This window comes from Enterobacter sp. FUJ80071 (genome assembly GCF_038739915.1).
GTDB classification, from domain to species: domain Bacteria; phylum Pseudomonadota; class Gammaproteobacteria; order Enterobacterales; family Enterobacteriaceae; genus Enterobacter; species Enterobacter kobei.
In genome coordinates this window covers 283,166-340,836 of record NZ_JBBXKH010000002.1, presented here as the reverse complement: position 1 = coordinate 340,836, position 57,671 = coordinate 283,166, and the positions used below count along the sequence as shown (strand labels likewise).

General features: G+C 43.3%; 55 protein-coding genes (2 of these 55 running past the window's edge). 24 read left to right on the top strand and 31 right to left on the bottom strand.

Annotation, left to right across the window (positions count from 1 at the left end; translation table 11 throughout):
• From AAER43_RS24870 to AAER43_RS24795, 16 genes are all read right to left on the bottom strand, one after another.
• Positions 1-237: the 5' portion of a hypothetical protein gene (locus AAER43_RS24870; RefSeq protein WP_001052325.1), read on the bottom strand. It extends 21 nt beyond the left edge of the window; the window shows 237 of its 258 coding nt (coding positions 1-237); its start codon is at positions 235-237; its stop codon lies off the left edge, out of view.
• 65 nt (positions 238-302) lie between these two features.
• Entirely contained in the window at positions 303-629 is a 327-nt protein-coding gene (locus AAER43_RS24865) for a hypothetical protein (RefSeq protein WP_000556022.1), read from the bottom strand.
• 242 nt (positions 630-871) lie between these two features.
• Positions 872-1,192 carry a hypothetical protein gene (locus AAER43_RS24860; protein WP_000834113.1) on the bottom strand — a complete coding sequence of 107 codons (321 nt, stop codon included), beginning with the start codon at positions 1,190-1,192 and terminating at the stop codon, positions 872-874.
• Positions 1,193-1,486: 294 nt separating this feature from the next.
• Complete coding sequence (locus tag AAER43_RS24855) at positions 1,487-2,737, bottom strand: site-specific DNA-methyltransferase (protein WP_000104393.1); 1,251 nt, start codon at positions 2,735-2,737, stop codon at positions 1,487-1,489.
• Between the two features lie 170 nt (positions 2,738-2,907).
• Positions 2,908-3,516: a hypothetical protein gene (locus tag AAER43_RS24850; RefSeq protein ID WP_000833775.1), complete on the bottom strand. Its 609-nt coding sequence runs from the start codon at positions 3,514-3,516 to the stop codon at positions 2,908-2,910.
• A gap of 155 nt (positions 3,517-3,671) precedes the next feature.
• Complete coding sequence (locus AAER43_RS24845) at positions 3,672-3,929, bottom strand: hypothetical protein (protein WP_001290639.1); 258 nt, start codon at positions 3,927-3,929, stop codon at positions 3,672-3,674.
• A gap of 64 nt (positions 3,930-3,993) precedes the next feature.
• On the bottom strand, positions 3,994-4,422 hold the full coding sequence (locus tag AAER43_RS24840; protein WP_000069824.1) for a hypothetical protein: 429 nt from the start codon (positions 4,420-4,422) through the stop codon (positions 3,994-3,996).
• A 91-nt stretch (positions 4,423-4,513) separates the two neighbouring features.
• Complete coding sequence (locus AAER43_RS24835) at positions 4,514-4,891, bottom strand: hypothetical protein (protein ID WP_000645320.1); 378 nt, start codon at positions 4,889-4,891, stop codon at positions 4,514-4,516.
• A gap of 405 nt (positions 4,892-5,296) precedes the next feature.
• A complete protein-coding gene (locus AAER43_RS24830; protein ID WP_000339750.1) occupies positions 5,297-6,442 on the bottom strand; it encodes a hypothetical protein in 1,146 nt (381 codons plus the stop codon).
• Positions 6,443-6,486: 44 nt separating this feature from the next.
• Positions 6,487-6,783, bottom strand: coding sequence for a type II toxin-antitoxin system RelE/ParE family toxin (locus AAER43_RS24825; protein ID WP_000581857.1), 297 nt, complete (start codon positions 6,781-6,783; stop codon positions 6,487-6,489).
• Between the two features lie 49 nt (positions 6,784-6,832).
• The gene (locus AAER43_RS24820; RefSeq protein WP_000170639.1) at positions 6,833-7,303 is read right to left on the bottom strand and encodes a hypothetical protein; all 471 of its coding nucleotides are present in this window, start codon (positions 7,301-7,303) and stop codon (positions 6,833-6,835) included.
• Positions 7,304-7,736: 433 nt separating this feature from the next.
• Entirely contained in the window at positions 7,737-10,127 is a 2,391-nt protein-coding gene (locus AAER43_RS24815; RefSeq protein WP_000694551.1) for an Ig-like domain-containing protein, read from the bottom strand.
• A gap of 402 nt (positions 10,128-10,529) precedes the next feature.
• Complete coding sequence (locus tag AAER43_RS24810) at positions 10,530-10,781, bottom strand: hypothetical protein (RefSeq protein ID WP_000115760.1); 252 nt, start codon at positions 10,779-10,781, stop codon at positions 10,530-10,532.
• Between the two features lie 32 nt (positions 10,782-10,813).
• The gene (locus AAER43_RS24805) at positions 10,814-11,002 is read right to left on the bottom strand and encodes a hypothetical protein (RefSeq protein ID WP_001107529.1); all 189 of its coding nucleotides are present in this window, start codon (positions 11,000-11,002) and stop codon (positions 10,814-10,816) included.
• A 236-nt stretch (positions 11,003-11,238) separates the two neighbouring features.
• The gene (locus AAER43_RS24800; RefSeq protein WP_001251242.1) at positions 11,239-11,670 is read right to left on the bottom strand and encodes a hypothetical protein; all 432 of its coding nucleotides are present in this window, start codon (positions 11,668-11,670) and stop codon (positions 11,239-11,241) included.
• Positions 11,671-11,773: 103 nt separating this feature from the next.
• On the bottom strand, positions 11,774-12,289 hold the full coding sequence (locus AAER43_RS24795; protein WP_012695482.1) for a hypothetical protein: 516 nt from the start codon (positions 12,287-12,289) through the stop codon (positions 11,774-11,776).
• Between the two features lie 331 nt (positions 12,290-12,620).
• On the opposite strand from AAER43_RS24795, the gene AAER43_RS24790 reads away from it, so the two are divergent.
• The 5 genes from AAER43_RS24790 to AAER43_RS24770 all read left to right on the top strand — a co-directional run bounded on the left by AAER43_RS24790 (position 12,621) and on the right by AAER43_RS24770 (position 18,100).
• Positions 12,621-13,385, top strand: a complete 765-nt coding sequence (locus tag AAER43_RS24790) for a hypothetical protein (RefSeq protein ID WP_000277498.1) — start codon at positions 12,621-12,623, stop codon at positions 13,383-13,385.
• 80 nt (positions 13,386-13,465) lie between these two features.
• On the top strand, positions 13,466-14,227 hold the full coding sequence (locus tag AAER43_RS24785; RefSeq protein WP_001167418.1) for a methyltransferase: 762 nt from the start codon (positions 13,466-13,468) through the stop codon (positions 14,225-14,227).
• 93 nt (positions 14,228-14,320) lie between these two features.
• A complete protein-coding gene (locus AAER43_RS24780) occupies positions 14,321-14,584 on the top strand; it encodes a hypothetical protein (protein WP_000149862.1) in 264 nt (87 codons plus the stop codon).
• A gap of 43 nt (positions 14,585-14,627) precedes the next feature.
• Positions 14,628-15,215: a hypothetical protein gene (locus tag AAER43_RS24775; protein ID WP_000491820.1), complete on the top strand. Its 588-nt coding sequence runs from the start codon at positions 14,628-14,630 to the stop codon at positions 15,213-15,215.
• A 464-nt stretch (positions 15,216-15,679) separates the two neighbouring features.
• A complete protein-coding gene (locus AAER43_RS24770; protein ID WP_000681217.1) occupies positions 15,680-18,100 on the top strand; it encodes an Ig-like domain-containing protein in 2,421 nt (806 codons plus the stop codon).
• A gap of 2,077 nt (positions 18,101-20,177) precedes the next feature.
• Here the strand turns inward: AAER43_RS24770 and repHI2 are convergent.
• Positions 20,178-21,266, bottom strand: a complete 1,089-nt coding sequence (repHI2, locus tag AAER43_RS24765) for an IncHI-type plasmid replication initiator protein RepHI2 (protein ID WP_000159528.1) — start codon at positions 21,264-21,266, stop codon at positions 20,178-20,180.
• 1,107 nt (positions 21,267-22,373) lie between these two features.
• The gene (locus AAER43_RS24760) at positions 22,374-24,830 is read right to left on the bottom strand and encodes an Ig-like domain-containing protein (protein WP_001232713.1); all 2,457 of its coding nucleotides are present in this window, start codon (positions 24,828-24,830) and stop codon (positions 22,374-22,376) included.
• A gap of 372 nt (positions 24,831-25,202) precedes the next feature.
• Between AAER43_RS24760 and AAER43_RS24755 the strand changes: the two genes are divergently transcribed.
• Positions 25,203-25,829: a hypothetical protein gene (locus AAER43_RS24755; protein ID WP_000966518.1), complete on the top strand. Its 627-nt coding sequence runs from the start codon at positions 25,203-25,205 to the stop codon at positions 25,827-25,829.
• Positions 25,830-25,886: 57 nt separating this feature from the next.
• Here the strand turns inward: AAER43_RS24755 and AAER43_RS24750 are convergent, their stop codons facing one another.
• From AAER43_RS24750 to AAER43_RS24730, 5 genes are all read right to left on the bottom strand, one after another.
• Positions 25,887-26,168: a hypothetical protein gene (locus AAER43_RS24750; RefSeq protein WP_000535423.1), complete on the bottom strand. Its 282-nt coding sequence runs from the start codon at positions 26,166-26,168 to the stop codon at positions 25,887-25,889.
• The gene (locus tag AAER43_RS24745) at positions 26,155-26,598 is read right to left on the bottom strand and encodes a hypothetical protein (protein WP_001805248.1); all 444 of its coding nucleotides are present in this window, start codon (positions 26,596-26,598) and stop codon (positions 26,155-26,157) included. The genes AAER43_RS24750 and AAER43_RS24745 overlap by 14 nt, the downstream gene beginning before the upstream one ends.
• Before the next feature lie 60 nt (positions 26,599-26,658).
• Positions 26,659-26,835, bottom strand: a complete 177-nt coding sequence (locus AAER43_RS24740) for a hypothetical protein (protein WP_000070862.1) — start codon at positions 26,833-26,835, stop codon at positions 26,659-26,661.
• Entirely contained in the window at positions 26,832-28,523 is a 1,692-nt protein-coding gene (locus AAER43_RS24735) for a DUF4942 domain-containing protein (RefSeq protein ID WP_087878337.1), read from the bottom strand. The genes AAER43_RS24740 and AAER43_RS24735 overlap by 4 nt, the downstream gene beginning before the upstream one ends.
• Positions 28,524-28,770: 247 nt before the next feature.
• Positions 28,771-29,934, bottom strand: coding sequence for a hypothetical protein (locus tag AAER43_RS24730; protein WP_000114860.1), 1,164 nt, complete (start codon positions 29,932-29,934; stop codon positions 28,771-28,773).
• A 369-nt stretch (positions 29,935-30,303) separates the two neighbouring features.
• On the opposite strand from AAER43_RS24730, the gene AAER43_RS24725 reads away from it, so the two are divergent.
• Positions 30,304-31,116, top strand: a complete 813-nt coding sequence (locus AAER43_RS24725; protein WP_001121574.1) for a Dam family site-specific DNA-(adenine-N6)-methyltransferase — start codon at positions 30,304-30,306, stop codon at positions 31,114-31,116.
• 8 nt (positions 31,117-31,124) lie between these two features.
• Here AAER43_RS24725 and AAER43_RS24720 read toward each other — a convergent pair whose 3' ends face one another.
• The 4 genes from AAER43_RS24720 to AAER43_RS24705 form a co-directional block, all read right to left on the bottom strand.
• On the bottom strand, positions 31,125-31,958 hold the full coding sequence (locus tag AAER43_RS24720) for a hypothetical protein (protein WP_001805246.1): 834 nt from the start codon (positions 31,956-31,958) through the stop codon (positions 31,125-31,127).
• A 255-nt stretch (positions 31,959-32,213) separates the two neighbouring features.
• Positions 32,214-32,930 (bottom strand): zinc finger-like domain-containing protein, encoded by a 717-nt coding sequence (locus tag AAER43_RS24715; RefSeq protein ID WP_000838219.1) that lies wholly within the window; start codon positions 32,928-32,930, stop codon positions 32,214-32,216.
• The gene (locus AAER43_RS24710) at positions 32,927-33,127 is read right to left on the bottom strand and encodes a hypothetical protein (RefSeq protein WP_000594930.1); all 201 of its coding nucleotides are present in this window, start codon (positions 33,125-33,127) and stop codon (positions 32,927-32,929) included. The genes AAER43_RS24715 and AAER43_RS24710 overlap by 4 nt, the downstream gene beginning before the upstream one ends.
• Before the next feature lie 19 nt (positions 33,128-33,146).
• Positions 33,147-34,199, bottom strand: coding sequence for a hypothetical protein (locus AAER43_RS24705; protein ID WP_001065778.1), 1,053 nt, complete (start codon positions 34,197-34,199; stop codon positions 33,147-33,149).
• 476 nt (positions 34,200-34,675) lie between these two features.
• On the opposite strand from AAER43_RS24705, the gene AAER43_RS24700 reads away from it, so the two are divergent.
• From AAER43_RS24700 to AAER43_RS24635, 14 genes are all read left to right on the top strand, one after another.
• On the top strand, positions 34,676-35,551 hold the full coding sequence (locus AAER43_RS24700) for a RepB family plasmid replication initiator protein (RefSeq protein WP_000594611.1): 876 nt from the start codon (positions 34,676-34,678) through the stop codon (positions 35,549-35,551).
• A 1,148-nt stretch (positions 35,552-36,699) separates the two neighbouring features.
• Positions 36,700-37,053, top strand: coding sequence for a hypothetical protein (locus AAER43_RS24695; RefSeq protein ID WP_000423602.1), 354 nt, complete (start codon positions 36,700-36,702; stop codon positions 37,051-37,053).
• A 17-nt stretch (positions 37,054-37,070) separates the two neighbouring features.
• Positions 37,071-37,421, top strand: a complete 351-nt coding sequence (locus AAER43_RS24690) for a type IV conjugative transfer system protein TraL (RefSeq protein ID WP_001447770.1) — start codon at positions 37,071-37,073, stop codon at positions 37,419-37,421.
• A gap of 11 nt (positions 37,422-37,432) precedes the next feature.
• Positions 37,433-38,221 carry a TraE/TraK family type IV conjugative transfer system protein gene (locus AAER43_RS24685; RefSeq protein ID WP_000783153.1) on the top strand — a complete coding sequence of 263 codons (789 nt, stop codon included), beginning with the start codon at positions 37,433-37,435 and terminating at the stop codon, positions 38,219-38,221.
• Positions 38,221-39,492: a type-F conjugative transfer system secretin TraK gene (locus AAER43_RS24680; RefSeq protein ID WP_000592092.1), complete on the top strand. Its 1,272-nt coding sequence runs from the start codon at positions 38,221-38,223 to the stop codon at positions 39,490-39,492. Before AAER43_RS24685 ends, AAER43_RS24680 begins: the two co-directional genes overlap by 1 nt.
• A gap of 1 nt (position 39,493) precedes the next feature.
• Positions 39,494-39,955, top strand: coding sequence for a plasmid transfer protein HtdO (htdO, locus tag AAER43_RS24675; protein ID WP_000521242.1), 462 nt, complete (start codon positions 39,494-39,496; stop codon positions 39,953-39,955).
• On the top strand, positions 39,945-41,300 hold the full coding sequence (gene trhB, locus AAER43_RS24670) for an IncHI-type conjugal transfer protein TrhB (RefSeq protein ID WP_000351841.1): 1,356 nt from the start codon (positions 39,945-39,947) through the stop codon (positions 41,298-41,300). The genes htdO and trhB overlap by 11 nt, the downstream gene beginning before the upstream one ends.
• 7 nt (positions 41,301-41,307) lie before the next feature.
• Positions 41,308-41,790 carry a hypothetical protein gene (locus tag AAER43_RS24665; RefSeq protein ID WP_000377632.1) on the top strand — a complete coding sequence of 161 codons (483 nt, stop codon included), beginning with the start codon at positions 41,308-41,310 and terminating at the stop codon, positions 41,788-41,790.
• 118 nt (positions 41,791-41,908) lie between these two features.
• Positions 41,909-42,661: a protein-disulfide isomerase HtdT gene (htdT, locus tag AAER43_RS24660; RefSeq protein WP_182911723.1), complete on the top strand. Its 753-nt coding sequence runs from the start codon at positions 41,909-41,911 to the stop codon at positions 42,659-42,661.
• Positions 42,662-42,670: 9 nt separating this feature from the next.
• Entirely contained in the window at positions 42,671-43,621 is a 951-nt protein-coding gene (gene trhV / locus AAER43_RS24655) for an IncHI-type conjugal transfer lipoprotein TrhV (RefSeq protein ID WP_001022588.1), read from the top strand.
• Positions 43,622-43,629: 8 nt separating this feature from the next.
• Positions 43,630-46,311, top strand: coding sequence for a TraC family protein (locus AAER43_RS24650; RefSeq protein ID WP_000387412.1), 2,682 nt, complete (start codon positions 43,630-43,632; stop codon positions 46,309-46,311).
• Positions 46,312-48,859: 2,548 nt separating this feature from the next.
• Entirely contained in the window at positions 48,860-49,021 is a 162-nt protein-coding gene (locus AAER43_RS24645; RefSeq protein WP_001371949.1) for a hypothetical protein, read from the top strand.
• A 1,128-nt stretch (positions 49,022-50,149) separates the two neighbouring features.
• Positions 50,150-51,403, top strand: a complete 1,254-nt coding sequence (locus AAER43_RS24640) for a ParA family protein (protein WP_001050364.1) — start codon at positions 50,150-50,152, stop codon at positions 51,401-51,403.
• Positions 51,400-52,404 carry a ParB family protein gene (locus tag AAER43_RS24635; RefSeq protein WP_001278838.1) on the top strand — a complete coding sequence of 335 codons (1,005 nt, stop codon included), beginning with the start codon at positions 51,400-51,402 and terminating at the stop codon, positions 52,402-52,404. Before AAER43_RS24640 ends, AAER43_RS24635 begins: the two co-directional genes overlap by 4 nt.
• A gap of 61 nt (positions 52,405-52,465) precedes the next feature.
• Here the strand turns inward: AAER43_RS24635 and AAER43_RS24630 are convergent, their stop codons facing one another.
• Genes AAER43_RS24630 through AAER43_RS24615 form a run of 4 tightly spaced genes read right to left on the bottom strand, consistent with a single transcriptional unit; the run spans position 52,466 to position 55,146 of the window.
• Positions 52,466-52,855 (bottom strand): hypothetical protein, encoded by a 390-nt coding sequence (locus AAER43_RS24630; RefSeq protein WP_000815011.1) that lies wholly within the window; start codon positions 52,853-52,855, stop codon positions 52,466-52,468.
• Positions 52,852-53,373 carry a hypothetical protein gene (locus AAER43_RS24625; RefSeq protein WP_000598517.1) on the bottom strand — a complete coding sequence of 174 codons (522 nt, stop codon included), beginning with the start codon at positions 53,371-53,373 and terminating at the stop codon, positions 52,852-52,854. Before AAER43_RS24625 ends, AAER43_RS24630 begins: the two co-directional genes overlap by 4 nt.
• Positions 53,366-54,202: a hypothetical protein gene (locus tag AAER43_RS24620; protein WP_000700976.1), complete on the bottom strand. Its 837-nt coding sequence runs from the start codon at positions 54,200-54,202 to the stop codon at positions 53,366-53,368. The genes AAER43_RS24625 and AAER43_RS24620 overlap by 8 nt, the downstream gene beginning before the upstream one ends.
• On the bottom strand, positions 54,199-55,146 hold the full coding sequence (locus AAER43_RS24615) for a metallophosphoesterase (RefSeq protein ID WP_000718595.1): 948 nt from the start codon (positions 55,144-55,146) through the stop codon (positions 54,199-54,201). The genes AAER43_RS24620 and AAER43_RS24615 overlap by 4 nt, the downstream gene beginning before the upstream one ends.
• Positions 55,147-55,509: 363 nt before the next feature.
• Here AAER43_RS24615 and parM point away from each other — a divergent pair, with 363 nt between their 5' ends.
• From parM to AAER43_RS24600, 3 genes are all read left to right on the top strand, one after another.
• Positions 55,510-56,547 carry a plasmid segregation protein ParM domain-containing protein gene (gene parM, locus AAER43_RS24610; protein WP_000818954.1) on the top strand — a complete coding sequence of 346 codons (1,038 nt, stop codon included), beginning with the start codon at positions 55,510-55,512 and terminating at the stop codon, positions 56,545-56,547.
• Between the two features lie 11 nt (positions 56,548-56,558).
• On the top strand, positions 56,559-57,071 hold the full coding sequence (locus AAER43_RS24605; protein WP_001151875.1) for a hypothetical protein: 513 nt from the start codon (positions 56,559-56,561) through the stop codon (positions 57,069-57,071).
• Positions 57,072-57,137: 66 nt separating this feature from the next.
• Positions 57,138-57,671, top strand: partial view of an IS5-like element IS903B family transposase gene (locus AAER43_RS24600; RefSeq protein WP_001118619.1) — the 5' portion only. 390 nt of this gene lie beyond the right edge of the window; 534 of the gene's 924 nt are visible here — the first part of the coding sequence; it begins with the start codon at positions 57,138-57,140; the stop codon falls past the right edge of the window.

The following is a 57,671-nucleotide window of genomic DNA, read 5'->3' as shown; positions in this document are numbered from 1 at the left end:
AATTACGCGACTGCTGTGAGCTGAAGCGAAACTTGTAGAGGAAACTATAATCACCTTTTCTAAGTCGTCGGCACTGTCAGCAATATGATGCCGGAAAGCCTCCTCTGCATCACCAGGGGAGTCGGCTTCGACCAGGTAGGCCTGATCATCATCATCAAACATAATGCGCCCGGAAATGAGATAAAGTCGGCTCAAATCTGGCGTTGCTGCGCTCGTGCTTCGTTCGTTCAGATTCATTTTTTCTCCGTCTGTTGCTCGTAAAAAGAATGACGCCGGTTTAAAAGGCGTCGCCAGGGTTCGGGCTAAAACGCAGGGTTGCCATCGAGGAAGCTCATTGGCTGGCCAATAGCGGATGCCACCCTGAGAATTTCACCTGGTGTGGCATAACGCAGCATTTCAGAGCGTCCAAATTTCTGATACTCATCTACTGACATCTTTCTCCACTCTGGGTGAGGATCTTTTCCGCACAGTGACCAGTTGCTTTCAGAGGAATCACGACGGAGAACGTACACATCAAGCGAGGCTGTAAGCCCACTTCCATATCCCCGCTGCGCTACAATACGAACCTGAGAACCATCGTCGCGTTGCAACGTCTGGGTTAATTTCGTGATAGGATCCTGAGAATGCATGCCATTTACCTCGTTTTCAAAAGATTTACCGTAAGTAAATGATACCGAATCGAGAATTCTGGCTAATAGGTCAGAAGAAAAAATAATGAATATTTTTGAAGTGTAGGATAATGATTAGAATAAAATGGCCTGAATAAATCGCTAGCGGTTAAATCCGCTTATTTCAGAGAAGCTCTGATTTAGTAGTTAGGGAAAACGATGCGGTGAAAAGTAACTTTTACACCGCAATTCAGAAAAAAGTTTCAATTAGTCACATTACGAATAACCCGGCTTACTTTCGCATGTGCGTTCCCCTGGATGTTAAAGTAAAGCCCCTCAGGCAGACTCGTCGCCCACTTAACTCCTCGCTCAGCCATACGCTTCGGTGTTTCCAGCCAACCACGAGGAATATTGCCCGTAACGTCACCGATAACCCGTGAAATGCATGCTGCTACCCGGATGCCGCCGGGAATATCGCATTCGGATTCAACAATATGCATAACCTCAAATAAAGCACCATGCCGCTGGACATGATCGCCAATGTGCAACTCGATAGGAGAAACCATTTCTGTATCTGACTTCATATCTGTCCACCTTTAATTTAGAAACCGTCTAAATTACCAATATAGTTAATGTACCGGATGTTAATTCAACAAGTTCTGTATCACAACCATCAGTTTTTTTTGTTGGGTCTATATCGGAGAAACAAGTGAATATTGAATACACTCGTTAATACAGACAACCGGAAATGAATGGCACCCTAATTATCTCTGCGGCGTATGCTAAGCCGTTAATATTGTCATTTTATGGTAGAAACAATGCAAAATGAATAAACCGCTTGTCGCTTCAAACCACTTTATCAAAACCGTTAACTTGCATTAAGCCCGATACAGTTCGGCGAGCTCGTCCAGCATGGGGTTACTCTTATATCCCGGTGCGGCCGTAAAAAGGTTTCGGGAAATCGCCAGCCATTCCATGATTTTGTCCGTCGCCAGCCAACGTCTGCCAAGTCGCTCGGCTGCGATGGGAACTTTATGCAGGCCAGCGAAGGGATCTACAACAAGATCTCCCGGCTCTGTCAAAAACTCAATCAGAAACGCTGCAAGCCTGGTAGGAGACGTTGCACCATGCAGCGGAAAACCTAGCTCGCGGGCAATGGAATGGCAAAATCTCGTATCAGCGCAGCTATTGCCGTAAAACAAAGTATTTTTGGGGATCGTTCCTTCTGTTTTATTTCCAAAGGATCCGCTTTTAAGCTGGTACGCCCCATCACCATAAAAGGTCGTGCGATTTTCACCGCCTGCTGCCTGCAATTTAAGATGCTGCTCTGAATGCGGTTGCAGTACACGTAAGTTGTTTGAACGAACCTTACTCGCATCATTGGTAAACCACAGCACAGGCTCATACGATGAGCAGAGCTGCACTCGTTGCTTACATGCCCAGTGCGTTGGCGATGGGGGCTTACTGCGATTCACCCACTGAAGCCTGTCCATGAGCTCAAGCCCCAGCTTGTCACATAATGCCAGTGTCAGACGCTCCAGATACAGAGAACGTGAAGGCCTGCCCCTATTAAAGCTATCTTGAGTGATATTCAATGCCACACTTGCGCCGGGTACAAGCTGTTTCACGATCGGTTCGAGGATACGCAGAAGCCAGTCAATATAAACCTGCTCGCCACGCCCCCCGCCATGCCCGTAGTCTCTTGAATTTCGAAGGAGGTAAGGCGGCGAGGTCAGGCAAAGATGAATTTGCTCTGTGATATTGCTGAAGAAGGCATAGGCGTTTCCAAAAACCGATGCCCCAAGAGAAGTTGAGAAACCGACAACACAGAGCTTTTCCCATGACTCGTGTAGGTTTGTTTTCGTCTTAGAGGAGTATCTCCAGACGCCCCGTTTTTCTGGAACGCGTTCGATGACTCCGGCCTGCCGAAGAGTCTGCTGAAACCAGCGTACTTTGTGTTTGACGCCGCTGGTTCTGGTTTTATCTGACCCAAATTCTTTCAGTTCGTGCAATTCGGCATCCGACATGCCAGTTTCACGCTGCACTTCGCGATAAAGCTCGTCGTTGCTCAACGGCAATTCGGAGGCTGCGTAGATCCGTGCAATTAAATCCGTAGAAATCGTGCTCATCAGCCATCCTTAATGGAGATGCAGTTTAAATATCGGCCTGATGGTTGGAAGGGGGATTACTAAATCAAACCGATCTGTTTATTTATAGGCTTTGTCAGGTCATGCAGCACAGCTGGGCATGCGCAAAGAGACCCAGTCTTCTTTAGCGGAGACACCTTCAAAAGTTGTACTCAATCAGCCCCAAGATTTTGAAACTCAATGTGCTTTTGCTCACACTCCTCCCTGCCCCACGAGCCCTGCCATTCACAGATGTCCCGGTACTTAATTTCCAGCTTATCCATCTGTGAGAGGTTAGCTGTTGCGAAGTCTGGCCATATGTCGTGCCAGCATGCGTTGTACGTGACGCCTGCTGGTGGGCAATACATCATTGCATCAGCATGGATAATTTCAACGCGAGGATCGTTTGCAAACGAGGCCGCAACGAGGTTAATAACGTCCTGTTCTTTTTCAATTACTGTTACATGGGTTACATCTTCTTTTTGAAGAATGGCGTGAAGCACCATCCCCAGACCAAGACCATTAATGAGCACGCGCCCGGTGGCTCGCTCTAAAAAATCCTGGCAGGTTCTGATCTCCATCGGGGTATTGGACATCACCACATCCCAGCCGTTGGACAAACGCCGATATCTACCGGGCGGGATAAACTCGTCTGTATTACCTGTATACTCGGCACGAAGGGCGAGGCTCATCGCCTTATCTGCGGTAATTTCGAATGTGTCCAGTTTCCAGGTTCCGGACGTGCCGTCTTTAACGGGTAAATCAGAAAAGCAGCTCTTCATCAAGGCAACCAAAATTCCAGTAATGTTGTTACGCTGAACCTATCACAAACCTGCTCTTAATACAGTTATCAGGAGTGACAGCGATCTTTGAGGAATCGTTTAAATCACGGGCATCCTGTAGCGGACGCCCGATATTTAATCAAATGTCGCAGGTGTTAAAGGAAGCGTTGCAAAGTTGCAACGTCTTCTGGAGCAACCTCCACGCAGCTCCTGACACTGTAGTGATTTTCGCCGTTGTAGTCGTAAACCCCACCGTCTTCAAAACTCAGCTGTTCAAGCTCGCCATGGCACTCTGAAATGAGTGCCGTCTGGCAAGCATTTTTCTCACAATCGCTGACGAGTAACCGAACATAGCTATTCTCATGGTCGCCGTTTCGGTTCTGGATTTTAACGATAAAGTGTTTTTCAGACATTTGTGCCTCCAGCACAGTTTGAGGTTAATTTAGCGTTGCCCCGGCTCACCGGGGCAAGAATAAATCAACCCTTAATGAAACTGTGCCCCCAGGTGTTAGGCTTAAATGCCTGCTCTTTGATATATGTTTTCATTACCTTGCAGGTTTTTTTCAGGGCTTTGGTATTGGCATCGGTTACTGAGATAAAATGGCGAGAATAACGGTTTTCCCGGTATTGCTTATCAGCGTTTGGGTCAATTGCTTCGCTTTGCAGGAGTCCTTCGTGCCTGCCAATTACTATTACGTAGTTCATTTCACCTGAAACACGATCCGTGAGTAATTGAATGGAAATATCAGTCGCTCGCGTGGCCTGGCTAGCAGAAATTTTTGCATGTAAGAAAGCTCCCTTTCGAAAGTTGGCCGGAGTCAAACCTGTAATATCCTCGGTGCTAAAATTAAGTGAAGATAGAGTTGAAAATAAATCACAGCTAATGACTTCAGTATTATTAGACATAACCCGGCTCCGCTCATATTCATGTTAAGGTAATTATATCAGGTTGATAGCATTACCTAATAACTTGGTGGCAAAAAGTTGTGGTTTTTGATTAACTAAAATTGATGTTCTCAATACTGCTCAAGAATTCTTTCTTTACACCCGGAGTAAAAGGTATACGTTCAATGTATTTATAAAGCGTCGCAAAGGTTTTGGTTTCAATGTTTCGTGAAATAACATCATCAATCGGGTCTTCGAACATATTAATAAAAACATCAATATGCTGCTCTCCGCTTTCTGAAGCTAAAGAGAGAATACAGACCACTTCAATGTAGCGGTTATCCTGCTCTGCAATGAACAACCAGTGCCCTTCGTTAAAGGCTGGTGCAGCACTGAAGCGTTTTACAACAATTTCTGAAAGAGCATATCCTGCCTGATCCAACAGATTAATAAAGTTGAGTTGAGTTGAAACCACGTCTAACGCTTTCATAAAACCTCCTTTTCATCTGTACTTATTATACTGTTACCCATCCCCCCAGCTAATAACCTCCCAGCAAACTTTCAAAAAAAATACCACCTTTAATTAGAATTGAACACATCCTTTTTAAATAACAAAAAGGATTATGAAACCCACAATGTTTGTGATGTGCCACCAAGGAAAAGTAACTTTTATGTGCTCATAAATCTTATTTCGTATTCACTTTCCTTTGTCTTTCGGTCGTAGATTATCAGGGGAAGCATAAGAAGAATATGTGAGGTTTAAGCAAATGCGGTGATCGGGCATTATAATTTGGTGAGGCTATTATAAGTGGATAAAGATAGTCGTAGGTATAGGATCAGGTTAAATTGCATTTTCCCGGTTGCCTTCCCTGGCCTACCGGTTTCAGCTCAGATACTAAGACCAGCGGTAATACTTAAAATATTCCTCATTTGCAGCTATAAACTCCCTCAAACCGTTCATTAATCCCTTCTCAAACGCTGTCACGATAAACCGGTAACCGTCCAGTGTTTCAATGTAGTAAATACCGCCTGGTGTAATTCCAACATGCAACACCTCGGCTGTCATCATAAACTGGCCTTCCGGAAAATCATGCGAAAGGTAAATGAAACCAGTAGTGGCCGATGCGGGTGTGGCATTCACTAAGACCCCGTTAAACTGCTGCCCGTGCCTCGCCGGTACAAGCTCACTTCCCCTGGTTGACTTATCAAGCAGCCTCTTAACATCTTTTTCTTCTTTTAACGAGGTATAGACCCGCACATCACTGTCATCACCTGGGCGAGAGCCGGTGCCAACATGAGCAAGACGACGGTAAGCACTGCGCATATTAACGTGGCAGGATGCCCCTGCTCTACCCTGAAGCCTTACGCCAAAGTCTTCGCAAAGTAACAAAATCTGACGTAGCTGGTTTTCATGCACGGACGCTGAGAGTGAAAGATTGAAACAGGAAAAGGTCAGTTCTAAAACCTTTTCGCGTTTGTCATTGAAATGAGCTTCCAGCCTGATGACTGGCTTTTCCGACATTGCAAAAGCTTTGTCCGTTACTCTGTACCGGCATTCATCTCCGAAACATTCTTTAACAACGCTGGCTATGACCGTGTCGTGTTCTCCATCTTCCGGAGCTGGCACAAAGATTTCAAATTGTGCCGGTGTATCCGGCTCAAGCAGAACGGGATAGAGACGCGGAGAATTAAGCAAAGCGCATTCAGAATTAATGAGCTTAACCCAGGCGCTTTTGTCGTCCGGATCCTTAAGCTGCTGTCCAAGGTTATCGCAAAAGTCAACTATCTGACGGGTATGCTCATCCGTGACTGCACAGATCAGGTTAAGACCATGCGTGGCCATACGCAGTTCCCGGGTTCGGGACTGGGAATTGATCGACCAGGGGTTAAGTGAAAGCGAAATAGGGCTTATGGAAGGGACGACCGTCTCATTCTGCAAATCTGTAAGCTGGCAGTTCGCAGTAGGCTTCGGGGAAAGGGTACTAAATATGTAACTTGCCTGTTGTTTAGTACTGGCCTGGATATAAAACATCGCGTCCATGCTTGTATCCCGGGATGAAATTGAAAATAGCTTCATTTTTAACCTTAATGGATGAGCGATTTATAGTCATGTGCAGACAAATGAACATTATGTGCGCCATCATTCCATTCAAAGAATAATCGATACTTAGAGTTTACTCGAATGGAGGAATAACGGTTTGACGTCATTCTTAAGCGTTCATAACGCAAGCTGTTGGATAATAACTCCCGCTCACTCTGGACATTATCCAGCGTTTCAAGTCGACACAGAATTGCGTTAATAATTTCAGAAGGAATACCTGCCGTTGTTTTTCCATTACGGAAGAACTTTTCAAGCCGTCTGTCTTTAAATGAATGGATCATAGTTCCTCCGTAATAATTGACCTTAAAATTAAATTAAAAGGGCTTTGAATTAATGAATACCTAAAATGCGGGCGGCAACTGCCAGCTGCTTATCACTTAACTGACGCTGGTGGGTTAAAGAAGACTTAAGGCTTTCCAGAAAATTATTACTACTGGATTGTTGGGTGATTGCATCAACCATTTTTTGATGAGACCTGCACCATGCTGTGAACGCAGAACTGTGGGCGCTTTCAGTCCTTAAACGCTCGTCTTGCAGGGATGCTGACACTTTGCGGGCAGCTTGCGCATTAATGCGGTACAGCGCATTCAGCGTGTAAGCAGTACGGGTCGTTTCGAGGCTGTAACCCGTGGCTTTACAAGCCATACAGCGACTTCTATAAAAATGCTTACGCTCTCCCCGCCCATTGCATTTATCGCAAACAATACGAAAAGTATATTCCGCAGTACCTTTTACAGAATCAACACAGCGGATTTTTGCGCTGGAGATTTCAATTCCACTGCGATCATAATATTTGGTCATAATGTGATTCCTCCGGTTAGTTCTGGAGTAATCATGACAGAATGAATCTACTGGCTAATAACCTGAGAGTAAATATTTTAAAAAAACATTGAGAGAGGGTCTGCAAATTTATACACGAAGGATTCAAATATAATTTGTTTAAAAAATTAAGAGCATTCTGAAGTAAAATTGCATCAAAAAGCATTCATGGATAAATCATGTACTGGTGCCAGCGATTTAAACGAGGACATTGTTCCGGTGTAATTACACAGTTTAGCATCATAGATTATAACCAAAAGGAAGGAGTCCTTCCCGTCTCGGGAATATTACTTTCCCGTTTGCAGTTTAAGAGACACTTAATGAGAAAGTAATAATTAAGTCATGCTCAACTCTACATTTTACATTGAGGATGGCGTAACAGGGTACGGCATACTACCGTACCCTTGTGTAGGGTTTATGTTTGAGGGAATTCTATAGCAAATGTGGCCGTGCCAGATTGACCACTTACAGCGGGAGTAACGGGATATGTGCGCTCTTCACCATTACCAAGATCCAGTGACAGCGATTTAGTTTCACCAGGCTGGACCGTAACTCCGGCAACCGTAACGCCGAACTGGGCGTTTTTCTGAACAGTCAGGGTTCCGTTTAACTGTCCGGTAATGATAGAACCGTCCTGACGACGCAACACACTGGTTCGGATGATGGCCAGCGGCGTGTTGTCCGTTGCTTTCAGTGCTACGGCTGTGGCCAGCGTCTTGAGATTATCCAGCATAATCAGGTTAGCTGGCTGGTAGGTAAAATTAAGCGTTTTAGTGGTCCGGTTACCTGATTCGTCAATAGCCAGAGCCTCCAGATGATACATCTGTCCCGATTCGTCAGTATTGGGGAAGATTCTGGGGTATTCAGGAATAAAGACATCCTTGGATAGCGGCGTGAATGCAAGGGTGACCTTTTCAGAGTTAGGTCCACCAGCGAGCTGAAGCGATATCAGGGAAGCATCCCCAGAGGCATCAGTAACGCTTATGCGTAGGTTCTCAAGCCCTTTAACCAGTTTTCCTTCTGCGTCTGCGCCATTAAAGCTGAACGCAATAACCGGAAGCGTTGAGTCAATTTTCAGCGGTGCATTAAGCGTTTTGGTTCCTGTGTTTCCAACAAGATCCGTGGCAGACACGCTAACAACCGTATAATCCCCGTCCGGTAGACCAGCGTATGAGAAAGTGGCGTTTTTGGTTTTATAATCGCTTTCACTGACAGTCACAGGCTTCAGGGTGAAAGTTTCCCCCCGGGCATTTTTAAGGGTGGCTTCGAAAACTTTGGTATCCCAGTAGCTGATGTTCCAGGCGTTGACGCGATCATTATCGGTGGCCGTCATAGTGATTGTCTTGGAGGCCTTGTTTACCTGAGCGACATTAACCACCGGTGGGTTGTTATCCCAGATAACCGTAAAATTACCAGCAAGCGCATCGAATATGCTGTCACCATCTTTTCCCGAGTAAAGATGCAGATACTCAAATCCTTTGTCACTGGTGTAGTTGAAGTTAACCGTCATCTCGCATGAACTTTGTCCGACAGGAATAGTGCAGAACCAGGCTGCATTTTTTACCGTTCTGAACTTTTGCACGTATGGTCGGGGTTCTGCGGTTACCTTTATGCGGCTAATGGTGGCGGTTTTAACGCTGATTGAGGCCTGAGTTAACCACTCACTGGTATCACTCCGGTACATCTCTTTAGCCACTATCTTCGGGGCTATTTCCATCGCCGGGGCTGGAGTGAAGTTGAGGGAGTTATGATGAATTCGTCTTACTCCTCCCGCCAGAGTCTGAAATTCATGATAAGTATCCCCCACATTTGGATATATGTATTTGAAAGTATAGATATTATAAGTGCTATCGGACGTCTGGAAATTCGAGTCCGCCCAGCCATATTTGGAACCGTTAACAGCAGTAAAGTCACTTTTCTTCCTTAATACCCGTACGGAAATAGGGTTCTGGAAGACGGTCATGCCAGACTGATAGGAGACCCATGATCCGGTAGTGGCGTCCTGCACCTGGATGATATCGTCAGGCTTAACCCGATCAATTACGCTTCGGCGGCTTAGTTCGCTCCTGTTTCCCGCTTTGTCATAAAGGTAGATCCCCACTTTATATTCAGAGCGGTTTTCCGGTGCCAGGGCATTGCTGCTTGCGTCGGCGACTTGAACGGTTACGCTACCTTCCACTGTATTAATTTCCGCTGGCTTTTTACGCTCCACTCCAGCGGCATCGGTTATGAAATATTCAGCATTAGCAAGCCCGGAACCTTTATCACTCAGTCCATTAAAGACCAGTGCCTGGACGCTGGCGTACTGCATACCGGCTGGTACTGAAGTGAAGATCGCTTCGCTGCCAAAGTTCCACCCATTTCTCGTATAACTTATGGTACCCGTTGCCGGAGGCGTTCGGTCAATTGCAAGCGGGTAATCCTGCCGGGAGACCTCCTTCCCTTGCAAGTCGGTAATCACCTCTCTGAGGGTGAAGCTATCTTCTCCCATCGCTGGTACGGTCAGAGTCTTGCCGTAATAATCAAAGCCTGTCGAAGATGTGGTACGGTCATCAACGGTAACCAGGCTGCTTTTCGTGCTCCAGATGAGGCTCCCGTCACTTTTCAGCAGACTGAGCGTAATATAACGGTCCAGACCGGAAATAACGGCAACGTCAAAGCTCGTTACCGGATTAATCCATACGGATGCAGGCGATACGGTCTTTTTAACGTTCAGGGTATCTTTAAAGCTGAATTCTGCGATTTCAGCGGAAGCTCCTGCGCTGAAACCTGCAAATGCAATAAGCAGGGCTAGTTTGATTTTCATGGGTTGTCTCCTGATCAGGTTCCCCATGATACTTTTTCAGTGTTCGTGATCTTTTCGGGAAAATAGCTATTTTTGATGTTTTTCTTTTCTGCCCGGCGGGACTTTTTTTGTTTACGTGAATGCAACAAAACCAGAAAAGTTACTTTTTGATAGGGTAAAATTAGGTTTCCCTAATTTCCAGAAGCAAGCGAAAGCAGAACTAGCTTAATAGCCATTAAGAACGCCATACCTATTGATAAATAACGCTCCTTACATTTAATGATTTGAGCATTTAAAAATGAATTAGCGAAAGAATTTTGGTTTGCTTTTTATTGCATGAGTAAAACAGTATTAATAATCCGGAGCCATTAGAACGTACTCTAAAGACTCCGGTATACAGATATCTTGCCAGTAAAAATGGCCTTACTCCTCATCATCCCCCAGCGCTTTTTTGATGGCGCGGCGGCGGGCTGCATCACCTACACGATATCCGACTGAATATACGTCATTCAACCGGCGCAGAATAAGATTTATTTCCTCATCCTGAATGTAGGCAGGTAAACACAGAACCACGTCGCCATCTTCATCATAGACTCGAACAACTTCCTTCTGCCCATCTCGCTCGCGAATAATCTGGACATGCTGAACCCTGGTGTATTCTGGGTTTACGCTCATTTTAAGTATCTCTCTGTAATTGTTGTTACCAGTTAGCTATAAGCCGGATAATTCTGGTATTCAGTGTTCTGCACAGCAATCGCCTGCTCGTGGATCATTGACACTGCCAGGCGGGCTTTAACTCGCTTGCTGGTGAGAAAACGCTTCACTTCTTTAAGTTCGCTGCCAGCCGACAGCATATTGAAGACATGCTGTTTGAGACTGTTGTTATTTTTGGCCACTTGTTTCTCCATCATCTTTGTACATGGTTATTTCAGGCTGGCCTGCCAGATCACACACGTTATCCATATGCTTTTGGACCCAGTCTGTTAGACCCAGACCTTCGGCCTTTGCCTGATTGACGTAACGCAGTTTACGTTCAGGGGTAACCCGCATCTGTAGTTGTGCCGTCGCTGGAACCGCCTCTTTCAGGGCGTTAAGGCCCCTCTGATCACGGGCCTGAATTGATGGTTTACCGCTAGGCATCTGATGTATCGCTCTCCCGGCGAGCGGTGGACAGCTCTATTTCTTTTGCGATAGCTTTATCTATGGCATCCAGCTGCATGGCAAACTTGATTTCAAGCGAACAGCGTAATGCCTTCAGGGCGCGTTCTTTGGTGCTGTATTGTGGTATGCCGTTCTGGCTACCATTCATGCCTCGCATGCGGCGGGAGGTTGCATCGACAACCTCTCCCTCTTCCCGTGTGCCGTGAACCGTAGTTCCGCTCCATGTCGGATAAACAGTGCCAGTGGCGGTGTTGAAGCTCCAGCCGTTTTGGTATTCCCCCGAGACCTCTGGTACGGGCATATCGCGTTCAACGCCATAGTCAGACCAGCGTAAAGCGCGGTTTATTCTGGCCTGTGCCACCAGCTCATCATACGCGGCTTGTTCTTTTTTATTCATCGCCATTTAGGGCAATCTCCTTAGAGGGGAATTAGGTGTTATATCGGTACGTAAGTGCTTTTCAGGCCTAATCTCTGACAAGGCCTGATGTGCCAGACTGCCGTTGCATTCACCGTTTTATGGCGGTTGACAGAGCCTCATTAAGAGCCGCAATTAGCTCAGGCGAAGTCGGCTCCAGATTTTTGGAAGCGTTCAGCAGCTCCTGAAGTGAAGAGATTTCCTTTGGCTCCACCTGGTTTGTTTCAGGTGCCGTTTTTTGCACTTCATCCAGTGTACGCTGTGCACCGTTATCCAGCACCAGCACCCCCCCGGCACGAATTTCTGAAATGGTGCGCAACGTATACATCAATTTATCCCAGACACGGCTACCAACCTCGAACCCGGAATCAGCTACTTTTTCTTCATTATGCTTTTGAAAAATTTCTTCTAACCAAGTGGTGAAGCGCTTTCCAAAAGTATTGGCGGCTAAAGAAGTGCAGGAATAAACCTGTTCGACCTGTTTTGTTCCATTTTTATCAGTGAATGTAATGAGACCGATTCGGCCACTGTTAACAGTGTAAAAGCGAGGTTGAAAGCCAGCTTTGAGAAGGTTTTCAATAGCTGAAAAAAAATCTTTTTTGAGCATCGGTTTCAAAATGGTTTTCCTTTTATGCCCGGTGCCGCCGGGGCGGTGGCGTTAAATATACGCCATGTAAGTAAATTAATTTATACCCATTTGATTGTCAATACAAACAAAAAAACAAACCATGTTTATTATTTTATCAACGATGCTATTTTAAAGTCCGTCTAAAATAAAAAACCAAAAAGTTAAATTTGAAGCCGTCCTTCCTAAATTCATTTCTTGCGCATATTAGCACCCTGCTTTAAGTAAATAATTTTTGAAAAAGTTGTCTGGAGGTTATTAGCTCGTGCATCTGGATTGGTAATATAAAGCCAACACAGAAAAGGAAAACAAAATGTATAAATTAGTATCTCCTCGTGAACTGACTGAGATTATTACCGGTTTACTGCTTAAACCTGAACTCCTTGGTGAGCTGGACTCACCAGAAAAGCATCGGATGTTTATGGCAGATTTAGGCCGCGTGGTGGCCGAACATTGTGGAGGTCTGGTAAACAGCGTCGTCTTGCCAGGAACAGAAGTTACAGTGTCGGATGGGTTACCGCTTAATGGCCAGCCGGTACGTTATCTCGGAATCAAAGAGAACATCCCTCACCTCCTTGTAGAGCCTGATGCTTCCTTACCTTCGCTCGCTAAAAACGTCTGGATGTATGCAGATCCTGAAGGCTGGAAAGAACATTTTGGAGCTGAGGAAGACTGCCTTACTCCTGAAATGATGCAGCTGTTCCGTAAAGGTATCCAGGCTCTTCAGAAAGAGCATGACACCCCTGAAATTAGCCTCACACTTCAGGACTGGCGCCTGGAGGAGGAAACACTGCCAGAAGAGGACAGTCAGGCCTATCAGGTCAGCGTTACCGGCCAACATAACATCCACTGTGAAGTTGTTAACAAGGAAGGTAACCCCTGTTTTGGTGTCATGTTCGAAATCGATCAGGGTGTGCCTGCCTTACACATCAACACCGGCGGGGATATGTTGCTCCACATTCATTGCGCCCATAACGGACTCGTTCTGACCCCTGATGCAAGCGGTCAGCGATTTGATAAGGCTCCCGTTGACCGCTTCTCTTATAACAGCCCATCCCTGCTGTTGTCTGCCGACTAACCAAGGCCAAATCTGAATTGTCCCGTTTAAGTAACCAACCCGCTGCCGCCAGGCGGGTAAATCCTCTTAATGGAGTTTTAATGCAAATCTCAACTGAAGTTCTGAACGTCTTATCTCGCTGCCGTGCTGAAGGGAACTTTCTTTTCCTGGCCGACCAGCTCGACCGCAGCATTTATGTTAAGACAAACAAAGTGCTCGAAGCCGCCGGTGGCAAATGGAACCGAAAAGAGCAGGCACATATTTTTACGGCGGATGCAGCTGAGCGTATCGAGCAAATCATTCTGACAGGTTCGGTTGACATCCCACGAGATCTGTTCAATTTCTTCCCTACACCTGAGAATTTAGTCACAGATATGGTTCTACGCGCTGAACCAGCTGCCGGGGAGCGTGTACTGGAGCCAGAGTTTGGTGATGGCCGCATTCTGAAAGCCTTAAAACTGGCGGCTCCGGATGCATTGATTACCGGGATCGAATTGAACGATGAGCGATTCCTTGCAGTGAAGAACGATAGTGTCCTTAGCACAGGAGTCGAGCTGGTGCATACCGACTTTCTTGGGTACCAGCCCGATGAAACTTTTGATGTTATCGTTATGAATCCACCATTCCTTAAACGCTCTGACGTTAAACAAGTCATGCATGCCATCGCAATGCTCGCTAAGCGAGGTCGCTTACAGGCCATTCTGTCAGCTGGGGTATTGTTCCGGGAAGACACACTGACAAAAGCGCTCAGGGAGCGAGTCAAACAACTTGGCGGACAAATTTCGCCTCTTCCGGATGATACATTTAGGGAGTCCGGAACAAAGGTCAAAACAGCCCGCCTTGAAATTGATCTTCGCCGCTAACTGACAAGCAACCGGAAAGAAATCTTAATACGAGTAGCCGGTTAAAGTTACCTGACCGGCTTAACTGACTAAATCAATAAAGAGTGAACAGAAATGACGCATACTGCCGTTTCTCAGGCTAATAGTGCTTTGCAGCTACCCACGGTGGAGCATGTCTACGCTCTTCTGAAAGCAAATTGTAAACCTGACCGCTTTGACGGGCGTGACGGACCCGTGTGGGGCCAGGAATACTCGTGGAATCTGGCAAAAGATCGCTTACAGGATCTGGAGAAATACGGTAAGGCATATGTCTCCCGTCATGAAGACCGTATGGGGGAAGGATTTAGTTTTGGTCCTGACCTGTTAATTATTCGCTAACGCTCCTAATGCCTGATGATATGGTAAGCACAACTGGAAAAATATGTTTTCAAAGCCTATGACCACTTTCACACCAGAACGTATTGAACAAATTTTGGAATTTGCCGAGGGTAGTAACCCAAGCGAAGCAATGAGTCTCAGAGCTGACGAAGTTGCTGTACTGGCACGTATTGGAAAGGCAGTTATGTCGATTGCGCCTGTTTATCAGTGCGAGTTTTGCCACCATGACGCAACCGGGCAACTTCAGTGGCACTGGGAAGATGTGAACAAAGCTTTTTATGATAAATACGATCCAGACAGACGCGGAAGACGTCGAATCCTCTATACCGCCCCGCCGATGCCTTTAGTTTCGGCTGACCTGCTTAACATGGCTTCATCTGCTATTGAAGACTTGCTCACTAACAAAGACAGAAGTGGTGCGGGAATGTGGAATGACATTCCAGAACAGCTACGACGCGCAGCAGAACTGGTAATGGATAATAGCCGGGCCGCTGAAACAGAAGCGATGCTGATGCGTCTTTATGTAGAATGTGACACAGGTGAGCGCAGGGGCAACGGCACTCAATCTGGCGTAGCAATGCCTTCTTGGCAAACCGTTGAAGAGGCACGTGTGTTGCTAGGGGTGAAATGATGCAGTTCTCGCCAGGGCAGTTTGTAATTCACAACAAGAAGCGCCTTGCGGAACGAAGGTAGACGTACTGACTGAGGTTCACTCCCCTCTCGACTGGTGGCGTAATGCCGCCAGGTTTTGATTCATATATGCCGTCCGTTAACGCATTTATATCTGACATACCTAATTTATCCTGATTCTTTTTTACACAAAGTAAAAGCATCACTTAATGCGATATGTGGATGCCGATAGTTTCAGGCTAATGTTATAAGTTTTGCAATCGTTGCCAGTTTGGACACCACAGAAATGTCAGATGTAATTCCAAAAAGAAAGATTTCCGTCCTGAACGCACAATAAGGTTTGTCGAAAGGCAAATTATAGATTTGTAATTTCGAGCACCATATGGAGAAGTTTTTTATACTTTTACGAACATAGTGACCTTTAGGAAAAGCTTAAAATAACACCAAACCTAAAGGGGAATAAGAATGAAACATCTCGCTTTTATTACTGCTGTAGCCGGACTCGGTATGTCTGTTCAGGCCCCAGCTCAGATATATGAATCGGCCTTTAAAGACACGAACGGTATTGAGATCCACGCCCCGTCTTCTCGTCTTATGCTTAATCCGGCATCACCGGTAACTTTGACACTTATTTCAGGTCTTGATCGTTTCGTTAATGTCAAAGTCACGAAAGACACTGGAACTGTCATTCTTAATACTACGACTACACGGACGGGTGTATCAGACCGACTAACAGCTGCTGACGGTAGTGAGTTCTACGGCAAAAAAGTAACTTTGCCTGCTTTGGGTGAAGGCAAATTTGTCGTTCAGATAAACGTGTTAGATCTCAATCAGAAGCCTGTAGCGACCTATAACTATAACTGGCTAATTGATGTCACCCCTCCAGCGGCAAATGCTCTTACCGCTAATACTGGTTCTGGCTCTACCGCTGGTGACGTGTGGAAGCTTGGATTAGAGGCAACGGGGCAGTATGACTTCACCTCTTCGGGCGTAAGTGATGCAAATGGTATTGATAAGGGCCTAATATATATTTACAGGCAGGACGGTAGCCTCTACAGCACTACACAGATGCAGTATGACGTATCCGGCCAAAAGATGTACCACACTTACTCTAAGAATTCAGTTAAGGGAACCGGAATACCAGACAGCAACCTGGATGAAGACTTTACTGCAAAAGTTGTTATCTTCGATAACGCAGGTAATAGCCGAACGCTGCCAACTCAAAAATTTCGCTACGACAACACGCTGGGTGAGATGACACTGTGGGCCGTTCATGATCCAAATACGTCTTCCAGCGTCGTACCCGGGGTTTCTAATTATCCGGCTTACAAAGCCGGTATGGTCGTTAACGAAAACCCTATTCGATTAGTCTACCGGATCCCAAAATCTAACTACCGTGCTTATTCAGAAGGTGGGCTTCAGTTCATCAATCAATATTCCGCCCCCAAAGAGATAGCTGTAGACAGCACTTATGCTTATGTTGAAATGACTCTTCCCTATGGCTCAATTAATGGGGATATGGCTCGTATGGCGAACTTTGGCCAGTGGGGAGGGTATTATCCGTCATACAGCCTCGTTCTAAACCCATCTGCAAACCAAACGCCTGCATTTGCGGGTACCTGGGTAGATTTCCTCGATGATAAGGGGAACTGGGTTAAGTGGAAGGATTTTGAGAGTGTGGCTTCATCACGACTGCCAATTAAAATTTCCCGACTTCGTTTTAACGTTGAAGCCCGGCCCTTTGCACAAGAGATCGGCGGTAAGGCGACCTGCACCATTCCGGCAGGAAAAACCTCGTGTGAAGCGCCTGAGACGTTTGATATGGCCTTGGGTACCCAGGGCTACAATAGGATCCTTTACTTCGTTCGCAGCATCAGCAATCCCATTTTGCGGTCTGAGCAATGGATTATGACACGCTGGAACAATAAACAACTGCCGGTAATAAACTCGATATCATATGACGAGACTAACAAGCAGCTGGATGTACTGGCGTCACTTGAAGGCGATGGTAACTGGTTCGACTCGGTCTCATTGAGGGAATTTTATCTTTCCGATAAGAACACCGGTACCCGGATGTCACCCACAGGCGTAATCAAATCTCGTATCTCAGGTAACTACACGATTGCTTATGATTTATCCCGTCAGTCTGAAGGAAAATACAACGTTGAGGTCAACATCAGGGACTTCTTCCAGAACCAGACCAATAAAACTTTCGGAGAAATTGCTCTGGATAACACTCCTCCGACAGTGGCCATAACATTCGACGGAAAGCCGGTAAAAGACGATACGGTAGTGTACGGCCTGGAGAACCTCAGGATCGCTCTGGCAGATAATCTGACAACCCCGAGGATAACCCGTCTTCAGCTCGTAGGTGGCCCCACAGCTGATAACGTTGAGCTTACGTGGTCACCGGCAGGCAAAGATACATACATGCCTGAGTATCCGAGGCTGTTCCCAAATTTCGAACCATCTGAAAATTATTCAATTAGCGTAACAGTTGCCGATAGTCAGTCGAATACCAAAACCTATACTCAGAAGTTCAGTTATCTACCGAATAACCTTGTGCAGTTACATAATCTACGCACATTATCGGTCAGTTCGCCTCTCAAAACGACAGATGGCGTACCCCTTGCGTACCTGTCCACTAACGTTCTGCGTAAGACAAATGGAGAAATTGCTAAAGGGGTCCAGAACGCAACGCTGACTGTGCGGAAGGATGCAGCCTTCGGTATTAAATTTAACGGGGCACAGGCGGCTCCAGGTGAGTCAGTTGAGGTGCAAATAGATATGGGCCAGGGGGATAATCTTCTGTTACCCGTTTATCCTTCCGAAAATGGGAAAGTTGGCACCTCAGAATTCATGATTCAGATCGACGAGTTGAAGTAACTACCCGGAGCCGACAGTAAAACTGACGGCTTCAATTTTACTGCCCTCCTTGACTCCGATCAGCCAGTACGTCTTCAGAGATTCGCAAGGAAGAACCGAAAGAAAAGTTACTTTAATCGTACGTTTCCAGCGATGCTTTTAAAAGACAATGCACACTCGTTGATTACGACAATGGGAGTGAGTGTCGAAACCCTTGAGTAAGGATACCCGGTAAATATACAGCCCCGGGGATCCTCTTCCTTCAACCGGGGATGACAACGGTAGTGAGTCCGGCAACTCACTCCCGTTGTCACTTCTCTGACATATCGTCATACGAGCTTACTCAAGTGCATCCACAAAGATGGGATCGTTTTGAATCTAAACTGGTACTGGTTAGCCAGTCACTTGCATCTATTCCCCCGTCGATACTTAAGTGACAATTGTAGTGATCTGCAATACTGGTGTCTCAGAAACACTGACGACGGTAGAGACTCAATACCCTAACCCCTGACAACAGGAGTGAGCTTAGAGGTGTTACGCTGCTGTCACTTAATGCTTGGGAATTGCCTGACTCACAACCATTGTCATCCGGAGCTACTGATTAACGTTGAACCGCTGGACTTTAATGACAGTGGTAGTGATGGATAGGCTCATTTCCATTGTCGTCATTTTATCGGACAAGCCTCTTCGTCCTACAGGTTTAAGCTGACAATGGTAGTGATTGGATGATCTCACTACTGTTGTCACTCAGTTCTTTGAGCGGACCCTTCCCTCGGTTGGTCGGCATTAACAACGGTAGTGACTCGATTGGCTCACTGCCATTGTCATCGTGTAAATGACGTACCTTATCAGCTCAGCTGAAAGCAATGACAACGGAAGTGACTCTAATTGCTCACTGCCATTGTCGTCGTGTCTATTGAGAGCCTTATCAGTGCACCTGAAAAGCAATGACAACGGTAGTGATTCTAATGGCTCACTACCGTTGTCACCGTGTGTATTGAGAGGATGGTCCACTTAACTGGACGTCTATGACAATGGTAGTGACTTTAATAGCTCACTACCATTGTCGGCGTGTGAATTGAGAGGATGATCAGCTCAGCTGTACGGCCATGACAATAGTAATGACTTAATGAGCTCACTACCGTTGTCACCCTGTTAATTAAGAGGCTCATCTGCTCTTCTGGAAGGCTATGACAACGGAAGTGACTTGCTGGGCTCAGTGCCATTGTCGCCGTATGAATTGAGAGGATCATCCGCTCTTCTGGATGGCAATGACAACGGTAATGACTTAATAGGCTCACTACCGTTGTCATCCTGTAAGTTAAGAGGTTGATCTGCTCAACGGGACGACTATGACAACGGTAGTGACTTGCTGGGCTCACTACCATTGTCACCCTGTGAATTGAGAGGTAGATCCGCTTAACCAGACGTCCATGACAACGGTAGTGACTTTCTGGGCTCAATACCGTTGTCACCCTGTGATTTAAGAGGTTGACCCGCTCTACTGGACGGCCATGACAACGGTAGTCACTTTCTGGGCTCACTACCGTTGTCGCCACATAGAATGAGAGGAGCATCAGCTCAGCTGAACGGCAATGACTACAGTAATGAGCTGGATGAAGCATAACCATTGACATCTGGCCCAACCGGAAGCCGTATTCGCCAATCCAATCGAGATTCACAATGGCCGTGACTCGCCGCATTAAGTTCCGGTGTCCTCCCAAAGCTGAACGCACACTCGGAGGACAATGACAATGCCAGTAAGGTACACATCATTACCATTGTCACTATAGCTACCAGAGAAGCCGGGATTTGAATGTCGATGGTAGTGAGTGGGTCAACTCACTGCCATTGTCACCCCGTTACGATATTTTCCGTTGGATGTACTGGCCAATGAAGTAAAGCGTAGAAACCGGGTGTTAACAGGTGACTCAGGAGAAAGCGTTGAATTCGCAATCTCGATCTACATAGGGTGGTAGAGAACAATGACAACGGTAATGACTTTTGACTCATTACCGTTGACGTGAAAGAGCGGGCTGGGACTAACGAAAATCGAAGAAGTAATTTAGCACCCGGAGCCTGAACCGCCGGGTTAACTTTAGCTGGCGTTGCTGTTCTTTTTCTGGCTTCGAAGACTACGAATATAGCGCAGTTCTTCAGCGGTTAAATCATGGACGGTAAGAACATCATCGCCGTCTATCGGGTCAGCTGGTGGGCATAACTCACCTTCTAAAACAGAAGACCCTGAGTTCTCTTCTTCATCTTCAACCACTTCTAAAGGAGGCTGAGTATTGTTCAAATTCAGATCGGGATCCCGCTTATGAATCTGGAAGTATACTTTTCCGTCTTTCTTAATTTCGGTGTACTGGAGGTATCCTATCGATGCCAACTCTTCAAGAGCCTTTCTCACGGTAGCATTCTGACTATTTGCTCGTGTTTTGAGGTTCAGACGATTTTTCAGCCGAGTAAGGGATATCGGTATAGGATTTGGCGGTAATGACTCTATGAACGTATAGAGAGCCTGGGCGCTTTCCTTCTTGGCCAACTCCTTAATTGCCTTCAGCTGCATCAAAACCTTATGATCGTATTGATAGAGCTCGAAAATCTTAGGATCAACCTGAAGGACAACCTGATCTGATTCCGGGTCTAACAGGGCAGACTGTACCAGATGCGTTGTATAGACTTTGGACGAGTTATTACTGGTGAACGACAAGGTAACGGATGCTAACCTGCGTAAGGAGGCGTCTATACGTTTTCTGGACGCTGTAGATGAGCGATAATTTTCAGGCGTACATAGCTTGAGGAATTCAGTGAATTTTAAGCTTATCGTGTCATTGTTAATCGGATGATTGGCATAGGTTCGAATGATGCCCATCCACGTCTTAAAATCTACTGACATATCAAGACGCTCACCGACAATTGAAATATTGGTGAACCCCTCGCTCTCCATTAAAGAGAGCGTCTGTAACTCTTTCGTTGCGTCAAAGCCAACCGTTTTATATTCCCGATTTTGACGCCCCACACTCTTTGGTGATGGGACGAACAGCCCGAGCCGCATCAAAGCAATAGACTGCACCGTACGGTTGCTGTTAGGACGCAAAATGATGTCTTTACCTGATTCTTTCTCTCTAACAGAGAAAGCCCTGGTGACCAGGTCCTGCTGCTCAGTATCTTTCTCTTTAGTCATAATAAGTTATCACTGAATGTGTAAACAGATTGGTGAATAGTAAGCCCCAGCGAACTCTATGTCACTGGATGGATCATTGTGATGATCCATATCTGTGCATAAGTTCTACCTAAAAAAACGACTCCACTCATTAAAACTTGGCAAAAACTCTTTGCATACAATGACCTGCAACTCTTATCAACAACGGATCAGATCAAGTTAAAAAGATCTAATGAAAAGTCACTACTATTGTCGCTCTGATCACTACTGATGTCAAAAAACTCATTACCAACGTTATAATAATCACTACCAATGTCAAAATAATCACTACTGTTGTCACTGATCACGTCTCAGGCCTTGTGCCGTCTGGCCTGGAGGCAGCGGGGATCTCTTTTGATCTATCAGGAACACTAAGGTACTAATTATTGGAACTACCTTGTGGAAAATGGGGATAAATAAATGCTTAGTTCTTATACAGGTCTCAACTTGCCTCCCTGATAAAAACTGTCGTCAAAGCTAAATCACAGCCACAGGCATTTTCGGTGGATAAATTTTTGAGAAATAGAAGCATACATGCAGACTCGTGTCGCAAGTAATTGAAAGTAATAATTTATTTAAATAATGCGAGTCACCTTACCTTACAGTGGAAGTTTAAGTCTAACCTCACTACCATTGTCACTTAAAATCATTACCAACGTCGAAATAGTCTCTACCATTGTCTTTTAAGTCACTCCCGTTGTCACTTATGTCGCTACTGTTGTCAGTGACAATGCTCCAGCCCAGTAACCATGCGGCCTACAGCGTACCGGGATCTTCTTTGTACTCTCTGGCACCTTTGGGATCATTTATTGGATCTACATGAGGGATAAAATCTTTTGACGATTTCGTAGTGCAGTTATACCAGCGACTTAGCAAGACAAAAGCTGCAATTTAGTGACGAGTTACTAGTCTGCCCAACAAGAGCAATGCAGAGAAGATATGTGGTGAAATGACCATGGTAGTGAGTCTAATCACTACCATGGTCCGCAGTAAGCGTTACTTACGCAATGAACGTCGGACTGATTTGCAACAACATGGGCTACGGCGCATCAGAAGACGGCCGTTGTGCTTCAGCAAAACAGCCCTGCTTTATTTTAATTCTTCAATGTTAATCATGAACTCAGATCTGCCTGTAAGGCCGGATACAGCAGGGAAAATAGGAAAGCTACGGCTGTCCCCGAGCCCCAAATCCAGTTGAAGCTCTTTGCTTTCACCTGGCATCGCAGAAACACCATTTACAGTCACGCCGAATGCAGCGTCCTTACGGACAGTAAGCACTGCGTCCTGAAGCCCTGTAGCGATTGAACCATCCTTTTTACGCAGCTGGCTGGCATACAGAACAGCCAGAGGAGTATTGTCAGATGTTTTGAGAGAAGCATTGACAGCTAAGGTTTTCAGATTCTCTAGCCTGACGAGATTGTTTGGAAGGTAGTTAAATTCGACTGAGCTTTCTTTAACGTTGTTCATCTCATCTTTGGCCTGAACTGTGAGAGTGTATGTTTCGCCTTCATTAAGAGACGGAAAGATCTTGGGATAATTAGGTGCATACAGGTTGTTTCCCAGATTCACCCAAGACAATTCCACCGCATCAGAAACAGGGCCACCGCGAAGAGTCATACGGCTTAAGGATGGTTTAGTTAGAGCATCGGTGAGCTGTATACGGACGTTCTCCAGCCCATATACTGTTACGTTTTTGCTGATCGGTTTTCCTTCGTAGCTAATACTTACAGATGGTGCTGTATTATCAACGACAACAGTTTGATAAGGGAGGTTACCGGTATTGTTGAATGTATCTTGGGCATTAATTACCACGTTATAACTGCCTTCTGGTACCTCTTTCATGTTGAACTCATACGTGTAGTTCCCAGACGCCATATTTCTACCTGTTTGTTTGCCGGTTACGCTTATTTCTGCGTTGTTACGGTTTTTATCTGACAACCAAACTCGATTTACATAAACATGGTCGAAATATGAACCATCTCCAGGTTGATTCACGTAAACCTGGAGAATGTTGGTGGTTTCAATGTAATCAAATCCAGTGACGGAGGGACCCAGTGTATGCCAGGCTATATTCTCCCATATAGGGGCAAAGAAGGTTGCTTCGGTGGTTGACCTTACTTCATAGCCACTATGAAGATAGCCGGTAGTGCCATTTATAATATCCTGGGGCAAAGAGACGGTACAGGTTGTTGAGCCAGCTGGAATACTGCATGTTGCTCCGCCAGTGATTTTTTGATCATATGGCCTAGCCTGTACATTGAACCGGATATTAGTAAGTTTTATAGGCATATCAGATGCCTTGAACAGGTTCCAGTTTACGCTGTTGAACCATGTTCCATCAGCCTTTTGTCGTTCTATGGGTGAACTTCCCCAAGCCGGACTCTTTACAGAGGCAGGATCCCAGTTGAGCCAGCTGGCATACTGACCAAGATCTCCTCCAGACCATTGATATGTATTCACAGGTCTATAGTAGTTTCCATCTAAGGCACCCTGTGGCAGCTTAACTTCCACGTAGACATAGGTGGCATCTTCGGAAAGGACCTGTACTCCGCCATAGTTATTGGTAATGCTCATGCCACCATTTCGATATGGCTTCCAGTTAGTTCTTGGGATACGTATAACCAACTTGTAGGGGTTTTCCAGCACTGTAAGGCCTCGTTTAAACGGGACGTATCCCGAAGAAATGCCGGGTACAACACTGGTGCTTACACGTGAGTCATGAACTGCAAATGGCGTAAATTCTCCCATTTGATCGTCATATAAAAACCGCTGGGGAGGAATGTTAAGCGTATTTCCTGCCAGGTCCGTAACGATGAAATTGAAGGTGAATTCTTCATCAAGATCACTTGAGGGCATGCCAGCCTGGGTGTTCATATCTTTAATCCACGGATAGAACGCACGTTTATTGGCTGTGTCATAACTCAGGTTATTGTCGGAGACCACAGAACCATTACTTCGTTTAATGACAAGACGGATCTTGGCAATTCCACTAGCATCCTCAATACCGTCTGCAAATATAGAAAACTGGCCACTACCGCCTCGGCCCAACTCCCAAAGTGGCCCAGAAAGTACCATGTCGTAACCTGCGTTTTGACTCGGATAAATACTCTTATAGCGTGGAGGAGTTGTATCAACGATGAAATGATAAGTAGATGTGCTCACTACAGTCTGGCGAATATCCAGAGTTTCATTGACTACAGTAAAGGTCCCTTCTCCGAGCGCCGGTAGAACCATATCCTTTCCATAGTATTCTGTTCCATCGGCAGCAACGATACGATCTGCAACGCTCGTTTTGGTCGAGACGGAGGAATACATAACCTTTTTATCGCTGTCTCGTGTGACCGTCACTCGCTCGTACCGATCAAGACCCGATATCAAGTTCAGAGTCAAAACACCAGCGGGATTAAGATATGTTTGTGTTGCAGGCTTAATATTCCGAACAGCCTTATTGGTATCTGTAAATGAGTAGCTAAATACCTGAGCATGTGCCGAAGATACAGTAGCAAGGGCAGTTGCAACCATGCAGCCAATTAGAGTTTTACGCATATGATGCTCCGGGAATAGGTTATAGCCTTATTCTACGGATTCAGCCTACAAGGTCCGGTCGGATAAAGTGATAATTTGCCTGTTAAAAGAGACATCAAGTGAGAAAGCAACCAACGTACAGAATGCAAAATGGCGGCAGTGCATCTGGATGACGCAAAAGTAACTTTTTGTACCCACTTTTTTGGATTTTAGCCTTCAAAATGAGTATTCAACCAATCATAAAAGTAACTTTTGATAGACGCTGCTCCTTTATGTTTGCCAATTGTGCTGATATGTTTTTAAATTCAAGGAAGCGAGATTTTAAAAGCATCTGTTGAGTCAAATTTATGTAAAATAACAGGGTAACCATCACTTCTAGGTTGAGGAAACCCAATGTTATACATGCTCTTATGCTGTTTTCTGATGCTCAACAGTACATTCGTTATGTTCAGAGCAATGTCTGCAATAAGTAAAGGATCCGCTAAAGAAAACCGGTCTGAAATATCGCTGATAGTCCTAGCAACACTTGGAATTGCATCACCATTCATTGTCGCAATGATTACTATTAATGAAAGTATGACATCTAAAACAGTAACAGATTTTTCTTTGGGTGCTCAGTGGTCCGGAATGGTTTCAGCGGTAGCGCTAATGGGGTTATATGCTCGACGCGTTTGGAAAGAGAAGAAGTCCTTATTTACTGGCGCTTTCCTGGCCTCTTCCTTAATGGCCTTTATTTTTACTGACAGCCTTGTTTTCGTATCCCAGAAGGACACCGGCGTTCTGGCTACTTTCGTACTCGATAAAAACGCTGGAGATATTGATTGTAGTCGCCCGGCTATGATTGTCCATTACAGTAAAGGTGTTCCAACGGACTGGCGTTGCCCAACCAGTATCATGTTGATGGCGTATTCTTCATATCCTTTTTTACCTTGGCCTGAGTATAGCCATGGTACCAGCCAGTCTCTTACGGTTGTTATTGATACATTTATGGAAAACGCTGTTAATCTCAGTCAAAAATAATAAATAAACCTCTCTAGTGAGAGGTTTTATAAACCTGAGCCACCAATCTAATTAACTCTATATTTTTGTTTTAGCTTTTTTAAAGGTAGACTTACCGAATAAAACAGCAATTATAGAGCAAAGGCCTGGCGTTAGGACAAAAGCTAATAATGCACTGCCAAAACTTGTCATTTCAGGCACCACGAACCAGCTGATAGGCCACGTCAGGGCAGGTAAATTTAGCGGATCATAAAGCGCATGTAGAGCGCTTAACACACAGTAAAGTGCTAAAAAGCAAACTAGATAAACAACGATCCACATTTTAATTTGCTCAGCAATTTCAAATTTAGGACTGCCCATGCTTTACCTCAGTGGCTGAATATTGATGGTTAATATCTTTAATCACCCGTAAGCACTTAGTGCATACCTTAGTTCGATTTGTCTGCTTGTCCAGAGTGTATTTAACTTCAAGTTGACCTCCAGCATTAAGCAAAGTGAGCATCTCATCTTCTAACACGCTTCGGTAAATGGTCTTGTCCGAGAGTGTGCCCGGTAACGAGTACTCAACATAATTGTTTGAAACTCTTACCGATTTAGGGATTTTACCACTGAGCTGGATTTCATTCGTTGAAGGCATTACAGTTACTTTAATCACAGTTGCCGGTGACCAGAAATCCTGATAACGCACTTTATGAATTTTATCAGCTCTAAGGCCTAACCACACATTTCCGGCGATAAGAACAATAAGCAATCCATAAACTGATCGTCGAATGTTACGCCTTTTAATCACAATGTCCCCCATCCCTCAAATATCATTCTAAATAACTGCACCAGGATATCATGAGCGTAATTAAAAGAATTCTTCATAACCGGGGTTTTCAGTTGAGTTTGCGGACTCTTTACTTTGCGGTTTCTCGCCCTCTATTTGAGTATCCCTGACAGGTTTGGATTTACCCATGCTCCTCTGAAAGGTATCCATAACAAACTCAATATCTTCTTCTGGCAGGCTGGTGGGTTGGTTGCTCATAGGACTTCCTCTTGTTGAATACGTTCGGCGTACAGGATGCGAACCGAAACGGTCGTGTTTTCAAACTCGTTCTCAAAAACGTCCATCCATTCCGTCCGGAATTCTTCCCCCAGAAGGTTATCGAGCCCCTGAAGAGATAATGGAAGAACGGCTGCTAGAGATCCCCCGGCTGCGAGATGAGATGCAGCTGCCTGGAGATGCAGCCTGGCCCGGTTATCGGCAAAAGGTGGGTTCATCACGACATAATCAAACTTCTTCTGTTGATTAGACTTAGACCATGTGAGGAAGTCAGCTTCTGTCGTATCGTATCCCTTAGCCCGGGAGATAAGGCAATTCAAAGTATCAAGCTCGATGCCAGTAACGATCACACCGGCAGGGAATGATTTAAGCAAATCCGCATGGCCAATATTAGGCTCCAGGAGGGTATCCCCTTCCCCTGCACCGAGCAGGGAATATACATATTCGCTGATTCGGCAAGATGAAGGGTAAAACTGATGCGATACAATATCAGGCATCTCCCCTATCTGGCCGATGTAACGAATAACCTCACACGGATCATAGGAAAATGTCACATCGTATTTTGTTACTGTTGCCCCTAAGAACCGAAGGGTGTCAGCGGCAACACTCGAAGTTTTACGTTCGGCGAGAGACCCTAAAGATGTCCAGCAACTCCATTTATTGTCCCCGTCATTTTTAAACATTAGTTCAGAAAGCTGCATCCGGGTATCAAAGTCGATGCACTGCTTAAGTACAGGGAATGCCTCCAAAGATTTCTTGCTATGAGCCATGCGGTCGGCAGGTAATGCCAGCGGTACGATAGCTGATAAAATATTGTTAAGCCGCTCGGCGATATCAGGGTGGACGTCAATATGCATTGATCCATTTTTGTAAACCCTGAAACGAATACTGTTGCCATCGATGCAGATCCATTTTCTGAACCCCTCATGTTCGACCAACGCCTCAACCAATGATTTGGTGTTATGGATCGCCTTCACCTGTTCGCCACGGAAGAATGCGCATATAACGCGGAGCTCGCTCAGTGGTGAAATGCCAGACTCTTTAAAATCCACCCTTAATTTCTGCCAGGGGTATTTAGACGGCTCGCAAACTCCGGTAGTGATCATGCGGGTGGAGAACCCAAAAGCTTTGTTTGTCTTATGACTGCGGCTCAGAGACTGGAAGACGTCGTAAACCCTTTCTTTAATAAATTGATTGCGGTCATTAAGCAAAGCAACGACTGTGCCTACTACAGCGTCAGCTGTGAAATCAGGGATCACCTGAGGCGGCATAATATAGCGGTCGGCCGTAAACTGCTTATCCCATTCGTTACGTTTGGCATCCGACATGATAGGCAAAACATCAGTGAGTGCCATAACGCGTTTCCAGTATTCAGATCTCAGAGCGTTTTCCGCGAACAAGGCATCCGCTTCAGAGATACTGTGGTTGTAGCCTGAGAGATAAGAATAAAGTTTCTGGTGATTGTGGGTTTTGAACTGGACAGCCATGTGTTTCAACAAGCAGAGTTCATCATTATAGGACTCAACAAGATCCGCGATAATGCCGAGCTCTTTGCGCATATCTGGAAGAAATGTTTCAGAAGAGCTAACCACCAGGCTATGAGAGGTTGTTAAAGCCAGTACGCTGTGACCTGCATTATCGGGTTTAGCTTCAGAATCAAGAGATGACATTTTACCGGTCCTTTAGAAAAAACTTTTACCAGGATAGCAACGTCGCTCTGTAACCTAATAGGTTCAGTGACACGAAAAAGTTTTTTATGTCTCTGAATAAAACTTAAAGATGTCAACTCATAGAAAGAAGCAAAAAAAAAGCCCCGCATAAACGGGGCAAGAACGATACATGGAGGTTTAAAAAAGGCGGGCAAAAAGCCTGAATCCTTAATGACTCTGACAAAACCAACACTTTGCCAAAAGTAAATTATTCTGCGTCCGGCTGTGGGTCAGTATCCTGATCGGTCTCTTCCCCTGCCTTCTTAGCATTTTTTTTACGTGGGTATTTTGGCTTCTCACCATTAAGTTTTGCCTGACGATTCTCCGCACGGCGAAGCTGCTTGTTCTCTGATTCTGTGATCTCTTTTGAAAGATTTCTCAGCATCTCCAGAGTACTGCGGTTCAACGTAATGTTGATTTCTTCGTCAGCACTTGAATCTGTCATCTCCGGCAATTCAATATCCCCCAGTTTCTGTAATAAGCTGGTGGTGATGAGTTTGACGCCTTCTACGGCTTTTGTGGCAATAACCGGCGGAATCCGTGCTGGCTTGAAGTCTGAAGGTCTGACTCGTACCTGACCATGTTGGGTTTTTTTCACCGTGATGCCATTCGCATCGGCCTGCTCAAGTTCCGCGATCATCTTCTTGATACGTGAAATTGCTTCTGTTTCACCGAGCTCATCGATCAGTGAAAGCACGTTAACATACGAAATAGCGTCAGCATGAATCCATTTCTTGATAACAACAGAACAGGTTGTCAGGCGGATAAGAGAACTGATGGTCGTCGGGCTTTTATTTTCACGTTGAGCAATTCGTTCGAGTGACCAGCCAGCAAGAGAATGTAGGCGACGATAGGACTCGCCAAGCGCAACAGGAGAAAGCGCAAGACCACGGTTACCATCAATGGTCGCGAGCTCACAGCCAATTTCATCTTCTTTAATCTCAACGCAAAGGATTGTGATGTCATGATCTTCATCACATGCCATCATTGCGGCTTTTAAACGGCAGTGCCCCTGGCGAACAAAAGGTACCCCATCAATGACACGTACTCGGATAGGGTCTACATAGTCACCTCGAATGTAGGCATTCTTGATGTTGTAGATGTGTTCTTCAACCTCAGGGAGCTTATAGTAATCGTCACCCATTCCCATTTCGCGGGAGTTGAAGCCTGGCGTGACCTGAATTACTGAAGGGTGGATAGCCCATGCTTTCTGGTCACTTACTTCAGTACAAAGTTCAGGGTTTGCATCACGGAACTGTTTAAGCCCAGTGACGTAACGACCTGTGCCAGTAACTACTGAAAAGGCAACATGGGCCGTTTTAAAGACCTTGTCATTAGCTTGCTGTGTAGGTTCTGTCAGTAAAACACTCATAGGGGCTCCGTTACATTTTTCTGCTTACTTTCTGCGTAGCGGGGATACTACCGAAAAAAAAATCCATAATTTTTCGCAAAAAAGGTACTTTTTGAGCCTATTCTGATTTTTCACAAAAAAAGAGGGCTCCCCATTTCTTGTGATGGCATCAAAATCGCTTCATAAACAAAGACATAAATCCAAAACATAAAGTTCAGGTATCAGTGAGGAAAAATCTTATAAATCCGCAATGCTGAAAGTCAAAACTGTGCGTCTTAAACAACTTTTTTTTGCTCCCTAAGTTATTAGTTAAAGCCCGTGGTTAGGTACGATACCAGCACCTAAATTTCTCTCTCAGGTATAGACACTTTGACTCGACATCTCAGACACATGCCGATAATCAAATGGGCTGGTGGAAAAACGAAACTGATGCCTTTCATCAGCCATCACTACCCACACGATCATAGTTGCCGGTGGGTAGAACCCTTTATAGGCGGTGGTGCCGTTTTTCTGAACATGTTTGCACAAAATGCATTGCTTGCAGATAGCAATCCAGACTTGATCAACCTATACAGGACTATTCAAAGACAGAAAACTAACTTTATAAATCAGGTCCAAAACCTAGCGGATAAAACCTTTGTCGAAAAGGACTACTATGAGATGAGGGACCGTTTCAACAAAACCTGTATTTCTGGTCAACCGCTTCAAAGAGCGGCTTTGTTTTACTCCCTGAATCGCCTGGGCTATAACGGTATGTGCCGCTATAACTCAGAAAGAATCTATTCAGTGCCCTGGGGGAAACATACAGAACTGAAGCTTGACTTCAATAAAATAGACTACCTTTCATTTCGTCTTTCAGGTATTGAACTGATCACCGCTGGTTTTGAGGAGACTCTGGCCGCAACCGGCGAAGGAGATCAGATTTATTGTGATCCGCCATATGACAAAACAAGCAAAACTAGTTTTGTCAGTTACGATGGTAAACCGTTCAGCCAAAGCGACCACGTGCTGTTAGCAAATATGCTCGTTGACGCTCACAGAAAAGGCGCTGCTGTTGCGATATCAAATAGCCTGACACCATTCACTTTGGGCCTCTATGAAGAGCGTGGATTCGTCATACACAGACTCAGCGCTTACCGATCCGTAGGAAGTAAGCCAAATACACGGAAAACGGAAACAGAAATACTGGCCGTGCTGAAATAGAGTTAATTCTAATCAACGGGGCTAATCCATTCCTGAAAAGTTAATACCTCAGGGTGAGTTCGTTGAACATAAGGTATAAACTGAAGCTCTTCTATTCTCCGGTCGCCCCTCTTTCCTTCGCAAATAAATGAAATGAGTCCTTGCTGAGAAAGCCCAGTAAGGACGCTCATAAGTCTTATATTTAGAGTTTTAAGCTGTAAGTCGTTATTAATGTCCTCCACTTTATGAGAGCTCTGGCCTGAACGTTTAAGATACTCGTAAACCATGAAATTCGAATTTCGTCGTTTTAACAATTTTTCGGTTATGCATTCCTGAATGAAACCGCCAAGAGCATCTAAAAGCGGACTGAGAACTACCGGGAAAGTTAATGTGTAACTTTGAGAAGTTTTAGACAAAGTAAATGAATTTAGAAAGCTAAAGTTAAGTCTCTTTTTTGAATATGGAGCGTAAGCGACAAGAGTAGTTGACATAACAGTAAGTAAAGCTTCAAGATGTTCCACTGTTATTAATGTGGTTTTATCTGTATTTCTTAGATTATGGAAATCAATAAACGCTACTCTTGAACGGCTAAGCCAATCTTGTACTTTAATGTCGATAGAAAATTGCGATATATGATTTGAACATTCATTTTGGTTGATAGGGCATGCAGACGAAAGATGGTTATGGATTATCATGCATAGCACAAAAAAAGGAAATCGGCAGGCTGTGGGGCATTGAAAACCGGTTAAAGAAAGCTTAGACGTTTCATATGCGCTTACCGGAAAAGTAACTTTTCTTAACGTTGGCTTTGACGATGTTCTTGCATTTTTACAAATGAAACCGAGACCCAGATCATTGTGCATTTTAAAGTCCATCTCCATCATCACCTTTTAGCCTTAACTGTATGGTATTGGTATACAAAAAATTAAAAATTATAATTAATAAGATTATCATTTTTTTACTATTGAAAAGGTTGTGATAGAGGGGAATTTAAATGTAAAAGATTTATACTCGCAGATCTTTATGAGGGATAAAACCCATTGCGTAAGCAACAATATTACGTGAGTGAGTCCTAACGACAGTTTAAGTCTTGGCTCTATATTTAAGCAGTAAAACATTTAACTGTCTTGGAGTTTACTTAACTTAAAAACTGTTATTGCAGCATAATTTTTCGAATCAAAATCATAGAATTTTCTGACTTTTCCAGTCAAATGATAACGTTCACCCAATAAAATGTGATCCTGTTTATCGGCCGTTAAAGCGATCCCGTCATTTCTAACTTTACCAGTAAATGTAAAAAAATAACTCCCTTTACTTTTTGCGTACGCGGCCCTGACTTCAGTAAATGTTAGTTCAATGCTTATGACCTGGCCGATATTGTAGCTATGTTTTAAAATTTCTTGTTCATTTTCCGGAGTTTCAGACAACATCACATCAAAGGTTGTAAAGAAACAATCCAGCTGGCGTTCTGTCAAAAAACGGTTATTGTCTAGTTGCGCCAATATACTATTAGAAAACTTAGTGTTAGCCTTTTTTGCTTTCTCAATAAGTACGTGGTTTCTGGATTTCCATGCTTCGAGTGTTGGGTTAACACGCAGTTCCGGAATGTTATCGAGAAAGGTAATTGGCTCTAGTACCACTAATTTTTCAATAATGGGTCCAACTGTTTGCACCCCATGACACTTTTCACATACATCAGCCCCTTTGTGGCCTGTGCCCGCACATTCGTTACATTCTCTTTCGATAGGTGCATAATAATTTCCATCTCCGTTAAGGGATACATTCACTGAGGCTGGTACCATATGACCATCAAGAGTAAAGAAAAGAGATTTCATTTTCGAAACACCTCCAAACGTGCCTCTACGATTGCTACAGCTTCTTTCACAGTTTTTTCATAGTGGTCATGCCCTTCAGGAAATTGGTCAAAACGTTTACCGTGTTCTAACTCTTCCATGTTGCGTTTAAGGACTTCATGAGTTAGAAGCAAATCATTATAATTATCGATAAGAGTCAGCTTTATAGGTTTAATCACTCAACTAATCCTCGGGTTTTTATTCCTTAAGGAGATCTCGAATTTCCAGAAGCTCTTCTAATTTTGGTTTAGAAAGAATGATTGCTGTATTTTCGTCGTTAAGTAAAGACAATAAAATATTTAGCTTTTCATCATTCAAGATTATTTGAACACCATCATCAGAAAATATTACATTTTTACTATCAACATTTTTGAACAAGTGTGCACTATCTCTACCAAATTTTAGTTCTGTTTGAGTATTCGTTATAGATTCCGTATGTGTACTTTCCACAAGCTCAAGAAATTCAGATTTTAGCCGTTCTGTTTTCTTATGCGAGAGGCGCTTAATACCCAAAGTCTTACGTGTGACTGCCGAATTTTTCTTTTCTGGTCCGCCTTTATTTAAGGTGTCTGGTCCTGCTCCAGCTGCATTGTGTTCAGGTATGCCTACAATTTTGCTCGTTGTAGTCTCAATATTCTTAACGCCAGGTAAGAAACCTTCTATATGTTTTAAAACCATTTTGTGATCGTTGGAATATTTTAACATTATTTCAATGGCGAGCGTTTTTTTGATTAGATTTAGGCTAATCAAACGTTGAAGCTCTAATGGCATATCAAGGATTTTTAGCATATTACGAATTGCGGTAGTTGATCGTTGATATCGCATTGCTAGTTCTTCAACCGAATACCCGAGACTAACAGCATGAGCTAATGCATGAGCTTGCCCAACCGGATTTAGCCCATTGCTTCTGTTACCATCGAGGTTCTCAAGGTATTCTTCAATTTCGTTTTTATAATCGATTAAGATAACAGATAATTTTGGAATATTAGCACCTTCAGAAATTGCTAATTTTAAGCCATGAAAACGAGTATGACCTTGACGAACTAAATATTTACCTTTTCTTTTTACGACCTTGATCATATCAACCTGCCTTCCTTCCTTAAAGGCTTGTTTGATTGACACAATCATCGATTTGACAGGTTCTTGTTCGTAACACAAATCTCCGATTACCGCCTCTCGGGGATTAAATCCCTTTTCAATTTCAACTAGATTAGTATCCACTTCAATGACTGTATGTTTGCTGTTGTTCATATCTTCCTCCTGTTTACTACATGATACATGAACCTCAAATTTGCCAAATAGGGCTGATACATCTAAAAGGTAAACTCAAAAAATTTGCTTAATAAAATTAAAATAAAAACTGTCTTGAATAAAACAATGATAGTAAACCCACTTTCATTTCCGTTTGCGATCTGTAGATATTGATAAAGGAGCGCTATTCCTTGTTTTATATGGACTTATCATTGTTTTCAACAGGTTAGATCAATTCTTTAGATCACTAAAGATCAATAGAGTTCAAGTAAAGATCACGGCATCTTTAACTCATTGATTATAGTAACTTTATGAAAGGATCCGGCATTCGGATGCATGCGAAAAGCATTTGAATGAATAAGGAAGGCATTTACTGGAATGCTTATGGCATTTAGGTAAATGCGTAAAAAGCATTTGCAAGAATATGTTATAAACAGTTTGCCAAATGAAAATCTTATCACCGACGAGTTAAGTTAATGATTAAAAACAACGAGTTAATCCATCCTTTTGACGTAACCAGTAATGAATCAGGTAAGACTTATCAACTGACGCCTAACTCGTCCAAGTCGGTTCAGCCCGTGGCCCTGCTGAGATTGAGTGTATTTACCCCTGTCGGCACAAAAGAAAACCGCGACCGAAACTTTGAAGTTGATGCCTCTGATGAGCTTTCGTGTATGGAAATTGCAAGATCGGAGGGTTATGACGACATCAAGATAACTGGTGTCAAACTATCTATGTCTACCGACTTTAAGTGCTGGCTCGGGATCATCATGGCTTTCAGTAAATATGGTTTTACTTCCGAGAAGATTAGCCTGACTTTTAACGAGTTTGCGAAGATGTGTGGTATCAGTTCAACAAACATCAACAAACGAACTCGTGCGCGCTTTAAAGAGTCATTAATGAACCTTGCATCGGTAGTGCTTGCCTTCTCAGACTCTCGTAGTGGTCGGTTCACAGTAACGCATCTGGTGCAGAAGGCTATGATTGATCCAAAAAGCGATACTGTTGAGCTGGTTGGGGATCCTTCTATGTGGGAACTGTATCGTTACGACCATAAGACATTGTTAAGCCTTCAGGTTCTATACATTTTGGCTAAAAAAGAAGCTGCGCAATCTCTCTATATTTATTTTGAAGCAATGCCAGCTGGTACGTTGTTCGTTAATATGAAACGGTTGAGGGAAAGGTTGCTTCTTACAACCCCTATTCGTACGCAAAACCAGATAATTCGTAAAGCAATGCGGGAACTTGAATCTATCGGATATCTCGATTATCAAGAAGTTAAGAAAGGTCGCGACATACAATTTCAGATCTTCAAAAGAAGCCCTAAGCTGGCCCTTGCCAAACAAGGTTGAAAGCTATCTGGTATGCACTGGTTATAACCTGCTGAAAAATAAGTTATTTATCAGTGCTATGCTTAGTGCTTCTTTTACTACTGGTCTTACATCTCGGCTTAATGTGCAAAAAAGTAACTTTTCAAACGAACTCCTGACTATTCATCTGTATGCCTTTCTGACTCAAGCGTACATGCTAGCCCATTCATTAAATGCCGTTGAGCAAGATGGTTTCGTGCGCACTCTATTCACGTGAATGCCTTTTGTGGATTACGCCTCTTACATTCATACAAATGCTTTTGATGTCGGTATCCCAAAAATTCATTCATTGAAATGCTTTTGTTTGCCACTGTATCCCGAGCATAGCTATGCAGTGGTATAAAAAGGCATTTTGGTGAATGGCATTAGGTCGAATGACACACAGTTCAGCTTTGTTAAGAGCGAGAATGGTCCAAGACATCTATGACATTGGGCATCAGAAGGACTATGTGCTTGATATGAGATCAAAAAAATATCAGAAGCATCACAACTCCAATGGCATTCAAAGAAATGCCTTTGTTTTGTTAGTACACCAAACAACCCAAAATTCATGCAGTTATATCAAAGACTCATTCGCAAAAGGACTCAGCCAGAAAGCATTTGCTTAAATAGCATTGGCCAAAAGCATTCGAATGAATGATGTTCGTATGGACAAGACAAAGTCCCACTCACGCCCAGAGGTGTAAAAGGCATTTAGATGAATGACGCACCGGCCCGAGGATTGTATGTAGTTTCTCCAACTGATAGTTGCCGAACCAGGGAGCACAGTGATATGCGGCCTTCTCAGAATCAAGAGATAGATAATAAGGGAACAAAAAAGATTAGATATGAAGCTTAGTTACCTGCCCGATATCTAGTTAGAGCTTTTCAAACCATCAAAAGTGACTTTTATGCTTGAGGAGTCTCATCAGCTTCAGGATTGAGCTTAACGTAATCTTACCCCCTCCCCTCTTTCAAACTTTTACTAAGCGTTCACTGGTACCTTTCAAAGATTATGCTTTAGGCCCTTTGCTTAAAAATTCACCAATCGCTAAACGTTAAAAAAAGGGGGTTTATGCGAACGGAAGGATCGGAATAAAAAAGTATTATTCATTCGCGTTTACGTGAACTCAAATCTACACGGAGTAATTATGGAACTTTCTTTAAATATTGGCCTTAGTGAAAAGAAATCTAACACGGCTGCACTTTTTAAAACAAAAAGCGCAAAAGTGATTTTGTTTGTTCTGCTGACCGTGCTTTTTTGCGGTCTGGCATATGCGGGTTCAGATGATGGGGCACTGGGAGATATTTGGTCATACATGAGTGAAAGTATGACTGGAGCTCCGGGCAAAATTCTGGCAGCCGCGATGTTGATCTCAAGCGTATATTTCTCTGTCCTTAAGCCTAACCCGGGCCTGGCACTGGTTTCATTATTCATGATGCTGGTAATGGCCAACGGCGAGAAAATTATCAGCACCTTTATGGATGCTGGCGTACCGCTGTAATTTATTGTTAATCATGCATGAGGGGGTTCATCCCCCTCTCTGGATTTTTAATGAGTAAGCAGAACGACGTTCCTCAGCATACCTATAGATTCCCTTTCAGGATCAACATGCCTCTACTGATTTTGTTTTGGGATGCCAAAAAATTAGGGCTTGCATTCATTCTGGTTGCATTTGGGAATATCTTCGAATGCTTCGGGTTTTCTGTTGTAGCAGCGGTTGTGTATTGGATTGCGTATAACAAAGCAGCTGAGTCAGGAATAAGAGGATTGCTAAAACACAAACTCTGGTGGCTCGGTTTTTTGCCAGGTAAAGCAGTTTTTAGTAGCCGTTATTTCAACGATCCATTTATCAGAGATTTGTATTCTTGATGGAGCTATGAATGAAAATGCTAAGTGGCATTAACATCCCTTTTTTCAAAAAATCTAAAAAGGATGAAAACGGTGATCTTGAACAGTCATACGTAAAGAAAGATGAAAGTGCTAAGGGACGTTTTTTGGACATTAAAAAACGATTTAGCCCACAAGCTGAAGCGTCAGGTGCTGGAATTACATACAGCGCCCTGATTAATCGTGATACAAAACTTATCCGCATTAATACTGTTTCAATAGCCGTCATTGGGTTATTGGTTGCAAAGATTCTTTTTTTCACTGACCCAGTGACGATTGTTACCCCTCCAAACATGAATGAAGAGATCACGGTTGTTGGTAACAAAGCATCGGAATCTTATAAAACACAATGGGCTCTCTTTTTTAGTACCCTTTTAGGGAATATTAATCCAACTAATATTTCCTTTGTGACGGCCTATGTCCTCGATGCCCTTTCACCTGAACTACAGGCTAAAACGAGTGAGTCTTTACAGGAGCAGATAAATATCATGCAGGCTCGTGGTGTTGAGCAGACCTTTAAGCCTAATGATATTTACTTTGATCCAAAAAATGACATGGTCTATGTCTGGGGTACCAAAACGACTCGACTTGTAAATGTTCCGGACAAAACTGAATCATCGAAATGGACTTATGAATGGGTTCTCGGGATGAAAAATGGTCGCCCAAGAATTGCATATGTAAATCAATATTCCGGAACACCGAATATTAAAAAAATTACGATAAACGGCAAAGAGCAACTGGCAACGCTGGATAATCCGCCACCGTCTACAGGTAACAAGTGATGATTAAAAAAAAGGGCTTAGGCTTCAACGCAATTACAGCATTGATCATGCTCACGACTTCGAACTGCGTAATCGCTGAAGAATACCAATTGCCAGCAACAATTAATAACCCGGTTGTAATGCCAGTTGGTGCTGACGGATTTCAGAATGGAGCTGCAAAAGCCATTATTCCGGGTCAAGCTGGTTCTGAACAGTCAGGTGCACAAACAAACCTTAGTGAAGCCGGTAATGCGCAGGGACAAAAACCTACAACTGATCTCCCTACCGTGCAACTTTCCCCAGCCAGCAATGCTTCGCCTGCGGTAAGCGCTATTACTGGAGCATTATCAAATAATCCTAGTCTCCCCGGATTTGACGCACAGACCCGATCTGGTGCAATTGATAGCTATGGGAGACCAACAGGTACCTCTTCCCAGCAGAATGCAACCAATGCGACCGCCACGTCAAAAGCCGATGAACTTTATGTCGAAGCTCGTAACCGATATAAAGAAGTTCAGCGTGTAAATGTGCCGCCTGGTGGGAATGTGGTACTGCCAGTTTCACGAGGACTTCAAAACAGAATATCGACCAGCTTCAAGAATGCTTCTGTCAGTACTTCTACCCCTGCTGAAGAGGCAAGCATATTTGTTAATGGTGGCGATGTCTTTATTTCAACTAATACCGATAAACCAATCGGGATTATGTTGTCTGAAGATCAGGTACCTGAATCGACCTATAACCTGACCCTGGTACCGCTTGATGTTCCCGGTGCGATGATTTCAGTTACTACATCTTTAAGCCCATCTATGCAAGCCAAACGTGAAACCTCATTGGATAAGCAAAACTATGAGGAAATGTTGGCCCGCTCCCAGTCAGAAGAACTGGCTCCAACGGATCCAAAACAAGACGATCATAAACAAAGAATCATTGATTTATTGACTCCTGTGGCTCTTGGTGAGGTCCCTTCAGGATTCAGTTTACAACAGGACCGACTTTCTCGTATTCCTGCGCCAGAGCAGTCACCATGTAACTTTAATATGTATGCAAAGCTCGGTCAGAGACTGGTTGGCTCACGTGAACTTATTGATGTAATTCTTGTGAAAAACGATAAACCATACGGTCAAATCGTTGCTGATCAGCAGTGTATGGCAGAAGGCGTTATTGCAAGTGCTTTATTTGATAAAGCATACCTGCAACCGGGAGAAGAAACAGAGCTTTACATAGTCCGGGATAAATTGTTCAAGGAACGCGAGGCCCGGGTTACAACCAGACCAAGTCTAATCAGAAAATAATATGGGAAAAGTTACTTTGCCTGCTCTGCTTGGGGCCACCGTGATTGGTTTTGTCGTATTTGCTTTAACCAGCTTTTACTACAGGTCAGAATATATACCAAAAAGGAGTGTATTAATCGTTCCGGACGCACCCATTAGTATCGAAGATGGCAGTAACGCTTTTCCCGTTCAGACAGTAATAATGAACGATCCAACTCTTATTGATAAATTTGTAGGAGAGGGCAATATTAATGAGGAGAATGCTTTTGACTATCACAAAAGTAACGTTTTGGAACCTAATTACAAACATGAAATATCTAGAACGAGCCAGATAGATAAAGCTGAAATGAATCATCCATCTGTTCGTGAAAACTGGGCCAGAGCAGGTGAACCCTATATCGTTCCTCAGATGTCTGACAGCGAACGAAATCTAAAAATTAAACGATTCCAGAAACCTACAAGTGGAGCTAATCATGGACATTAAAAAGGCCTGGGAAAATAAGACCGTCAGACTTTCTGTTATTGGCGCTCTGCTGGTAGTGATTGTTTATATTATTAGCCAGTCTATTTTTTCCACACCAGTTAAGAAAGAAAAGAAAACACAGAAAAAAGACATGCAGACCAATTTGTTGTTAGATGATTCGCAAATGAACAAATTGAGTAATGAAGAAAGCCAGAAAGTATATAAAGAAATGGTTAAGCAAAACCGACTTGACCAAAATGCGGCGAAAGAGGACCGCGAAAAAGCAGAAAAAGCCCAACAGGAAACTAAAGCCCAAGTTGCAAGTTTAACTTCTCAACTTCAGCAGCTGTCTCAGCAAATTAATGATATGCAGACAAATCGAAACGGCAATCGTAACTTGGATGCTGGTAGTTCGCGTAAAACGATTAATGAGCAGGCACCGGCAGCTCCTTATCAGCTTAATGCTAATGCGCCGATTAATGGCGTAAACCCTAATTACGCTTCTATCACACCTACGCGTAATAGCCCAATGAGAACAATCACACAAAGTTCCATTAAGACTAATGGTACCGATGGTGTCATTCAGGTTATGCCCGTGTCTGAAAACAGAATCAAGGAAGGCAGAGAGGTCATTGCAGGAGATAAAGCGCCAACTCGGACTGTACGAGGTGATGGTACTGCGCCAGTTGATAGCAAAGCGCGGCATGCTGCCCGAAAAGATGAAATGTTTCTTCCGGCAACATCTATTATCACTGGTGTTCTGATTACCGGGCTTGAAGCGCCTACAAGCCTTTCTTCCAAATCAGAACCAATGCCAGTAACGATGCGTATTAAAAAAGATGTCATCATGCCCAATAATTTCACCATGGATTTGCGTGACTGTAACCTTCTGGGTTCAGCTGTTGGTGATCTGGCGTCACAGCGTGCTTACATACGTGCCACTTCTATCTCTTGTGTTAATTCAAAAGGGAAAGCTTTTGACGTAAAACTGGAAGCATATGCTGTAAGTGAAAATGACGGAAAAAATGGGATCCGAGGCACGCTTATCAGCCGAAATGGTAACGCAATTGCAGGAGCTGCATTTGCCGGTGGACTTTCTTCACTTGCCGGTAGCTTAAGTCCCAGTAAGGTATCTTCACTTAACATCGACCCTAATTCACAGGCTCAGTATCAGTCCCCTAATTTTGGTGCACTTGGGGCATTAGCCGGGGCTGGTGCAGCTCAAGGTGGTCTTAATCGACTCGTCGATTACTACACCGCAATTGCAGAACAACAGTGGCCAATCGTAGAAATTAGCCCTGGCCGAGCTATTACATTTGTCGTTCAGACCGGAACTACAATTCCAACGAATCTGACCAGTCGCTGAGGTTTAAATGGATAGTTTAGAAAAAAAAGAATCGCCTGAATCAGCTGGACCTGAAATCACTAAAAAAATGGTGCGAGAAAGGACAACAAAAAAAATTACCTTCGAAATTGATATTGAAAAAATATTGAAGTATTTATTTTTCTTCGCCTTTGCCGTATTGGTCATTATTTATGGTTATAAAGGCTTTATGAATGTTTACGATTACTTCAATAAACAATCCCAGCCTTCGTACAAGATTGCAGTGCTTGACATGCCTGAATTACGTAAGGAATTTTTCAAGCATCACGGAGGCCGTACTGCTGACAATGATAGATCTCAATTCGAAGAATATTTCAGAACATTAATGAAGATCTACCGTGACCGTGGCTATTTAATTATTGATGCAACGCTTGCCGTTACTGTACCGGATAGTGTTGAAATCGTCACTTATATGGAACTTGAAGATAGCTCTGAAGCGGTACAATCAAGTTCTTATAATGCAAAGAAGTAGAGGGCACCCAATAGTGAAAAAGTTACTTTTCCCTTTAATGGCGGCTTTCGCCATTATGGCGAATACGGTCACTTATGCTTCAGAGCAGGTCCTAACTAATAGTGATGCTGCTGCGTTAATGGCAAAGGCAAAGGAAGGTGGCGTTTCACCCAGTCAGATCTCGGGTGTGTTATCAAAAATGAAAGGATATAAACCTAAGGATGCCATATACATTCCTTCTGGTGGGCTATACCTCTTTCAGGACGAACGTTCGCAGCTAATGGCAGTAACGACCGATGGCCGATACTCCCTTACTGGGGGAAGCCTTGTTGATGTAATTAAACGTAAACCTGTTCTGACTGTAGAAGAAATCAGGAATTCCTATTTTATTAGTCTTGATGAGGCCCCCTTCCCTCTGGAAACTGTAGCGTCCATTCCTCTGGGAAATTCAAAGCTTAAAAGACAAGCAGCCATTTTCATAACACTTGATTGTGACGGTTGCATGGAACTTGTTAAGAAATTCTATGCAGATCGGGACAAGTATCGGATAGATATTGTTTTAGTTCCCTCACCCGGTGAGCCAAAAGAAGAGCTTAGAAGGCTCTGGTGTAGTAAAGAAAAAGGAAAAATAAACAACCTCGATATTCTTCGTTGGCTAATGGGAAGCAAATCCGACATTGAAAAAAGATTGCTCTCTCAAAAAGAAGCAGAAGAATGTCCGGCGGAACCTTTGGTAGCGTCATTGATGCTCGCAGGAATTTATAAATTGCAGGGTGTACCTTCAGTTGTCAGACAGGATGGTTTGGCTGGTAATGGCATTCCAAAAGATTTCGACTACTGGTTGAACCAAAGCGTTGAACCTCTCTTAAAAAATCCATTTGAGACAAATTAAGGCTAGTTTATGAACATCAAAAGATTGGTACTCAGTGCTCTGGTTGTAGGTACATCCTCATATCTTACGGGGTGCTCCATCGGTAGTTCCGAATCCGAATGTCCAGGCATTGAAAAGGGCGTTATCTGTAAAGGTCCTCGCGAAGTTATGGAGTTAACTAATAATCGAGATGATCTGTCTGCACTGGCGGGGGAAGAGTCGGAATCGGGAAAGGAGAAATCGGCTGTCAATGACAGCCGTTATCCAACTGAAATTAGCCCTCCAGGGGAAGTCAAATATCCACAGTCTACTACCCTTAAAAATCAGCCTGTGGCTTATTCAAAAACCGAAATTAAGCCAGTTGGTCAGTTACCTGTCATGTACGATAAAACTTTAAAAATGGGTGCCCCTACTTCATCCATTGGACCACGGCCTATTTCTGGTGTACCGGTTAATTCAAACGTAAGGATGACTAGCAGTTATAGCACTGCCTCTTCAACTGGTAACCCTTTCGTTCATCCGGCTGCGGAAGTCGTTAAACAAACAAGCTATCCGGTTTCTGCTGGAAATGCCCCACGCTACGTTGCACCTAATTCTGATATCAGCCCTGGTAAGGATATGTACTCTCTTTACAATGGCCAGCCCGTTAACCCGACTCTCAACCCTGGGCAGATCCAGCAATACCGTTCGCAAGGTTATAAACAAGCTGTAGTGGCTCCTGAACCACTTGCTGTTCTGCAACAGGGGAAAGTAATGAGAATTACTTTTGCACCTTATACCGATGATAACGATGCGCTTAATCTTCCCGGCTACGTTTATGTCAACGTAAAACCGCAAACATGGATTGCTGGCAAGAATTCGACCTCAAACCCAGCTCGCATAGTTCCTTTAGAAGTACAGGATGCGGCCCGGGAAAATATGCAGCAGCAACAAAAAGCAACTAAAGCTGTCTCTTCGAACGGCATTGTTAGACAACTGTAAGGTCAAATATGGAAGCTATCAATAATTACAATAGCGGTTTAAATCGCCATCAATTAGGTGGGTTTATCCCTGTTTACGATCAATTAGCAGGGACTCACTATTTTTTGATTGATGGCAACAGATTAGGGTTTATGTTTATCTGTAATCCATCCCCTGGAGTTTTTGATAATCAGCAAGATGTTCTTGCTGAAATGTTCAAAATGGATTTCCCTACAGATACTGTCTGTCAAATATCTCTGACTGCATTGCCAGACCTGACTTTACAGCTTAGTGCTTGGTCAGCTGTGCGAGGTGGGCGTATGACTGGGAACGATAAGCTTAAAGCAGATCTGCTTAATGGTTATCAGTTGGACTACTACGACAGAAGTATGCATAAGCCTTTAAAACCTGATCATGATAACCTTATGTTGAGGGATTTTCAGGTATGGATCTCGCTATCGATTCCTTTACAGTCTGCCCTTCCTACCGAGCTGGAACATTCGCGTATCGATTCACTTTACTCTGAACTTGTAAGTAAGTTAATTACGATTGGATTGCATCCGTTTAAGGTCGATGCAGAAAACTGGCTCTATTGTATAGATAAGGTCGTAAACCCCGGAAAGAACTCCCGGTGGGCTGAAGGTTTCATAGACGTTAACACTATGAAAAGGCTTAATGAACAAGTTAACGTTCCCGGCCGTAAGTATACAGTCACAGAAAATCATTTCTCATCAGTCACACAAAGTGACGACGAATCTGAGCATCGTTACTTCAAACAACTTTCCGTTGTAAAGTTTCCTGAATACGTCAATTTCGGTTGTATGTATGAGTTAGTAGTTAACTGGATGCATGGACGTAAGACAATTTTCAGCCCATTTATGATCACTCAGACTGTTCAGTTTGCCGATCCGCTCAAGTTGTCAAAAGAAAACGTCCGCTACAAAGCAATCACTAATAAACAGGCAAGTATACCTTCAGTTGTCACATTCTGCCCTCGCCTGCGGGATATGGATAATGACTACATGGCCGTAACTCGCGAGCTTGAGGATGGCGCAAAGCTTTTAAGAGGGTATCTTACTTTCACTGTTATGGGTAGTAATGCCAATTCTGTGCAGACAGCAGCTAACGATCTCAAATCCTTTTACCTCGAAAGCCGGGTCAAAGTAGCAGATGATTCCTTTATCGTTTTCCCGTCATTTATGTCATGTCTGCCAATGTGCAATGACCCAAAGACAATTTTCGACCTTGACCGTTCCGAAGTAGTGAGCAACACCGGAGCGGCTCATATGACACCGATCTTTGGGCCCTGGAAAGGTAATACAGATAGACCAGTACTGAGTTTAGTTTCTCGTGAAGGTCAACTCATGGGACTTGATATTTTCAAGACTTCTGCAAGCTATAACATGGTTATTGGTGCAACGTCAGGTGCAGGGAAGTCATTCTGGACAGCATATCTAATCAATAACTATCTTGGAGCTGGACCGCGATCTAATAACCTCGTTCATTATCGCTCAACATTTAAGCATTTTTTAGAAAACGAATACCCAGATGATGATCCTGACGGTGCTCAAGTATTTGTTGTGGACGTGGGCCGTTCTTACCAGGGGATTGCGGAACAATATACAAACAGTCAATTTATTGATTTCGGTAAAACCCCTGACTTCACCCTAAATCCCTTTGCCTTCCTAACTGACATCACTGTTAACGACGATGTATTTAACGAAGCACCTGAATTTACCGGTGAATCAACTTCAAACGATGCAGAAAAAGACAAAGTTGCTCAGACCATAATGGTTTTGAATCAGCTAAAAATTATGGCTTCAGAGAAAGGCCTTATCGATGATTATCAACAATCAGTGATGCTTCAGCTTATTGCAGAAGAGTACCAAGAATCCAGAAAATCAGGTCGGACCGGTTCAATAACCGGCTTTGCTCTGCGTTGCAAGAAGCATGAAGACAAACGTATAAAGGATATTGGGGAGCAACTCGGAGCATGGTGCGAAGGTGGAATTTATGGGCACCGGTTTACCGATACGTTGCCTCCAATCAACTTCGACAGCAGATTTATTGTTTTGGAACTGGAGGAGCTAAAAGGCACCCCCCACCTTCAGACAGTTGTATTAATGTCTATCATTCAGGCTGCTCAGCATGCAATGTTCATCAAAAAAGATGGGCGTCGTCGCTTGTTCATCCTTGATGAAGCATGGGAGTACATTCGTCCTGATAATTCATCAGGTGCCGGAAATCAATCAAACCAATTCTTCTCTTCCTTCCTCGAAGCGGCATGGCGTAGGTTCAGGAAAACAAACTGCGCTGGCATCTGTATCACACAGTCGTTTGAAGATTATTTTACTTCTTCTGTTGGCCGGGCCCTGACTGCTAACTCGCCTTGGAAGATAATCATGAAACAAGAAAAAGAAAGCATTGAAGCAATGAAGGCTAATAAATATTTTTCTACTTCAGATGCAGAATATGAACGTATGAAAAATATTCGTACAGTCAAAAAGGTGTTTTCAGAGATGTTAGTCAGGTTCGAAAACTTCCAAGAGATCTGTCGGTTATACGTAGACCGGAAAATGGAGCTTTGTTTTACTACGGATAGTGCTGACAGGAGTAAATTATGGGAAATTCAAAGCCGCGAGAATTGTAGCTATGGCGAGGCAATAGAAATTCTCTATGCTCAAGAAGTAGCAGCGGGTTTGGCCGCGTAGAGTAAATATCTTCAAGCAAAAATAATTAAACCAGATGTCTCATAAGAATCTGGTTTTTTATTGTATGCCTTAAGTAAACAAATGAGGTTGTGACTTAATGAGTTCATCACTGTGCTGCAAATTTTGGTTTTATAATTAATGTGGTGTAAAAACAGTGACATAAATACAAATCGCAGTTAGGTTGTGTACGCATTAAGTAAACAAAATTTATAACTTCAATACTGACATTATAAGATGAAAATCACGTAAATTACATTTTTGTTTACCAAAGGTAATCAAAGTAGCGCGGCATTATTAGTGAAAACAGATCACTGGTGTCATTTTGCATACAAAACTTAATATCCTTTAATCATTCTTCTAAAAGTTTATTATTAACGGTTTGGTTTCTGAAAATTTATCCAATTTGCTCACCGAAGACTTTTAACTTATTTAACCCCCTTTATCGCCAAACTGTGATTTTCTAATGTTAGTCTACAGTTCTAGGGCCCTTGCTCCCATGATGCGAATCCTGCCACCTAATAAAGATTAACGCCTCATTCCTGTATGCCGGTCTTACGACGCCAGTGCACGGACTATTTTTGGTCATCACAAGGACAGGCGGGAGATTTAATCAGGGCGTGGTGTTGCTGAGCAGCAGCTGCGGCACTGTAAGCCGAAGGCGGAATTAACTCCTTTATCACCATCTGGGGACGTCATTATGGGTAGCCCTTTTAACTTGCTCAGGACCATTAAGCTAAAATTCCGGATAGCGATTGACGTAAGATTTAGGCTAAGCAGGTAAAGTGATCCCCGCTCCCGGGGTGACAACTTTATACAAAAGGCCGAGCGGAAGATTGTCCTTAGGGAATATTTCTTTAACACAGCACGGGCACTTACTCACGCTGCCGGATTTAACCCCCTTAATCGCCAAACTGGGGTTCTGTCCTCATGCTGGCCTTCAGTTCTGGGCGGGGTTGCTATCACTTGCTCCCTAATGCGAGATGTACCTGCTGATACAGATTAACGTCATATTCCTGCGTGCCGGTCTGCCGACACCAGTGCACGGGCTTTTTTCGGTCATCACATTACCGGGCAGGAGATTTTATCAGGACGTGGTGTGACTGAGCAGCAGCTGGGGCACTGTCATCCGCTTGCAGATTTAACCCCCTTAATCGCCAAACTGGCGTTCAGTCCTGATAGTGTCCTTCCGTCCTGGGCAGGGTTGCTAACACTGGCTCCCTTAATACGAAATGCGCCTGCTGATAAAGATTAAAGTCACATCACTGCATACCGGTTTGCCGACTCCGGTGCATGGCCTTATCCGATAATCACAAGGACGGACGGGTGATTATATCTGTGCATAGTATGTCTGAGCAGCATCAGAAGGCACTGTCAGCCACTGGCAGATTTAACCCCCTTAATCGCCAAACTGGCGTTCAGTCCTGATAGTGTCCTTCCGTCCTGGGCAGGGTTGCTAACACTTGCTCCCTTAATACGAAATGCGCCTGCTGATAAAGATTAAAGTCACATCACTGCATACCGGTCTGCCGACTCCGGTGCATGGCCTTTTCCGATAATCACAAGGACGGACGGGTGATTATATCTGTGCATAGTATGTCTGAGCAGCATCAGAAGGCACTGTCAGCCGCTGGCAGATTTAACCCCCTTAATCGCCAAACTGGGATCAGTCCTGATAGTGTCCTTCCGTCCTGGAGAGGGTTGCTAACACTTGTTCCCATGATACGAAATGCGCCAGCTGATACAGATTAACGTCTCATTGCCCATGCCGGTCTGCCGACACCGGTGCATGGCCTTTTCCGATATTCGCAAGCACAGATGCTTGATTTTTTCAGGGTGTAATATACCTGAGCAGCATCTGAAGGCACTTTCAGTCGCTGTCAGATTTAACACCCTTAATCGCCAATCTGGGATTTTATGATGTTAACCTCCAGTTCAAGACCCTTGCTCCCATGATGCGAACCTTGCCACCTGATAAAGATTTACGCCTCATTCCTGTATGCAGGTCTTACGACTCTAGTGCACGGACAATTTTCGGTCATAACAAGACCTGGCGGAAGATTTAATCAGGCGTGGTGTGACTGAGCAGAAGCTGGGGCAATGTCAGCCGCTGGCAGAAAAAACCCTTATTCGCCATCTCAAACCGTCATTATGGGTAGTCCTTTTAACTTTCTCAGGACCATTAAGCTTAAACTCCGTTTAGAGAATGACGTAAGATTTAGGCTAAGCAGGTTAAGTGATCCCTCTCCCGGGTTGAACACTATATTCATCGTACGAGCGGAAGATTGTCCTTCGGGAAATATTTCTTAAACACCGCTCGGGATCTTATTGCCACTGGCGGATTTAACCCCCTTAATCGCCATACTGGGGTTCTGTCCTGATGCTGGCCTTCAGTTCTGGGCTTGGGTTGCTATCGCTTGCTCCCATAATGCGAAATGTGCCTCCTGATACAGATTAACGTCATATTCCTGCGTGCCGGTCTGCCGACACCAGTGCACGGGCTTTTTTCGGTCATCACATTTCCGGGCAGGAGATTCTATCAGGGCGTGGTGTGACTGAGCAGCAACTGGGGCACTGTCAGCAGCTTGCAGATTTAACACCCTTAATCGCCAAACTGGGATTCTGTTCTGATGTTGACCTTCCGTTCTGGGCGGGCTTTGGTTTACTAACACTTACTTCCATAATACGAAATGTGCTTGATGATGCAGATTAAATTCACATTACTGCATACCGGTCTGCCGACACCGGTGCATGGGCGATTTCCGACGATCTCAAGAACATATGGGAGATTATATCAGGGAGAGTAGTATGCCTGAGCAGCATCTGAAGGCACTGTCAGCCGCTGTGAGATTTAACCCCCTTAATCGCCAAACTGGGGTTCTGTCCTCATGCTGGCCTTCAGTTCCGGGCTGGGTTGCTATCACTTGCTCACATAATGCGAAATGTACCTGCTGATACAGATTAACGTCATATTCCTATATGCCGGTCTGCCGACATCAGTGCTTGGGCTATTTTCGGTCAAAACAAGACCTGGCGAGAGATTTAATCAAGCGTGGTGTGACTGAGCAGCAGCTGGGGGCACTGTCATCCGCTTGCAAATTTAACCCCCTTAATCGCCAAACTTGGGTTCAGTCCTGATGTTGGCATTCCGTTCTGGGCGGCGTTGCTATCACTTGCTCCCATTATGCGAAAAGTGCCTGCTGATACAGATTAACGTCATATTCATGCATGCCGGTCTGCCGACACCAGTGCACGGGTTTTTTTCGGTCATTACAATACCGGGCAGGGGATTAAATCAGGGCGTGGTGTGACTGAGCAGCAGCTGGGACACTGTCAGCCGCTGGCAGATTTAACCCCCTTAATCTCCACACTGGGGTTGCCTCCTTAAGTTGGGTTTCATTTCGGGGTGAGGTTGCTAACTCTGCTCCCATAATTCGTAGTGTGCCTCCTCAAGAGATTAACACCTCATATCTTTAGACTGGACTGACGACAACGGTTCACAGTTAGGAAACGTATATCAGCACACCGGTGAGATAGATTTTAGGGTCTAAGCAAGAAATAGGGTAGGCGTGAAGATTCATTAATGGAGCTCTTAACTTCAAAGCGTAGAGAAGGAGACAAGAATCGTGGTTTAAACAGGTTGTGCATTAGGTATGGACTAGAGAGTCTGAGCTCACATCTGCAAGTTAAGCTCACAAAAAATCATAAAAAAGTAAACAAACATTAGCTTAAGATTGAAACTAAGGATAGAATTGTACGCATAACAAGGAAATGGACGCATTATACGTAAAGTTTACATATATGCGTAAAAGTCGGTTTTCAGTGCAAAAAGGTCATAACCATGAATTTACTTGAAAAGATCGCCCTCGTTGGTCAGCGCATGAAAAGCGAGCAGATTTCTCTAAAGGAATCTCTGATGGCTTCATCAAGAGTATCTGTTTCTGATGATAGTGTTGATGGTGTTGATAGACTGATCTATAACCACTGTTTGAATAAAAAAAATCTCTCTGATTTTTTTGGGAAGTCACGAGTAACGTTCAATAAAATACTTTCGGACTTAGAAGAAAAAGAACTTGTTGGTGCACCTATTTATCAAAACAAAAATCATCTTTACACCCGCTGGGATGTTCAAAAAATAATGGATGCCCTGGGTTATCCCAAGTACCGCGATCATTACTTTAGCAGAGCTATTGTTACTCAGAATCATAAAGGCGGTACAGGGAAAAGCACTACATCTGTAGCTTTAGCAGTAGCAGCTGCTTTAGATCTACAACTCAATGCACGTGTATTAATGATCGAATGGGACCCACAAGGTTCGATTGGAAGCAGCATGATTCAAAGTGTCTCAGAAGATGATGTCTTCCTTACAGCAATTGATGCAATCCTTGGAATTTATGAAGAAAATTCTGAGTATAAAAAATATTTAGATTCAGGATTCTCTGAAGAAGAAATCATCACTAATATGCCTTTTTCAACGCATCTGCCAAACTTGGACGTAATAACGGCTTTTCCGACAGATGCTCGTTTTAAAGATAAATACTGGCAATGTTCTAGAGAAGAACGTACGTCTTTGTTACTACGTTTCAAGGAAGTTATCTTACCGGTACTGAAGCAGAACTATGATTTGATTATTATAGACACTCCACCTGAAGATTCACCTTTGATCTGGGCTGCTGACGAAGCGGCCGATGGGATTCTTGTCGCAGTGTCACCACGTGAATATGATTACGCCTCTACTACAGACTTCATGCTTACAATAAGTGAAAGGTTTAAACAATCACCAAGTAAGGGCGACAATTTAAAATGGTTCAAAGTTCTTGCTGTCAATGTAGATGACAAAAGTCCATATGAAAGAATAGTTTTGGATAAATTAATCAGAACTGTTCAGGACCTTTTGATGTCCGCTAACATAAAAAATTCTGAAGCATTTAAGGCAGCTGCTTCCAAAGGGCGTACAGTGCTTGATATCAAAAAATCAGAGGAACTTTGTTCCGCAAAGCAGCTTGATGTCGCAGAAGAATCTGTATTACAGGTATATCAGCAATTTATAAATGAAATAAAAAGTTTTTCAGCTAAGCAAGGAGTTAACGCATGAGCGATGAGCAACATATCGGGAATGATAAATCTCGATATTTAAACGCACCAAAGCGGACAGAAGTCGGTCACCGTTCAGGTCTTGCGGGTTTGAAAACAGCACCTCGCATAAAAAAGTTATTCACTCTTCATAAGGGCCGGAGACTTGAAGCGGAACATGTGATTGTTCCAGCCCAGAGAGTGGAGAAGGAGACCTTAGTCCATCCAGCGAACCCACGAAATCAAGAAGCCCTTACAGATTATTCTGTTAGAGATATTCTTAAGCAGATTGAAGAAAGAGGGGTCGATACCGAAGGGATCGCTGTAAAAAGAGATGGGGTTTATTTATTAATAGAAGGAAGTCGCAGACGTTTCTGCTGTATAAAGGCAGAAAAGGATCTCCCCCTGTGGGTTCTTCCGGATGAACTAACCGAAGATGATATAAATTCAATTATATCCGCAGCACAAACATCTCGAAAATTTTCATATAGAGAAGTTGGGTTTCAATTTATCAAAAAAATGGAAGAAAAAGGATTTTCTACTAATGAAGAACTCGCAGCATATCTTGGGATTAGTCATGTATCGGTAGCCAAAAGAATCCAGGCGGCCCGTATTGACGAAACATTGATCTCTTTATTCCCGGATTATGAAGGAATCCCGAACTCCTATTATAGTCGCTTGTCTCGTTTACAGAAATATGTGCAAAAAAATCTATTTCCTTTAGATGAAGTAATAGATAATGTTAAAGAGGAAACAAAAGATTTAGACATTGGAGATCTCCAGGTTGCTCAAAAAGTTGTAATGGAAAAAATCACACAATCTGTGGAAAGTGTTTGTGAAAAAACTTATTCCACAAAATGGGAAACAAGTGATCTTATTACTTTTGATAACAAAGATAAGTATGCAAGAATCAGTAAAAACAATACTGGTAGAAAAATTCGCTTTGAATTCAATAGGATAAATGCGGGTTTTATTAAGGAACTAGAGGAGTTCATAAAAGAAAAATTAAAAGTATCAGAATAAATATTGAACTGCATCTTTATGATGCAGTTCATATGATTTATATTTTTAATTTCTTGTTATATTAATATGGGGTGTGCGCAGGTTCAGACATATAAGGTCTTAGTTCTATATGAACAGAAGCGCCATTCCCATCATTTACTACGTTTAAAGGTGCTTTTCCCGGCAATGACATAGTTGCAACGTCAGGTCCAGAAACAGCAAAATTATTTTCTGCTGAAGGCATTACTGTAAAAATCTTTATAGCAACATTTTCATGTCTAAATAATGAAATCCCAAAAGTAGAACCAGCTTCGGTATTGCTCACGTCCACAACCACAGGGGTTTTTCCTAGATATTCATTAGTTAGTATGTTTTTTACTAATGCCCCTTCCGGGACAGTATAGATACGGTATGGATATGCTAAAGCCGTGTGACAAAAACATATTAAAATAACAATTAATGTTTGTTTCATAGATTATCCTCATTCAAAAATAAAAGATATAACTCTTGAAAATCGTGGTTAGTAATTAGGTCCGCTTTTCCGGGAAAATCGTAACTAACAGAAAATAAAAGCGAAAGCGAATCTTTTCCTTTTGCTTTGGGAGAGATTCTGCTAAAAGCACGGTTAATAAACATAAGTTGATCTTCATTGTTGAAGCAAAGTCCAAGCATTCCAACCGTAGGAACTACGAATGTGCTTACGCTGCCTGGGGGCAAAAGTTGCTTACTACGGGCATTGTAAGCACAACGACTACCACCTAGCGTTAGGCCTGAAAGCTCAATAAAACTTCTGGTTCCATTCTTGGCGACAAGCCAAACATCAGTTCCTGAACTTTCGACACGTAAAGTAACTTTTCCGTCAGTAAAGGCCTCACTTTTATTGTATAGAATAGGGTCAAAACCAACTGTCGGGAGTTCTTCGATTTTACTTTCTACTGACTGACAACCAGTCAGTAATGCAAACAATAAAAGTGTGATAACTTTAATCATCCCGCTTCCTTAGATTGTTTTTGGCGCTCGTTATAAAAGATAATGATTCACCGGGGTAGAGAATTGTTTCTTTCGTCCAATAACCATAACCACCGAGGATATTTTTTCTTTTCTCAATATAAACGGGTTCAGAAAATACTAAATGTTGATATTTAGGAAGAGATAAGATTTCATATTTTCCTTGTCCAACTAAGAGGTAATTCTTCTCTTTAGGATTGATGGTTACTGGATTACCAACACTTTGAGGTATGTTAAGTTTTTTTATATTTAGGTCAGAATAGTCAGGAACGGACACTTGATCATTAGACGTATTTCCGGGAAGAGTAAACCCTTTACCCTGATCCGGTCCAAAGATGGCAATTATATCTTTGTTGTTTCTTGTGATCGAAACGATAGCCTGAAGGGGCGTATTAGCAAGGTCATTTATAAACGATATAGTTAGACTTGATTTTGGCTCGACCCAAACAATGCTTTTTCCGGATGTGCCTTCGCTTAATGCAATTTTTTCATTTAGTAAGATTTTATTTTTGGCAATGATATTATACTCAAGTTTTGGTATCACAATAAAAAGTGATTCTTTATTTGAAACATTCATGATTTCTAAGAAATTGGTTTTGGTCATGCTGGTCTTTAGAACAGGCCTATATTTACCATTTATAAACCACCTTCCGTTTATAAGCTCCGCTTTAGCAGATATAAGTGAATCACTTTTCTGTGCGGCAGAAGAAAAAGCATCTTTTCTATGCTCTTTCTCTTGATGTGGTGCAGCTGCTGCGTGAAGATGCAAAAGTAATGTTGAAATTGAGATAATCTTCCAATTTATCTTCATCTTGTTACCTCAATGTTGTTTTCAATCGAATCGAGTTCTAAAGGATAGGTTTTAAGTGAATAAAACTTGTTTGTTGTTTGTATTAGCTGATGACACAATAAAACTGGATTGTTCTTCATGATTATTTCTACTAATGTAAGTGCTGGTGAGTCAGTTTGCGGTATACCCGGAGCAACTATTACCTGGTCTTCTAATTTTGACATATAGAGTGATCCAGTATTTATATGCAAACAATTACCGATCAGTACTGGAAGATTGTTTTGAGTACGACCATGGGCTTTTCGAATGCTGTTTACAGGATTCCTACCTAGGACCATAAGGTTGACGTCATTTATCATCATTGGTATTACGGCATGGTCCATACCGAATAGAAACTGGCTCTGAAAAATATTCACATTGGCATAGTTGAATGCTTGAAGCGCATTATAAGTATCAGTGAATGATGTGCGGATAGGGGCGTAATCAGAAGGGCAAACCCCAATTTTTATATCGCCTTTTAGTAAAATCTGCATCATCGTACCAAGCTGGGTATTAAGAAGTTTTTTTACCTCTTCCTCTAAATAGTAACGATTCACAGCTTTATGCCACTTTCCGCCCATTACACACCATCTCTCATTGAGGTATGTGCTGGGGTAAAATGTTCTCCGGTCTTTGTTTAATGGTAACAATTTTTTTAACATTTCTTCTCCGGCTCCGGCAGCTGAGAAATGCCTCACAAAACGTCCATCGAAAAAGCCACTGTTTATCGCCTTCATCAATTCTATGGGTTCCGGCCCATAGTCAAACAAATTTCCAGTAGAGAAAATTACTATCTCTTCTTCTGGCTTTGTAACTGATTGGATCAAGTTGCACAGCGCAGAGTAATGTCCATGAGGATCTGCCAGAAAGAAAATCCTTCCGGAGAAGTTTGTAAGGTCTATAGTTTGGACGTGCTCAGCTGCCATAAATTCCTCTACGTATGTTTACATCGATGATACGGTATTTCGAACTATGATTTTTTTACAAAAAGGCGTCATTTTGGATTCTAAGCCTAAGGACCTTTGTTACTTACAGGTAAAGGCCCCAGTCCTGGCTCTCAAACAGTTCATACTTAGGATGCAAAGTAACTTTCTGATTATAATTGGCTCCTTTATAAACATGGTTAATACATGAATACAGGAAATTTAACGGTAAGGTATTTAAAATGGAAGGATGCTGAAATAACATAGACTTACGTATTTTTTTAATAGTGTTAATGTTGATAATAGGTCACCATTAATGTATAAAGTTAATATCTAATATGGTCCTATTAATAAAAGAGAGTTTTTATGGCTGAACTATTAAAATCTGAAAGTCCTGTTTCACCATCAGTGCAGGATATCACTGAAGCTTTAAAAATCGTTGTCGATGATGGAAGTAAAGCTGCAAAACTGGTTTGTCTTAATGAAAGAAACGAATTAGTTCCCTTGCTTACACAAAATAGTTTTGTTCCAGATTTCCGTGTTCGCCATGAGGGTCTCAATCCTTTTAACTATCTTATTGATGGGCTGGAAAGGTTTTCGCATCACAGCGAATCTAGTAACTCACTGGAATCGACTGATGTATCTCACCAATACGATGAAATTAGCCGGTTAAATGTTCACCATGCACTTCATGCTTCTGGTTTAGTTCCTCAGGATGTTCACCTCTTTGTTACTTTACCACTTAGCCAGTTCTATACTGCTTTAGGGGAAACGAATATTGAAAATATTCAGAGAAAAAAAGATAATCTGATGAAACCAGTAGAGCGTTATCTTGACGGTAAACGCTATTCTTTTAACGTTTTGTCTGTGACTGTTTTCCCTGAATCTTTACCAGCTGTGACCCGGGCAGATGAAATTGAGGATATTGCTTCATTTGAATCAAGTTTGGTAATTGATCTTGGTGGTACTACTCTTGATGTTGCAAGTATTACTGGGCAATTAGAACAGATTTCGAAAGTAAAAGGTTTTGACCGTATTGGTTGTTCTATTGTTTACGATGAGATCAGCAGGTATCTTGAATCTGAGAAACTGAATACGAGTAATGCTTACATTCATCATCTTGTTGATAATCGTCATGATAAATCAGCTTTGAAGGTTGCAGAGGACAAGCGTGACGGTGTTTTTGATGCGGTAAACTCTGCGGTACAGAAGTTGCAAAGTAAAGTAATCAGAGCGGTTACACAAGTCGAAGAGAGGCCTCATAATGTTTTCCTTGTTGGGGGAGGTTCATATCTCATCGAAACAGCTATTCGTAAACATTTTGAAACGGCTAAAGTTATCATGGTAGACAATCCGCAGTTCGCATTATCTTTGGCAATTGCTGATACTATTTATTCAGAATAATGAGCTAGAACATGGCTAAATACCCTATCTCAAATAAGGCAGATAACGACCGGATTCAGATCCGGTCTTTCTGGATATCCGAAAGAAAAGCACCCTATGTTTATAGTTTCTTGAAAAAAACAGAACTTTGTCATAGGGGTGACCAACTGGATTTAATTAGGTCGGCTATTAGTACCGGGTTGGTATTAAATAATTTATTTCCTGACTTGGCAAATTTTATAAATGGTTTAAACGAAAGATTAACACTTGCAGATCTTAATAGGTTTCTGAATGATGGAAATACTATAGATACTGAACCTAAGCCTCCTATTAATGTATTGCTAGAGAATGTCTTAGATCAAAAGTTTAAGGAGTATTTAACACCTCTACAATTAGATAATTCAAAGCAGGATTCTGTTTCTGTAAAAGAAACCTTCCTTGTACAAAAGGAACATGCCTGCTTTGGTGTGAAGATTGAAAATGAGGGAAGCGATACCTCTATACCATCTGAAAGCCCACTTTCTTCAGGTGCATGGCTTTGTTGAATAAATCGAACTTTTGCTGAGTTGAAGGATCAGATCACGCATCTTCCCGACAACGCAGACCGTTCCGTGGCAAAGCAAAAGTTCAAAATCACCAACTGGCCCACCTACAATAAAGCCCTCATCAACCGTGGCTCCATAACTTTCTGGCTGGATGATGAAGCTATTCAGGCCTGGTATGAGTCAGCAACACCTTCTTCACGAGGCAGACCTCAGCGCTATTCTGACCTTGCCATCACGACTGTGCTGGTCATTAAACGCGTATTCAGGCTGACCCTGCGCGCTGCGCAGGGCTTTATTGATTCCATTTTTTCTCTGATGAACGTTCCGCTACGCTGCCCGGATTACAGCTGTGTCAGCAGGCGGGCAAAGTCGGTTAATGTCAGTTTCAAAACGCCCACCCGGGGTGAAATCGCACACCTGGTAATTGATTCCACCGGGCTGAAGGTCTTCGGTGAAGGCGAGTGGAAAGTCAAAAAGCATGGCCAGGAACGCCGCCGTATCTGGCGTAAGCTGCATCTCGCCGTTGACAGTAAAACACATGAAATCATCTGCGCTGACCTGTCGCTGAACAACGTTACGGACTCAGAGGCCTTCCCCGGG

Excerpts from the sequence above, each read along its gene's own strand:
- repHI2 (WP_000159528.1), bottom strand. The coding sequence starts at position 21,266 with ATGACTAAAGAGAAAGATACTGAGCAGCAGGACCTGGTCACCAGGGCT.
- AAER43_RS24685 (WP_000783153.1), top strand. The coding sequence starts at position 37,433 with ATGAAAATGCTAAGTGGCATTAACATCCCTTTTTTCAAAAAATCTAAA.
- AAER43_RS24855 (WP_000104393.1), bottom strand. The coding sequence starts at position 2,737 with ATGAGCACGATTTCTACGGATTTAATTGCACGGATCTACGCAGCCTCC.
- parM (WP_000818954.1), top strand. The coding sequence starts at position 55,510 with ATGGCTGAACTATTAAAATCTGAAAGTCCTGTTTCACCATCAGTGCAG.
- AAER43_RS24715 (WP_000838219.1), bottom strand. The coding sequence starts at position 32,930 with ATGAAATCTCTTTTCTTTACTCTTGATGGTCATATGGTACCAGCCTCA.
- AAER43_RS24795 (WP_012695482.1), bottom strand. The coding sequence starts at position 12,289 with ATGCTCAAAAAAGATTTTTTTTCAGCTATTGAAAACCTTCTCAAAGCT.
- AAER43_RS24650 (WP_000387412.1), top strand. The coding sequence starts at position 43,630 with ATGGAAGCTATCAATAATTACAATAGCGGTTTAAATCGCCATCAATTA.
- AAER43_RS24830 (WP_000339750.1), bottom strand. The coding sequence starts at position 6,442 with ATGGACGCGATGTTTTATATCCAGGCCAGTACTAAACAACAGGCAAGT.
- AAER43_RS24700 (WP_000594611.1), top strand. The coding sequence starts at position 34,676 with ATGATTAAAAACAACGAGTTAATCCATCCTTTTGACGTAACCAGTAAT.
- AAER43_RS24620 (WP_000700976.1), bottom strand. The coding sequence starts at position 54,202 with ATGAAGATAAATTGGAAGATTATCTCAATTTCAACATTACTTTTGCAT.
- trhB (WP_000351841.1), top strand. The coding sequence starts at position 39,945 with ATGGACATTAAAAAGGCCTGGGAAAATAAGACCGTCAGACTTTCTGTT.
- AAER43_RS24720 (WP_001805246.1), bottom strand. The coding sequence starts at position 31,958 with ATGCACAATGATCTGGGTCTCGGTTTCATTTGTAAAAATGCAAGAACA.
- AAER43_RS24690 (WP_001447770.1), top strand. The coding sequence starts at position 37,071 with ATGAGGGGGTTCATCCCCCTCTCTGGATTTTTAATGAGTAAGCAGAAC.
- AAER43_RS24825 (WP_000581857.1), bottom strand. The coding sequence starts at position 6,783 with ATGATCCATTCATTTAAAGACAGACGGCTTGAAAAGTTCTTCCGTAAT.
- htdT (WP_182911723.1), top strand. The coding sequence starts at position 41,909 with ATGGCAAAGGCAAAGGAAGGTGGCGTTTCACCCAGTCAGATCTCGGGT.
- AAER43_RS24850 (WP_000833775.1), bottom strand. The coding sequence starts at position 3,516 with ATGAAGAGCTGCTTTTCTGATTTACCCGTTAAAGACGGCACGTCCGGA.
- AAER43_RS24750 (WP_000535423.1), bottom strand. The coding sequence starts at position 26,168 with ATGGGCAGTCCTAAATTTGAAATTGCTGAGCAAATTAAAATGTGGATC.
- AAER43_RS24630 (WP_000815011.1), bottom strand. The coding sequence starts at position 52,855 with ATGAAACAAACATTAATTGTTATTTTAATATGTTTTTGTCACACGGCT.
- AAER43_RS24775 (WP_000491820.1), top strand. The coding sequence starts at position 14,628 with ATGTTTTCAAAGCCTATGACCACTTTCACACCAGAACGTATTGAACAA.
- AAER43_RS24845 (WP_001290639.1), bottom strand. The coding sequence starts at position 3,929 with ATGTCTGAAAAACACTTTATCGTTAAAATCCAGAACCGAAACGGCGAC.
- AAER43_RS24605 (WP_001151875.1), top strand. The coding sequence starts at position 56,559 with ATGGCTAAATACCCTATCTCAAATAAGGCAGATAACGACCGGATTCAG.
- AAER43_RS24725 (WP_001121574.1), top strand. The coding sequence starts at position 30,304 with ATGCCGATAATCAAATGGGCTGGTGGAAAAACGAAACTGATGCCTTTC.
- AAER43_RS24840 (WP_000069824.1), bottom strand. The coding sequence starts at position 4,422 with ATGTCTAATAATACTGAAGTCATTAGCTGTGATTTATTTTCAACTCTA.
- trhV (WP_001022588.1), top strand. The coding sequence starts at position 42,671 with ATGAACATCAAAAGATTGGTACTCAGTGCTCTGGTTGTAGGTACATCC.
- AAER43_RS24770 (WP_000681217.1), top strand. The coding sequence starts at position 15,680 with ATGAAACATCTCGCTTTTATTACTGCTGTAGCCGGACTCGGTATGTCT.
- AAER43_RS24615 (WP_000718595.1), bottom strand. The coding sequence starts at position 55,146 with ATGGCAGCTGAGCACGTCCAAACTATAGACCTTACAAACTTCTCCGGA.
- AAER43_RS24705 (WP_001065778.1), bottom strand. The coding sequence starts at position 34,199 with ATGAACAACAGCAAACATACAGTCATTGAAGTGGATACTAATCTAGTT.
- AAER43_RS24785 (WP_001167418.1), top strand. The coding sequence starts at position 13,466 with ATGCAAATCTCAACTGAAGTTCTGAACGTCTTATCTCGCTGCCGTGCT.
- AAER43_RS24800 (WP_001251242.1), bottom strand. The coding sequence starts at position 11,670 with ATGGCGATGAATAAAAAAGAACAAGCCGCGTATGATGAGCTGGTGGCA.
- AAER43_RS24665 (WP_000377632.1), top strand. The coding sequence starts at position 41,308 with ATGGATAGTTTAGAAAAAAAAGAATCGCCTGAATCAGCTGGACCTGAA.
- AAER43_RS24815 (WP_000694551.1), bottom strand. The coding sequence starts at position 10,127 with ATGAAAATCAAACTAGCCCTGCTTATTGCATTTGCAGGTTTCAGCGCA.
- AAER43_RS24635 (WP_001278838.1), top strand. The coding sequence starts at position 51,400 with ATGAGCGATGAGCAACATATCGGGAATGATAAATCTCGATATTTAAAC.
- htdO (WP_000521242.1), top strand. The coding sequence starts at position 39,494 with ATGGGAAAAGTTACTTTGCCTGCTCTGCTTGGGGCCACCGTGATTGGT.
- AAER43_RS24835 (WP_000645320.1), bottom strand. The coding sequence starts at position 4,891 with ATGAAAGCGTTAGACGTGGTTTCAACTCAACTCAACTTTATTAATCTG.
- AAER43_RS24860 (WP_000834113.1), bottom strand. The coding sequence starts at position 1,192 with ATGAAGTCAGATACAGAAATGGTTTCTCCTATCGAGTTGCACATTGGC.
- AAER43_RS24740 (WP_000070862.1), bottom strand. The coding sequence starts at position 26,835 with ATGAGCAACCAACCCACCAGCCTGCCAGAAGAAGATATTGAGTTTGTT.
- AAER43_RS24780 (WP_000149862.1), top strand. The coding sequence starts at position 14,321 with ATGACGCATACTGCCGTTTCTCAGGCTAATAGTGCTTTGCAGCTACCC.
- AAER43_RS24730 (WP_000114860.1), bottom strand. The coding sequence starts at position 29,934 with ATGAGTGTTTTACTGACAGAACCTACACAGCAAGCTAATGACAAGGTC.
- AAER43_RS24790 (WP_000277498.1), top strand. The coding sequence starts at position 12,621 with ATGTATAAATTAGTATCTCCTCGTGAACTGACTGAGATTATTACCGGT.
- AAER43_RS24755 (WP_000966518.1), top strand. The coding sequence starts at position 25,203 with ATGTTATACATGCTCTTATGCTGTTTTCTGATGCTCAACAGTACATTC.
- AAER43_RS24680 (WP_000592092.1), top strand. The coding sequence starts at position 38,221 with ATGATTAAAAAAAAGGGCTTAGGCTTCAACGCAATTACAGCATTGATC.
- AAER43_RS24735 (WP_087878337.1), bottom strand. The coding sequence starts at position 28,523 with ATGTCATCTCTTGATTCTGAAGCTAAACCCGATAATGCAGGTCACAGC.
- AAER43_RS24760 (WP_001232713.1), bottom strand. The coding sequence starts at position 24,830 with ATGCGTAAAACTCTAATTGGCTGCATGGTTGCAACTGCCCTTGCTACT.
- AAER43_RS24640 (WP_001050364.1), top strand. The coding sequence starts at position 50,150 with ATGAATTTACTTGAAAAGATCGCCCTCGTTGGTCAGCGCATGAAAAGC.
- AAER43_RS24820 (WP_000170639.1), bottom strand. The coding sequence starts at position 7,303 with ATGACCAAATATTATGATCGCAGTGGAATTGAAATCTCCAGCGCAAAA.
- AAER43_RS24865 (WP_000556022.1), bottom strand. The coding sequence starts at position 629 with ATGCATTCTCAGGATCCTATCACGAAATTAACCCAGACGTTGCAACGC.
- AAER43_RS24695 (WP_000423602.1), top strand. The coding sequence starts at position 36,700 with ATGGAACTTTCTTTAAATATTGGCCTTAGTGAAAAGAAATCTAACACG.
- AAER43_RS24810 (WP_000115760.1), bottom strand. The coding sequence starts at position 10,781 with ATGAGCGTAAACCCAGAATACACCAGGGTTCAGCATGTCCAGATTATT.
- AAER43_RS24625 (WP_000598517.1), bottom strand. The coding sequence starts at position 53,373 with ATGATTAAAGTTATCACACTTTTATTGTTTGCATTACTGACTGGTTGT.